The 57,671-nt window shown below is 38.7% G+C and carries 42 protein-coding genes, 1 pseudogene and 1 other annotated feature; of the genes and pseudogenes, 30 read left to right on the top strand and 13 right to left on the bottom strand.

Features of this window, described 5'->3' with window-relative positions:
* Positions 1-219: 219 nt before the first annotated feature.
* Genes RWN13_RS17230 through RWN13_RS17220 form a run of 3 tightly spaced genes read right to left on the bottom strand, consistent with a single transcriptional unit; the run spans position 220 to position 2,689 of the window.
* The gene (locus RWN13_RS17230; protein WP_314066171.1) at positions 220-1,410 is read right to left on the bottom strand and encodes a hypothetical protein; all 1,191 of its coding nucleotides are present in this window, start codon (positions 1,408-1,410) and stop codon (positions 220-222) included.
* Positions 1,411-1,425: 15 nt separating this feature from the next.
* Positions 1,426-2,313 carry an ABC transporter ATP-binding protein gene (locus tag RWN13_RS17225; protein ID WP_314066169.1) on the bottom strand — a complete coding sequence of 296 codons (888 nt, stop codon included), beginning with the start codon at positions 2,311-2,313 and terminating at the stop codon, positions 1,426-1,428.
* A complete protein-coding gene (locus tag RWN13_RS17220; protein WP_314066166.1) occupies positions 2,291-2,689 on the bottom strand; it encodes a GntR family transcriptional regulator in 399 nt (132 codons plus the stop codon). The genes RWN13_RS17225 and RWN13_RS17220 overlap by 23 nt, the downstream gene beginning before the upstream one ends.
* 349 nt (positions 2,690-3,038) lie before the next feature.
* Between RWN13_RS17220 and RWN13_RS17215 the strand changes: the two genes are divergently transcribed.
* Both RWN13_RS17215 and RWN13_RS17210 read left to right on the top strand, forming a co-directional pair.
* Complete coding sequence (locus tag RWN13_RS17215; RefSeq protein ID WP_314066163.1) at positions 3,039-3,479, top strand: hypothetical protein; 441 nt, start codon at positions 3,039-3,041, stop codon at positions 3,477-3,479.
* 230 nt (positions 3,480-3,709) lie between these two features.
* The gene (locus RWN13_RS17210; protein ID WP_314066204.1) at positions 3,710-5,422 is read left to right on the top strand and encodes an ABC transporter ATP-binding protein; all 1,713 of its coding nucleotides are present in this window, start codon (positions 3,710-3,712) and stop codon (positions 5,420-5,422) included.
* 291 nt (positions 5,423-5,713) lie between these two features.
* Here the strand turns inward: RWN13_RS17210 and RWN13_RS17205 are convergent, their stop codons facing one another.
* Complete coding sequence (locus tag RWN13_RS17205; RefSeq protein ID WP_314066161.1) at positions 5,714-6,616, bottom strand: helix-turn-helix domain-containing protein; 903 nt, start codon at positions 6,614-6,616, stop codon at positions 5,714-5,716.
* Between the two features lie 753 nt (positions 6,617-7,369).
* Between RWN13_RS17205 and RWN13_RS17200 the strand changes: the two genes are divergently transcribed.
* The 3 genes from RWN13_RS17200 to trpS all read left to right on the top strand — a co-directional run bounded on the left by RWN13_RS17200 (position 7,370) and on the right by trpS (position 9,756).
* Positions 7,370-7,612: a type II toxin-antitoxin system RelB/DinJ family antitoxin gene (locus tag RWN13_RS17200; protein ID WP_314066159.1), complete on the top strand. Its 243-nt coding sequence runs from the start codon at positions 7,370-7,372 to the stop codon at positions 7,610-7,612.
* Entirely contained in the window at positions 7,605-7,751 is a 147-nt protein-coding gene (locus RWN13_RS17195) for a hypothetical protein (protein ID WP_314066158.1), read from the top strand. The genes RWN13_RS17200 and RWN13_RS17195 overlap by 8 nt, the downstream gene beginning before the upstream one ends.
* 696 nt (positions 7,752-8,447) lie before the next feature.
* Positions 8,448-8,686, top strand: a binding site (T-box leader).
* An 86-nt stretch (positions 8,687-8,772) separates the two neighbouring features.
* Positions 8,773-9,756: a tryptophan--tRNA ligase gene (gene trpS, locus RWN13_RS17190; protein ID WP_314066156.1), complete on the top strand. Its 984-nt coding sequence runs from the start codon at positions 8,773-8,775 to the stop codon at positions 9,754-9,756.
* A gap of 99 nt (positions 9,757-9,855) precedes the next feature.
* Here trpS and RWN13_RS17185 read toward each other — a convergent pair whose 3' ends face one another.
* Positions 9,856-11,196, bottom strand: coding sequence for a 6-phospho-beta-glucosidase (locus RWN13_RS17185; protein WP_314066153.1), 1,341 nt, complete (start codon positions 11,194-11,196; stop codon positions 9,856-9,858).
* Between the two features lie 327 nt (positions 11,197-11,523).
* Here RWN13_RS17185 and RWN13_RS17180 point away from each other — a divergent pair, with 327 nt between their 5' ends.
* The 18 genes and pseudogenes from RWN13_RS17180 (at position 11,524) to RWN13_RS17095 (ending at position 35,615) form a co-directional block, all read left to right on the top strand.
* A complete protein-coding gene (locus tag RWN13_RS17180; protein ID WP_314066151.1) occupies positions 11,524-13,224 on the top strand; it encodes a hypothetical protein in 1,701 nt (566 codons plus the stop codon).
* Positions 13,225-13,266: 42 nt separating this feature from the next.
* Positions 13,267-14,019, top strand: coding sequence for a MurR/RpiR family transcriptional regulator (locus RWN13_RS17175; RefSeq protein ID WP_314066149.1), 753 nt, complete (start codon positions 13,267-13,269; stop codon positions 14,017-14,019).
* Between the two features lie 165 nt (positions 14,020-14,184).
* Positions 14,185-15,444: a PTS transporter subunit EIIC gene (locus RWN13_RS17170; protein WP_314066148.1), complete on the top strand. Its 1,260-nt coding sequence runs from the start codon at positions 14,185-14,187 to the stop codon at positions 15,442-15,444.
* A 2-nt stretch (positions 15,445-15,446) separates the two neighbouring features.
* A complete protein-coding gene (locus tag RWN13_RS17165) occupies positions 15,447-16,280 on the top strand; it encodes a chitosanase (protein WP_314066147.1) in 834 nt (277 codons plus the stop codon).
* A gap of 2,618 nt (positions 16,281-18,898) precedes the next feature.
* A complete protein-coding gene (locus RWN13_RS17160; protein WP_314066144.1) occupies positions 18,899-19,291 on the top strand; it encodes a RidA family protein in 393 nt (130 codons plus the stop codon).
* A 114-nt stretch (positions 19,292-19,405) separates the two neighbouring features.
* Positions 19,406-20,386, top strand: a complete 981-nt coding sequence (locus RWN13_RS17155; protein ID WP_314066141.1) for an aldo/keto reductase — start codon at positions 19,406-19,408, stop codon at positions 20,384-20,386.
* A 700-nt stretch (positions 20,387-21,086) separates the two neighbouring features.
* Positions 21,087-26,144, top strand: coding sequence for a hypothetical protein (locus RWN13_RS17150; protein WP_314066139.1), 5,058 nt, complete (start codon positions 21,087-21,089; stop codon positions 26,142-26,144).
* Positions 26,145-26,151: 7 nt separating this feature from the next.
* Positions 26,152-26,472, top strand: coding sequence for an LPXTG cell wall anchor domain-containing protein (locus tag RWN13_RS17145; RefSeq protein WP_314066136.1), 321 nt, complete (start codon positions 26,152-26,154; stop codon positions 26,470-26,472).
* Positions 26,473-26,521: 49 nt separating this feature from the next.
* Positions 26,522-27,349 (top strand): WxL domain-containing protein, encoded by an 828-nt coding sequence (locus RWN13_RS17140; protein ID WP_314066133.1) that lies wholly within the window; start codon positions 26,522-26,524, stop codon positions 27,347-27,349.
* A 62-nt stretch (positions 27,350-27,411) separates the two neighbouring features.
* On the top strand, positions 27,412-28,281 hold the full coding sequence (locus tag RWN13_RS17135) for a WxL domain-containing protein (RefSeq protein ID WP_314066131.1): 870 nt from the start codon (positions 27,412-27,414) through the stop codon (positions 28,279-28,281).
* Between the two features lie 136 nt (positions 28,282-28,417).
* A complete protein-coding gene (locus RWN13_RS17130; protein ID WP_314066128.1) occupies positions 28,418-29,209 on the top strand; it encodes a WxL domain-containing protein in 792 nt (263 codons plus the stop codon).
* 56 nt (positions 29,210-29,265) lie between these two features.
* The gene (locus RWN13_RS17125) at positions 29,266-30,012 is read left to right on the top strand and encodes a WxL domain-containing protein (protein ID WP_314066126.1); all 747 of its coding nucleotides are present in this window, start codon (positions 29,266-29,268) and stop codon (positions 30,010-30,012) included.
* A 123-nt stretch (positions 30,013-30,135) separates the two neighbouring features.
* Positions 30,136-31,227, top strand: a complete 1,092-nt coding sequence (locus tag RWN13_RS17120) for a DUF916 and DUF3324 domain-containing protein (RefSeq protein ID WP_314066123.1) — start codon at positions 30,136-30,138, stop codon at positions 31,225-31,227.
* A 277-nt stretch (positions 31,228-31,504) separates the two neighbouring features.
* Entirely contained in the window at positions 31,505-32,353 is an 849-nt protein-coding gene (locus RWN13_RS17115) for a PRD domain-containing protein (protein ID WP_314066122.1), read from the top strand.
* A 105-nt stretch (positions 32,354-32,458) separates the two neighbouring features.
* The gene (locus RWN13_RS17110; RefSeq protein ID WP_314066118.1) at positions 32,459-34,333 is read left to right on the top strand and encodes a beta-glucoside-specific PTS transporter subunit IIABC; all 1,875 of its coding nucleotides are present in this window, start codon (positions 32,459-32,461) and stop codon (positions 34,331-34,333) included.
* Between the two features lie 14 nt (positions 34,334-34,347).
* A pseudogene (locus RWN13_RS17105) lies at positions 34,348-34,611 on the top strand (family 1 glycosylhydrolase); the annotation flags it as partial.
* Positions 34,603-34,785 (top strand): family 1 glycosylhydrolase, encoded by a 183-nt coding sequence (locus RWN13_RS17100; protein WP_314066202.1) that lies wholly within the window; start codon positions 34,603-34,605, stop codon positions 34,783-34,785. The pseudogene RWN13_RS17105 and the gene RWN13_RS17100, both read left to right, overlap by 9 nt.
* A complete protein-coding gene (locus RWN13_RS17095; RefSeq protein WP_314066115.1) occupies positions 34,782-35,615 on the top strand; it encodes a phosphatase PAP2 family protein in 834 nt (277 codons plus the stop codon). Before RWN13_RS17100 ends, RWN13_RS17095 begins: the two co-directional genes overlap by 4 nt.
* 262 nt (positions 35,616-35,877) lie before the next feature.
* Here RWN13_RS17095 and RWN13_RS17090 read toward each other — a convergent pair whose 3' ends face one another.
* The 5 genes from RWN13_RS17090 to licT all read right to left on the bottom strand — a co-directional run bounded on the left by RWN13_RS17090 (position 35,878) and on the right by licT (position 42,266).
* Entirely contained in the window at positions 35,878-36,927 is a 1,050-nt protein-coding gene (locus RWN13_RS17090; RefSeq protein WP_314066114.1) for a chitinase, read from the bottom strand.
* A gap of 30 nt (positions 36,928-36,957) precedes the next feature.
* The gene (locus RWN13_RS17085; RefSeq protein WP_314066113.1) at positions 36,958-37,542 is read right to left on the bottom strand and encodes a lytic polysaccharide monooxygenase; all 585 of its coding nucleotides are present in this window, start codon (positions 37,540-37,542) and stop codon (positions 36,958-36,960) included.
* Between the two features lie 404 nt (positions 37,543-37,946).
* Positions 37,947-39,365, bottom strand: coding sequence for a glycoside hydrolase family 1 protein (locus RWN13_RS17080; RefSeq protein ID WP_314066110.1), 1,419 nt, complete (start codon positions 39,363-39,365; stop codon positions 37,947-37,949).
* A gap of 28 nt (positions 39,366-39,393) precedes the next feature.
* Entirely contained in the window at positions 39,394-41,292 is a 1,899-nt protein-coding gene (locus RWN13_RS17075) for a beta-glucoside-specific PTS transporter subunit IIABC (protein ID WP_314066108.1), read from the bottom strand.
* Positions 41,293-41,417: 125 nt separating this feature from the next.
* Positions 41,418-42,266 (bottom strand): BglG family transcription antiterminator LicT, encoded by an 849-nt coding sequence (gene licT, locus RWN13_RS17070; protein ID WP_314066107.1) that lies wholly within the window; start codon positions 42,264-42,266, stop codon positions 41,418-41,420.
* 1,126 nt (positions 42,267-43,392) lie between these two features.
* On the opposite strand from licT, the gene RWN13_RS17065 reads away from it, so the two are divergent.
* From RWN13_RS17065 to RWN13_RS17050, 4 genes are all read left to right on the top strand, one after another.
* The gene (locus RWN13_RS17065) at positions 43,393-44,718 is read left to right on the top strand and encodes a hypothetical protein (RefSeq protein WP_314066105.1); all 1,326 of its coding nucleotides are present in this window, start codon (positions 43,393-43,395) and stop codon (positions 44,716-44,718) included.
* A gap of 2 nt (positions 44,719-44,720) precedes the next feature.
* The gene (locus RWN13_RS17060; protein ID WP_314066103.1) at positions 44,721-46,508 is read left to right on the top strand and encodes an ATP-binding protein; all 1,788 of its coding nucleotides are present in this window, start codon (positions 44,721-44,723) and stop codon (positions 46,506-46,508) included.
* 233 nt (positions 46,509-46,741) lie between these two features.
* Positions 46,742-47,131 carry a hypothetical protein gene (locus RWN13_RS17055; protein WP_314066102.1) on the top strand — a complete coding sequence of 130 codons (390 nt, stop codon included), beginning with the start codon at positions 46,742-46,744 and terminating at the stop codon, positions 47,129-47,131.
* A gap of 115 nt (positions 47,132-47,246) precedes the next feature.
* The gene (locus RWN13_RS17050; protein WP_314066099.1) at positions 47,247-49,241 is read left to right on the top strand and encodes a hypothetical protein; all 1,995 of its coding nucleotides are present in this window, start codon (positions 47,247-47,249) and stop codon (positions 49,239-49,241) included.
* Positions 49,242-49,418: 177 nt separating this feature from the next.
* On the opposite strand, the gene guaA is transcribed toward RWN13_RS17050, so the two are convergent.
* The 3 genes from guaA to RWN13_RS17035 all read right to left on the bottom strand — a co-directional run bounded on the left by guaA (position 49,419) and on the right by RWN13_RS17035 (position 52,657).
* Complete coding sequence (gene guaA, locus RWN13_RS17045; RefSeq protein WP_314066201.1) at positions 49,419-50,957, bottom strand: glutamine-hydrolyzing GMP synthase; 1,539 nt, start codon at positions 50,955-50,957, stop codon at positions 49,419-49,421.
* An 83-nt stretch (positions 50,958-51,040) separates the two neighbouring features.
* Entirely contained in the window at positions 51,041-51,964 is a 924-nt protein-coding gene (coaA, locus tag RWN13_RS17040; protein ID WP_314066096.1) for a type I pantothenate kinase, read from the bottom strand.
* A gap of 168 nt (positions 51,965-52,132) precedes the next feature.
* Positions 52,133-52,657 (bottom strand): acyl-CoA thioesterase, encoded by a 525-nt coding sequence (locus tag RWN13_RS17035; protein WP_314066093.1) that lies wholly within the window; start codon positions 52,655-52,657, stop codon positions 52,133-52,135.
* A 191-nt stretch (positions 52,658-52,848) separates the two neighbouring features.
* Between RWN13_RS17035 and RWN13_RS17030 the strand changes: the two genes are divergently transcribed.
* The 3 genes from RWN13_RS17030 to RWN13_RS17020 form a co-directional block, all read left to right on the top strand.
* Positions 52,849-53,415, top strand: a complete 567-nt coding sequence (locus RWN13_RS17030; RefSeq protein WP_314066091.1) for a GDSL-type esterase/lipase family protein — start codon at positions 52,849-52,851, stop codon at positions 53,413-53,415.
* A 5-nt stretch (positions 53,416-53,420) separates the two neighbouring features.
* A complete protein-coding gene (locus RWN13_RS17025; protein WP_314066089.1) occupies positions 53,421-54,026 on the top strand; it encodes a class I SAM-dependent methyltransferase in 606 nt (201 codons plus the stop codon).
* Positions 54,027-54,931: 905 nt separating this feature from the next.
* Positions 54,932-57,671, top strand: a 2,740-nt coding sequence (locus RWN13_RS17020; RefSeq protein WP_314066086.1) for a Cna B-type domain-containing protein, incomplete at its 3' end; no start/stop codon positions are given.

Here is a 57,671-nt window from a genome sequence, read left to right as displayed (position 1 = left end):
CATTTACTTGGGATAAGTTTTTCAAATTGATCGTTTTTGATGTCTCTAAATTGACGAATATTAACGAAATCAAACTGTAAAGGTTTCAAGGTGGATAACTCCTTTCAATGGATAAACCTATGGCGTAATGATGAAAGAAAAAGATTAAGAAAGAGTGTATGGTCACAAGTGAGTATAAGGATTTCTTAAAAATCAAAGGGGCAATCACTTTTTTTACTATTAATGCAAGTCACCTTGAACGCCAAGTGAGGATTTTTTGCCAATGTTAATCCTACGATAGATGGTCAATCGACCAATGAGGTAAGCAATCATAAGCGTTAAAATAGCTTGCAGCAAAAGTAAGCCAATCTGCCGTTCTTCGGAGATCCATTGAGAGGCATTAGTGGCAATTAGTGTATAAAAAAGGAAAAACACTAATACAGGTTGGCGCAATGAATCAAACAATAAGTACTGACCATTATTTTCCAGTGAGGCCTGTTTGAACCAGTAAAGACCCATGATAAGTGTGCTGATGAACACTGCTGATAAGACAATAAAAACACTGACAGGAGCACTGATATTATTTAGTTCAAAAAGCCATTGGTTGATGGGGTTAACGACAAAATAGTCACTATCATTGACTGTTTTACCTAGAATATGGCGGTTAAAAAGAGTGAAAAGTTCGGTAAATCCATTGGTAAAGGCCATAAAACTTAGCCAAAAACCAAGAATCGTCATCACCCCACTGATCCATTCGCCTAGGAGGAGTCCGATAAAACTGCTTATGGCATAGATTGTTAGGAAGATAAACACAGTTGATAAACTACTATTGATTAGCATCCCTAGCGTTCCATTGAAATAGTGACTGGGAATGCCTCCCAAGAGAATCAGTATGGTGACTATTTTCCCAGCAATAAAACTGAGTCCAAGAGTGCCTCCTACCAGCAGGTGCTTGTGCCAATAGAGCTGTTTTTTAGAAAAAGAACTGCTAAACAAGAGGGTGTTAAAGTTGGTTTTTAAATCAAAAAAGAATAAACTAAAGCCAGTAATGATGCTGATTGCCACAAAGAAAAGAGGGCTTTCGGAATAATAGTCACTTTGGTTTGTTTTTAACCCTCTACTGTCTTGCCAGCGAGGGGTCCTGGTGTTGAAAAATTGCAGTCTTTGGTCACGAAAGGTGGTGTAATCGTCTGTCATCACCGTCGAGTTAGTGGTATCGTCAAAGTAGAGTTCGTATTGTCCATTTTCGTCAGGGCTAAAGTTAAGGGATTGTCGTTCATTCTCAGGTCGATCAGCAAGTTGCTGAACGCTCTGCCATTCCTTAACACTGGTGATAGTGAAAAAAAGGTTGGCAGCGATAATCAGGCCAGCAATAGCAGATAAACCTTTCCAATAGCGAGTCAGCAATAGCTGAATTAATTTTTTATTCATTAGGTTTCCTCCAAGTTATGTGATGAGTTGGTAATCTTGTTCATCTATTAAATTGACGATAAATAGGTCTTCAAGAGATACGGGTAGTTCTTCAAATAAAAGGGGCTTAAGCAGTTTGACTTGTGTCAGTAAGTCTTTTGATAAGTTGCTAAAAATTCCGGTAATCACCCGACCTTGTTGGCTGATAATCGTGCAGTGCTCTTGAATTAGTTCAGGAATGTCTGATCCTTGAAAAACCATTTGAACTTTTACTGCAACTTTGCGGCAATTTTCCAAATGATAATCGTTGATAATATGTTGGTTTTTTAGAATCACAGCTCGCTCAATAAGATTTTCTAATTCTTTTAAATTATGGGAAGAAATCAAGAGGGCTAATTGACGTTGACTAACTTCCTCAAGGATTAAACGAATGACTTGTTTTTTGATAATGATATCTAATCCATCAAATGGTTCGTCTAATAAAAGATAGCTGGCACCAGTTGAAAAGGCAATAATAACGTGAAGTAAACCCTTCATGCCCTTTGAGTAACTGCGGTAGTGATGCTTTTCTGGTAATCGATAAGTGACTAGGTATTGCTGGTAGTTTTCCTGATCGAAGTTTGGGTACAGCAAGTGGTAGTAATGGCCAATCTGCTTAGCTGTTAAGCGGTTCAAGGGATGTTCCTGCTCATCTAAATAGAAGAGTTTTTGGTAAGAGGATAAGTCCTCTGAAAGAGACTGACCCTCAATGGTGATGGCACCAGAATCAACTTGATAGTGATTAGCAATGGTTCGGAAAAGTGTTGTTTTTCCTGCGCCATTACGGCCGATTAAGCCGCAAATCTGACCGGGATAAAGAGTGAAGTTAAGATCAGAAAAAATAGTTTTGCCATTGATTTGTTTACTTAAATTTGTTAGTTTCATGATGTCCTCCAATACTTTGAGCTGCTTCGGTCACCCAAGCTTTAATATCTGCTTCACTGAGATTTAGATAAAGGGCTTCAATGACGAGTTCACTCATATTTTGTTTGAGCTGTTTGAGTTGACGTTGATCTGGTTGGCTGTTTACCTTGTTAACAAAGGTTCCCTTACCACGAACGGTGATGATGACCTCTTGTTCTTCTAAGGCTTTGTAGGCTTTACTGACGGTATTGGGGTTCATCAGTAACAAGCTTGCCATCTCTCTAACTGAAGGGATTTTTTCCCCAGGAAGGTAAATGCCGTGAAGAATATCTTCTTTGATACCTAGGATGATTTGCTCATAATAGGGTCTCATGCTGCTTTTATCGATGATGATCATAGGTCCTCCTGCTTAACGGGTGTATTATGTGTACTAGTATACATAGTACAGCTTAAAAAGTAAAGTTCTTTTTTTGAAAATAAGTGGATGATAATCTTAAGTTTCTTTCTGAAAAAAACATAAAATTTGCAGTGGTCTTTGCATTTTTCGACTGTTGTCAAAGGCTCATCAAAGGTATCTTATAGGTATAGAGTTCTTACTAACTACCAAAAGCGTTGTTCTTATTAAGTTCTAAAAGACAAAGCAGCACTCTCTTCTGATGACGAGGATAATCTAGTGGAACTATCTAGTTGATTAGCTAAGGCGATGGACAAAGAAAGACAATTAAAATGAAAAGGCGGAAAGAAAGATGACTTTAAGTAACAGTAGTGATTTGTTGATGTATGGGGCGGATATCATGACAGAGACAGGGATAGACTCTCAAGTGTTTTGTTTTGAGAGTTACTTAACGAAAGAAGCGTGTATCACTCTTATTTTGGACTACTATCCCAATGGAGCCGTCATTGAGGGATTAACTGAGTTAGGAACTACCACCTTACTGAAGTCTCAAGTTGGTGAAGTTGGCATGTTCATTGAGGAGTTGGATCGTCAATACCAATTGATTGTCAAAGGGAATAGTCCCTCTAAAGTTGAAGAGTTACGTGATTTATTGAACAAGATGGACTTGGCGTTACATGAGACGATGTTGAGCGATAAGGCCATTCGTGACATTTGTTTGGCTCAAGAGCTGTATGCCCAAATTATGGAAGCCAAAAATCAGGCCGTTGAATCTGGTAGCTTAACTGAGTAACAACTAGTTCTTCTGACTCGATCCTCTAATCGAATTGGAAGAGCTTTTTGTGTATCTTGGCTTCGTCTGGATTTCTTGACTAATGACTATTAAGAGCATACAGTTAATTTAAAAGAAACGATCTGCCAATCAATGAGAAAGAAGTGTCTAAGGCCTGGATTGTCGGACAGATGCGTTTAGGATAGGGAGTGGTGTTGGTGGAGAAGGAGAGTCAGAGTTCAGTTTTTAGTATGCTTCGTTTTGTGTTTAAGCGAGTGTTAAATCAGTGGCCGTTGATTGCTTTTAGTTTAGGGTCTCTAGTGGTGATAGCCTTTCTTGAATTTAGCATTCCACAACTGACACAGCGAATTATTGATGACATAATTCCTAGTAAATCAGTGTCTCAGTTGCTAATCACTATTGGCACCTTGTTAGGGTTTGCTTTAGCCTTAAGTGTCCTTAGTTATGTTTCAACCTATGTCATGAGCCGTATTAGCCAGACGGCAATTGTGGAATTACGGGAAGATTTGTATCACCACGTGTTAAAACAGGATTTCAATTTTTTTGAAACGCAAAAAACAGGGGATCTCATGACACGTTTTTCAGGGGATATTAAAACGATTCAAGATTTGATTTCACCGAACACCTTAAAGCTGTTTAGCAATGTCCTCACATTTATATTTGTACTGGGATTTATGTTGACCACCGATTGGCGCTTAACCCTGCTAATTACCCTGACATTTCCCTTTTTATATTTGCTGAATTTCTATTTTAGCCGACATATTAAAACGGCTTTTCGCCAAGTCAGGCAGTCTACAGCCAAGATTAACAATCAGCTGCAAACGAGTTTAACCTCGGTATTATTAATCAAAAATTTTGCCACTGAAGAATTTGAAACAGAGCGTTTTGCTGGGATTAATGACGAAAATAAACAGCATTATTTAAGGGCGATGCGGTATCAGAGTCTGTTTTCTCCATCCATTGATTTTATTAATTATGTGGGAATGGCGATTGTGTTGGGATATGGTACCCTGCAAGTCTTTCGTGGTGAATTAACGGTAGGGAATATCGTGGCTTACTTGGCCTATTTAAAGTTGCTGCAAAACCCCGTCCGTTCATTCACTCAAATGGTGAGTCGTTTCCAACAGTCGCTGGTTTCCTATGAACGAATTATGGACTTGTATCAAGCGGAGCCAGAGATTGTTGATGTGGCAGTTCCCTTGGTATTAACAGGTCTTAAGGATGAGATCCGATTTAATCATGTTGATTTTAGTTATGAAACGGGACAGCCAATACTGGAGGACGTGACCTTCGTTATGCCTCGCGGTCAGGTAACGGCCTTAGTCGGTTCTTCTGGTTCAGGAAAAACGACGACTACCCGTTTATTGACACGTCTTTATGACCCAACTGGGGGTGAGGTGTTAATCGATGGTCATGATATTCGGCAGTATTCCATGGCGTCATTACGGCAGCATGTGGGGATTGTGTCTCAAGATGTGGAGCTGATTGATGGAACTATTCGGGAAAATATCATGTATGGGACGCCAACTGCTTCAGAAGAGGAACTATTGATAGCCGTTATGGCGGCGAAACTAGCTGAGTTTATAGAGGGCTTACCGAAAGGCTTTGAGACTCAGGTAGGTGAGCGTGGAATTAAATTATCGGGTGGCCAAAAGCAACGGATTGCTATTGCCCGGGTGTTCTTGAAGAACGCACCGATTTTAATCTTAGATGAGGCCACTGCTTCTCTTGACAACGAGTCCGAGCGTCATATTCAAGCTTCGTTGGATAACTTATTGGAACAAAAGACGTCGTTGGTCATTGCCCATCGTCTCTCGACGGTTTTAAATGCGGATACCATATTAGTCATGGATAAGGGGCGGATTGTGGAGCAAGGGAATCATGAGGCACTATTAGCCAATCATGGCCGTTATGAGGAACTGTATTTAGCCCAATTTAAATAAGTCACGCTAAAAGATGGGGCTGTGACCGGGTGATTGAGATATCTTAGGAAGTTTGTTGTTTCTTGAATAAGAAAAGGCCCTCAGTTGAAAAGACTGAGGGCTAAAGGAGTTGGGCTACACTTGGAAATGCCTTTCCCAGTGTAGCGAATGAAAAAGTGTTGCTAGGGTTGTTTGTTGGTATAGGTACATAATACTGACTAAATGTGAATTAATTGTGAGAAACAGTGGGCAGAGTGTTGAAGCTTGTGTAAAGAGTCTGAGTCCATGAACTAAAGGGTCTGTATGTTTAATTTAATCTAAGGGACCGGTGTTTTTAGGTGAGTGACGTAACCTTTTTTCGTTTAAGCTTCGGCCGTCATGGGCGATGCTTTTAAGCGTTTCAGCCACTTGAACAAATTTAATGGCATCATCGATTAATTCGTGGTCTTGGAGGACGATGCCTTTTAACAGGAATAATTCGTCCAAGAAATAATAATTTTTTAGGCGACTACTCCAAGAGATCCCCTGGTTAATGATACTCAATGCTTCTTTGTAATTACGCAAGTCGATGTAGATCGTGGCAATGTTGTAAAAGACTTTAGCCAGTTGATTGTCATGACGTTGTTTGGTTTGGTTGTAAAAGGCATTCATACTGCGCTTAAGATAAGACATACCAAGGGTCACATTACCTTGATTCGCCGTGATTTTCCCTATTTCACTTAGGATGATGATTTCCATGTCACTTAAATGCTGTTTTTGATTGCTGTAAGTGAAATTTAGGCTCTTTTTTAAGGTCTGAAGGGAGCTTTGGTCATAAGGATTAAAAAAATATTGGCAACAAGCCTGATAAAAATAATATTCCTGTTGTTGTTTATTAGTTGTCAGTGTCTTAAAGACATTGGTTTCTTCCATAATTCGCGTTAATTGTTGATATTGGGTGCTCTGATGATAAAATTTGAGTAACTCCAGCCATTCATTGCTGTCCTCGGATTGATTGCTAGACAATTCATACTCAGTTCCAAGAATAAAATCCAATGAGACCTCAAGGCGATCGCATAGTTGTTTCATCAAAATGACACTAGGAATGACTTCATTATTTTCAATCCGACTCAACATAGCTTGTGAACAGATGTCAGCGGCTAACTTTTTTTGAGATAATCGTTGTTCGAGTCGTGTTTCTTTTAGAACGGTGCCAAAATGAAATGAATTATACATGTTTAACAACTCCTCAATCTAAGTATCGTGTCACTGATGTCATGTACAGTCTAAGGTAAATATTAGCGCCAAGCAATGATTTTGAACCGAAATTAGTTATTTTTCTGGTAACCCTACGATAAATGGACGAGGTATAACTATTTCCACCATCAATTAAATTAATGAAAGATGAAGCGTTATACACAAAAGATAGATGGGCTAAGTTTTCTAGTCAGTTAACGAAAACTTATAAAGACTTAGAGAGCTAGCTAGCTCAAAATAATGACCGTAAGGCAAACGATAAGCTTATTACTCAAGCTGAGGTGAAGCCTTTCTAAAGGCGCTTAAGGATGTTAGACTTTTAGTTAAGGTTGACTGCAAGCAATACCGAAAGTCAAGTCTAGTGGAACAGATAGTACTGATGGTAAATTGCCATACGCGGGTGAAATCGACTTTATCATGGCTTTGTTGGTAGGTGTAGAGGTGCTACTAGTTTGTGGCTTAGTGTATTTAGTTAAGAAACAGAAAGAAATGATTTAGATAATGTCACAAAATAAAGAATACAACTCTAATTTTTGTTGTTAGCCTCCAGAAGAAGAGCTAACTTTGAGTGGTTTACAGCATGAAATCGTTGGTATGACAACGGTTTCATGCTATAATGTTATCTAGAGATGTCGCGAATTTACAGATTAACTCTCACTCTTACTAGTGCAAAAGGTGATCTCACCTCGCTAGTACGAACGAGTGAAATATATAGAAAAGGGGTTGATAGCTTTGGATATCCGTTTACCAGAAAAGGAATCACAACAAGCCGAAAAACTGTTTGCCGACTATGGGCTAACGGTGGAACAAGCTGTTGAGTTGTTTATTGCTCAAAGTTTAGAGAATGGTACGTTACCTTTTATTCCTAAAATTAAGCCTAAGAATAAGATTGTATTAAAGTCTAATGGAAAAGGTGGAATAGTTGTTCCAGACGACGCTCCAGAAGATTTTAAGGATTGGGTAAGAAATGGCTGATTATTCAATTTACTTTACTTGGTTCGAGTTTGAGGGCAACAAGGAAGAAGGTAAAGAAAGGCCAGTAGTCGTCATTGATAATGATGAAGACACTTATGTATATGAAATTATGGGTGTTTATTCTGAAAAATCAAAATAGGATTATCTACCTTTATCTGAAAAATACTTTAAAATCAAGGATTGGAAAGAGGCAGGCTTAAAAGTTCAATCTTATATTGACGTATCTAGAAGTGTTGAAGTATCTTTTGGGGAGCTTTTTAACTCACCTTATAGTGGCCAATTATCTAAACGCGATGTTATCGGTTTGCTAGCGAAAATCGCTCTTTACAACCTCAATCACTGAATGACAACATTTTTTGTGCCTTTTACACTCTCCTTTTTGCGAGAGTGTTTTTTTGATATTAAAAATAAGACTTGCAAAATGAAAGTTTTATAGATTAAGCCGTGGAGTTAATTGTTTTCTTTTATCTAATGGTCATTCCAATAAATAGTAGTTTGCGGGCCCTTATCTATGTAGCAGAGGTTATTTTTTTAACAGAAGGAAAAAAGGAGGTATCATCCTGTAAGCGGTTTACTCTTATTGTGTATTTTAGGGTTAAGTTCGGTAATTTGCGTTTTTTAGATTGGTTGGTAAGTATGGCTATTAAAGTATTAGGCTAAAATCCTTTAAAAAAAGGATGATTCGCTAAACTCTTGAAAAAAATAGGGAAAGGTGTAAAATAGAAGATAATCTAATTATCGATAACCCGTCAACTAATTGGCACAACAAGTGTCTCTGAGGTATCAACCAAAGTTGAGCCTGTGATGAGGAATCGTTAACAGCAATTAAATAGGCACAATAGTTGAGATAGAGAAGAGTAGCTTAAGTAAGGTCTAAAGAGAGCGAGTGGTGGTGGGAACTGGCGGCTAAGATTAAGTGAATGGGCTCTAGAACTGCAACCCGAAAACAGTAGGCGTTGCCGTGATTCTTCACACGTTATCAAGGAAGACCCTATTGTTTGATAGGGGAGTGAGAGAGTTTGCTTAGTTAAGCGACTAACTGGGGTGGTACCGCGAAGTCAATTCGTCCCTACATAGAAATATGTAGAGAGGATTGGCTTTTTTTGTGTCTTAAGGTTTCATAGGCAAAGAATCGTCGTAAAAAAAGGAGAGTGTGTTGAATGTCTGTTGTATTTTCAGGAATTAAACCAAGTGGTGAATTAACCTTAGGCAATTATTTAGGAGCCATGGCTCAGTTTTTAACGTATCAGGAAGAGGAGGCTTATTTTTGTATCGTCAATCAGCATGCCATTACCGTGCCCCAAGAGGCGGCTGAGTTACGTCAGCAAACCCGTCGTTTAGCAGCGCTGTATTTGGCAAGTGGTTTAGACCCGGAGAAAGTGACTATTTTTATTCAGTCAGAAGTGCCGGCTCATGCTCAGTTGGCTTGGATCATGACGACCTTGTCACAAATGGGTGAGCTGGAGCGGATGACTCAGTACAAAGAAAAAGCTGGGGGCTTAAATGAGTCGATTCCAGCCGGTTTGTTGACCTATCCCCCCTTTATGGCAGCGGATATTCTGTTATATCAAGCGGATGTGGTGCCAGTGGGAGATGATCAGCAGCAACACTTAGAATTAACTCGGACGTTGGCACAACGCTTTAACTATCGTTTTGGGGAAACCTTTAAACTGCCAGTGGCGGCTGTTGCTAAGGAGACCACCCGAGTGATGTCCTTACAGGATCCTTTGAAAAAAATGAGTAAGTCGGCTGAGGATAGTGGGACGATTTTATTACTGGATTCACCAGCCGTCATTACTAAAAAAATCAAGCGAGCTGTGACGGATTCGGAAAATAAATTGTCATATGATCCAGAAAGCAAACCGGGGGTTAGTAATTTGATGGCGATTTACGCTAGTATTAGCGGCCTGAGTTATGCCGAGATTGAGCAGAAATATGCCGATATACCAGGATATGGTCAGTTTAAGTTGGATTTAGCGGAGTTAGTCGTTGGTTTATTGGAACCCATTCAGCGTCGTTATGGCGAGATTATGGCTGGGGATGAGCTAGACGATATGTTAACCATAGGGGCGCAACGGGCGTCACGGGTGGCGAACAAGAACTTACATCAGGCAGAGTACGCCATGGGATTATCTCGGAGATAGCCTGTTGAAACCAAAAAGAACCAGAAGGGACGAGGGTCCCTTCTGGTTCTTTTGGCGATATAGTTCCTATTAAATCGTCCAATGGCACTATCTGTCTGATTATTTAACAGGATGTATAGAGTTATTAAATTGTGGTAAGTGTGGTGCGTGTGCTTCTAGCATTTCTTCCATGACTTCTTTTGCTACGTTTCCGCTAGTAATCAGTGGGTTCATGGTGAAGGCTTGCATTAAGGTGCCCCGATCGCCTGTAACAGCGGCTTTAATGGTTAATTCTTCCATTGATTTCATTAACTGCAACAAGCCGCGGATTTCTGGTTCAAAGCTGCCGAAGGTAAATGGTACGGGACCATTACCCGTGATCAGGCAAGTGACTTCAACTGCGGATTCATCTGGTAAATCAGTAATCGTGCCGTTATTCCGTGTGCTGACCGTCATCACTGTGCGCTTGTCGTTGTAGATCGAGTTGATGATCTCGCAAGCAGCATCGCTGTAACGGGCACCGCCACGTTCGGCTAATTGTTGTGGTTTGTGATCTAATTCTGGGTCTTTGTATAAGTCGAATAGTTCAGCTTCAATTTGTTTGACTTTTTCAGCACGGGTGCCGTTGTTTTTGAAGTCTTCCAATTCATCTGCCAACATTTTGTCAGTCATGTAATAATATTGGTGGTATGGGCAAGGAACCATGTGTAAGTTTTCAACTTGTTCGTAAACATAACTGTTGTCTTGGATATTAGCAACGATGCTCTTACCGCTGGCATCTTTACCATACATGCGATTGATCAGTTCATCTGTTAAGTTAAGGCCCTTATTGTCAGTAACCGTGTGCCAGTGTAAGTGATTGATACCAGCAAATTGGAAAAAGAGTTCTTTTTGATTGCGTTCTAAGATTTCCGCTTCTTCAAAAACTGCATTGACAGGAATGTTACATAGGCCCACGACTTTATCCCAGTTACCGTAACGTAAAACGGCTTCTGTGACCATGCCGGCAGGGTTTGTAAAGTTAATTAACCAAGCGTTCGGGCATAATTCTTTCATGTCTTCCACAATGGCTAAGATGACTGGCACCGTTCTAAGAGCTTTAAAAATACCGCCAGCGCCGTTGGTTTCTTGACCAATCATGCCGTGGCTAAGAGGAATGCGTTCATCTAGGACCCGTGCGTCTAAAAGTCCCACACGCATTTGAGTGGTTACAAAATCTGCGTCTTTCAAGGCTTCGCGGCGGTCTAAGGTTAAATGAACCTCACAATCGATGCCTGCTGCTTTAACCATCCGTTTGGCCATTTCTCCGACGATTTCTAATTTTTCTCGTCCAGCTTCAATATCCACTAACCATAATTCTTTAACGGGTAATTCGGCATGACGTTTAATAAAGCCTTCCACTAGTTCGGGGGTGTAGCTTGAGCCGCCTCCGATAGTAACAATTTTCAATCCTTTTGACATAATATGGGTCTTCCCTTCTGTTGGTTTATAGTGCCAGTATACCGTGATTTAGTGACTGAGGCATCTTTTTCAGGCAAATTGGAACAGTGTGATAAAGAAGGAATTTGTTACATAAAAAAACAAGGTGTTACATTGGCTTCTTATTTTTTTCTTAAAGATCTTTGAAAGTTTACAGAAAGTTCATAATTGGTTGATTTTAACTGGTATACTTAAGAATAAGAAAACTTATCATAAGTTTTTAATCATTAAGGTTTATGATGTAGATGAAGAGAAATGGTTTTTAGTGTTTATGATAAGGAGTTAAGGAATGGAAGGAAGATGGAATTTATGAAAAAAGTATTACACCATCGATTTTTGCCGGCTATTCTGATTGTTTTTGCAGCTTTTGTCTTCATTATTCCTGCTATTATCAGTAAGAGTATGATTGTTGGTTCTGACGGCATGTTTCATTTTAATCGATTTTATGAGACGGCAATGCAAATAAAAACCGGTAATATCAATTATTATTTATCCTTGTTTAGTTTTCAGCAGTCAGGCCGAATTGTCAATGTGTTTTATGGGCCCTTAGTGGCCTATTTTAACGGCTTATTAGTTCTGATCGCAGGCAATTGGTTTCGATACCAGTTGTTGTCTAATTTTTTTATTTATGTGGTGTCGGGATTGTCCATGTATCTCTTACTAAGAACGAACAAGGTTCGCAAGGAATACAGTCTGGCCATTGGGTTAATCTATATGACCACTTACGCGATTCAGTATTGGACCATCAGACAAGGCTTTACCAGTTGGGGCGCTAGCTTTTTGCCCTTGTGTTTAATTCCGTTGCGCCGGATGGTAGTTGACCGGGATATCCATTATCTACAGCTGGCTCTTTGCATGGCATTTATGGTCCAAACCCATGTCTTCTCAAGTTTGTTGTTGGCGGGAATTTACGTGCCTTTCTTTTTATATGCATTAGTTAAAACAGAGGATAAACCTAAGTTGCTTAAAAAACTATTTGGTGCGATCGGTCTCTTTTTTGTGCTTACGGCCAATATTTGGGTTAATTATCTCGATTTATACAGTGTTAACGATATTTTACCGCCTTTTGTTAATCGCACCATGGAGGTTAATACCATAAATCAAAATAGCAGCTATTGGTTGTATAACCCAGCCCTATTAGTTGGTCTGATGCTCTTTCAGCTGATTTATGTGATCAAAGGATGGCGTCGCTTTTCAACAGTGAATCGCTTAGTAACGGCTACGAGTGTGTTCTTTTTAGTCTGTTCCACCAGTTTAATCCCTTGGCAGTTTTTGTTGAAACATGAGGTTCCTTTTGTCAGTTTGATTCAATTTCCTTTTCGTTTTTTTGTTCCCTATACGGTGTTATTGCTGGTTTCTTTTGGATTGACTCTGGAAGAGCAGGGGCTGACTGCCAAAAAGGCCAAACCGTATTTAAGGTTAGGGGTGGTAGCTAGCTTAGTTCAAGCCTTTGTCTTGATTAGTGTTAGTCTCAGTACTTGGCAAGAGGTCAATGTAAAAGATTTAAGCACTAGGCATACCTTGTTTATGGCCGATTCAAATCAGGTTAAAGCCTCTTTTTTTGAGTCAGATATGTCAAAAAGTTTAAGCTATTGGCAAAAATCAACGCCTGACTATTTACCCATCCAAGGAAAGGTTCATGGAAATAAATACGATGCCTACGAGCGGTGGATTATCGAACCGAATACTGAGTTTAAGAAAACCGTTCAGAACGATCAATTACTAGTGGAATGGATTGGAACCGAGGAAAAAGAGGTGGCGGTTCCGATTGTGAAATACCAGCAAACGGCGTTAAGCCAAGATGGGCAAGAGTTGCCAGAGTCGGCGTATTCTCTCAGTGAGATGGGGACTGTTTTATTTAAGCAAAAAATTGGCGAAAACAAACTATTGGTCTCCTACAAAGCCCCTGTATATGTCCGCCTGGCGTTATTGATTGCAACCCTTGCTTGGGTTGTTGTCTTTGGAGGGCTGGGCTATTGGTTGGTTAAACGTCTGAGAATCCATCATTAGTCTGTGTTATAATAACCCTAATAACTGAAGGGTGGGCTATGAATGCTTTTTTTGGACAGAACCCCAGATTTAACGCCAATCGATTTAGATATATACAAATATGTGGTCAACCACTTGGAACAAGTTTCTTATATGCGGATTCGCGATTTAGCAAAGGAAACCCACACGAGTACCACAAGTATTTTGCGGTTTTGCCAGAAATTTGAATGTGAGGGATTTTCCGAATTTAGAATTAAGTTGCAGCTGTTTTTAAAAGATAAAAAAACAGCTGTCACGCCAGTGGATGAAACAGCCTTTATTGATTTTATTAAGCGAACGACGCAAGAGGCTTATCAAGAGCAAATCATGAGAGCCGTGGATGTGCTGAAGGACAAGGAACTGGTTTTATTTATTGGTGAAGGGGCCTCCAATGTGGTGGCTGCTTATGGTGCCTTGTATTTTTCCTCTCTGTTTACCTTGGCTTTGCGAATCGAAGACCCTGAGAATTATCCTGTGGATTTTTTGGCGGAACGTTTATCAGATAAGATTTGCATCATTGCCTTGTCTGTTTCAGGTGAAACCCCTGAGATTATCGAGTATTTGAATCATGTTAATTTTGGTAAAAGTGCCAGTATTTCCATTACCAATAGCGCTAAGTCCACGATTGCCAAGTTATCAGATGTGAATATTCCCTATTACATCGAACAGGAATCCATGAACACCGCCAATATTACATCTCAGGTACCGGCCATTTACACCTTGGAGTATTTGGCTAAGGAAGTGAAGAACTTCTTTAATGAAAACCCTAAGGCTTAACGGTCAAAAACAGCTTGTCACATCTCTGTGACAGGTTTTTTTTTGACGCTCCTATTTCTTAATGGGCTAGACCACTATGAATTTAGGGATATCTCCTCTAAAATCAGGTTAAGAGTTGAAAACGGTTTAATTCAACTGGAAGCCAAATGTAAAGGGGAGTTAGAGATGGATAAATTTATGGTGTTTATAGAAACAAAAGTCATTCCACCGTTGACGAAAGTTGGTAATTTGCGTTATTTAATTGCCATTCGGAACGGGTTGGTTGTGACCTTACCAGCTATTATTGGGGGCAGTATCTTTTTGATTTTTGGGAATATCCCAATCGAGGCCTGGACGACTTTTTTAGCGCCTTATGAAGGGATGATAAATGCGGCGGTCACGGCTTCAATGGGGATTATTTCGCTGTTAGCGGTCATCGGCATTGGCTATGAGCTGGCCAAATCCTATAAACTGGATGCTGTATCTGGGGCGGGCTTATCATTGATGGCGTTTATCATCACTCAAATTAGTAATAAGTATGAAATGTCCACGGCTAATTTCGGTTCAACGGGATTGTTTACCGCGATTATTTCAGCTATTCTAGCAGTGGAAATCTATCGCTTTTTCCTACAGCGGAATATTGTGATTAAGTTACCGGAAGGGGTACCGACGGCTGTTAGTAACTCTTTTGTGTCATTAATTCCAGCAGTCTTCATATTAGTGAGTTTCTGGGTGGTGCGGGTGGTGTTTGGCTTTGATGTGAGTGCCTTTATTGAGAGTGTCTTCTCACCGCTGGTTTTTGCTTTAAACAGTTTGCCCGGAATTTTAGTTTATACCTTTTTAGTGACCTTATTGTGGTCGGCGGGAATTCATGGGGACATGACCTTGGAAGGCGTGGCAGACCCGATCTTTATCAAGTTTGTCGCAGCTAATGCAGCGGCCTATGCGGCTCATGAACAATTGCCTTATATTACGGCTTCAGGTTTTTCCAGTTTGTTTGTCAATGTGGGTGGAACTGGTGCTACCTTGTGTTTGGTGTTACTGATGATGAAATCGAAAAGTAAGGCTTATAAGGAACTGGGGAAAGTCGCTTTTCCAGGGGCATGCTTTGAAATCAATGAACCGGTTATCTTCGGCTTTCCGATTGTCATGAATCCGTTGATGTTAATTCCCTTCACGATTATACCGTTAATCTTAGCAGCAAGTACGTATATATTGATGACCCTTAACTTAATCAATCGGCCTGTGACCATGGTTCCTTGGACAATGCCTCCGATTATTGGCCCGTTGATGGCAACGGGATGGGATTGGCGTGCCGGACTTTGGTCAGCCATTGAAATGGTCATTGCGGCGGCTATTTACTGGCCATTCTTTAAAATTGCTGAAAAACAGATGGTCGAGAAGGAACAGGCTCATGAGGATGGCTTGGAAGGTGAGGTGGCTTGAGAATGAAGGCAGAGGTGAAAAAGAAGCTGATGTGGTCATCGATTATTGTCTTAATCGTCGGCATAGGAGGCTGCGCTCGCTATGTGAAGGAAGAGGGACAGGCTTCAACTAAAGATCAGGTCAGTTTAAATAATCGTGATAAAAAAGAGATTGCCATGGAACTGGTCTCCAGTGCGGAAAATTCGTCTTTAAAGTGGCAGGATCAGTACGCTTATATTGAAGATATTCAGGATGGTCGCGGTTATACCGCTGGGATTATTGGTTTTTGTTCAGGGACAGGGGATATGCTGGAATTGGTGAAAACCTATACGAAACATCAGTCAGATAATGAATTGGCTCAATTTTTACCGGCTTTGGAAAAGGTCAACGGGTCGGCGTCTCACGACGGTTTGGGCGTTGAGTTTGAAGCGGCTTGGAAAGCAGCGGCAAAAGACAAGGGGTTTCAACAGGCTCAAGATGAGATTCGCGATAGGATTTACTTTAATCCTGGGGTTAAACAAGCCCAAGAGGATGGGCTGAGTACGCTGGGGCAGTTTATTTATTACGACGGGATGGTCATGCACGGTCCTGGTGATGGCTCAGTCCCAATGGCTGAAAGCTTTCCTGGTATCCGTGAGGCAGCCTTAAGATTGTCCAAGACGCCTGCTGAAGGCGGGGATGAAAGGGTTTATTTGACTGGCTTTCTGGATGAGCGGGCAAAGATCATGGGCCTTGAAGATGCTCACGAAGATCTAAGTAGGATAGAGGCCCAACGGCAATTCTTAAAAGCTGGCAACATGGAGTTAGAAACACCCCTTAAGTGGAAGATGTATGGGGAACCTTTTGAGATTAAATAGGCAATAAGAAGCTGTTGTAACATTAGATCTTAATGTTGCGACAGCTTTTTCAAGGTCTCTCAGTTCTTACCGGTCTTAAAAGAACATGGTGAGGTTGTTATGAAACAAAACTATCATTGGGAGCCCGTGTCCGTAATCAGTTGACATTTAGTCCTCTGTTATTTAAGTGAAGGACATGTTTTGAGCCTTGTTACACGGGTCTTTTTCATATATCTAAGGGCGCTATTGAGTGAATCGTCCGATGTCAACTGAGTGACGACAGCGGTTTTTGCCACTAGGAAAAACTGTTATTTATGAACGTGCAACAGTCTGCGTGAATTAAGTGAGTCTTAACAGGACTTTCAGCTTTTATCGAGTGGTAATTTAAAAATGATGTTATGTCATAAAGTTGAGAATGGTGCTCATGTCCGTAATCAGTTGACATTTAGTCCTGTGTTATTTAAGTGGAGGACATGTTTAAAACCTTGTTAAACAGGGGTTTTTCCACATATCTGAGATCGATATTGAGTGAATCGTCCGATGTCAACTGAGTGACGACAGTCAATTTTGACACTATGCAAAACTGTTACTTATGAGCTTTCAGCAGTCTACGTGAATTAAGTGAGTCTTAACAGGCTTTTCTGCTTTTATCGAGTGGTAATTTGAAAATGATGTTATGTCATAAAACTGGGAATGGAGCTCATGTCCGACATCAGTTGACATTTAGTCCTATGTTATTTAAGTGAAGGACATGATTTGATCCTTGTTAAACGGGGCTTTTTCCATATATCTGAGATCGATATTGAGTGAATCGTCCGATGTCAACTGAGCGACGACAGTCAATTTTGACACTAGGGAAAACTGTTATTTATGAGCTTTCAGCAGACTACGTGAATTAAGTGAGTCTTAACAGGACTTTTTGCTTTTATCGAGTGGTTATTTAAAAATGATGTTATGTCATAAAACTGAGAATGTGGCTCATGTCCGTAATCAGTTGACATTTTGTCCTGTGTTATTTACGTGAAGGACATGCTTTGATCCTTGTTAAACGGGACTTTTTCCATATATCTGAGATCGATATTGAGTGAATCGTCCGATGTCAACTGAGTGACGACAGTCAATTTTGACACTAGGAAAAACTGTTATTTATGAGCTTTCAGCAGTCTACGTGAATTAAGTGAGTCTTAACAGGACTTTCTGCTTTTATCGAGTGGTAATTTGAAAATGGTGTTATGGTATAAAATTGAGAATGGAGCTCATGTCCGTAATCAGTTGACATTTAGTCCTGTGTTATTTAAGTGAAGGACATGTTTTTAGCCTTGTTATACGGGGATTTTCCATGTATCTAAGGTCGATATTGAGTGAATCGTCCGATGTTAACTGATTGACGACAGCGGATTTTGACACTATGCAAAACTGTTATTTATGAACTTGTAACAGTTTACGTGAATTAAGTGAGTCTTAACAGGATTTTCTGCTTTTATAGAGTGGTAATTTAAAAATGATGTTATGGTATAAAACTGAGAATGGTGCTCATGTCCGTAATCAGTTGACATTTTGACCTGTGTTATTTAAATGATGACTCCTTTAATAATGTTGATATGGCAGCTTTTTTTCATACTTTAACTCGCGTTATGAAGGTGTAAGTCTCATGTCAACTGAGTTGTGACAAGCTGTTTGATGAGTCATAAAACACGTTATTAATAAGAAGTGAGTAGTAGCTGAAGACTTAGGTTACCAGTGCCATGCTAAATCAAATTTAGTGAATGAAACATCCTATTAACTTCCCTCACTTATGGAAATAGTAAAAGGGAGTAAGCACCGTTCATAGGTTTATTTTTACATATTTTTTGTTTTTTGTAAAAAGGCATTATTCATGCCTTTTTCTCGTGATTTTGAGCTCGATTTTAACAAAGAATTAAGTTAAATTCTTTTGTTTGAAGGGTTCGTGCTGAAATGCTTTGTGAAGAAAGGTGGGAGAAGATTCCAAAAAGCATGAATAACGCGGTTTGCTTTTTTTTTAGTAGCCATACTGTCGGTTTAAATCAGATTTGGTTTAGTTTGGTAAATCGAATCTGAAAAAATAAAGAGATATCGCAAAATTAGATTTCTAATTTTATGACAGCAGCGAGTGGCCCTATTATAATGTGTCTTTCTAACCACTAGTGGAAGACGTCGCTTTGCTTGTTGATATAGGTCACAATCACCATTCTCTGCCTCCAGTTATTCCTAAAGCCGCAGGTAAGGTTACCATGAGTATGTTTCCTTGTTTTATTGCTTTGGTTTTCATGTTGTCTCTCCCTTTTTTATTTCATTATACGTGTGTTTACGTGTAATGAAAAGTATTTCTGATGCTTTTGAGGAGTGGCAAGTGAATTTTTTATTGCATGAGAAACACAACCAAAATGTAAGGATCCATTCATGAAGTTCTGCCTCCTTTTTAATTTAGCCGTGAAGTGATTGCTTTACTTTTTCGGTTAGTTTCGTTAAACTAATAATGAAAGTGAGGTGAGTAGCGAATGAAAAAGAAAATTTTAGGTTTTTTATCCATGGGAATCGGCTACTCAACTGCTGTTTTTTTCTAGAATTCTTTAATCACGGGTGGAGTCTGTCCAAAATTAAAGAATAGAGGAAGAAAAATGACACAAATTATAAGAAAAAATCCAAGCACAATGCCAGCACCAGTGGGAGAGTACAGCCATGTGACGGTGGTTCCCAAAAATAGTACCTTGTATACTTTTTCCGGTCAAATTGGGGTCGATTTGTCAGGGAACTTACCTGATAGTTTTCAAGGACAGGTTGAGAATACCTTTCACAATATTAAGCGAGCTCTAGACTCAGAAGGGCTGACATCTGATCATGTCATTAAAGTCAACGTCTGGTCAGTGGAAGAGATTGACTGGGAGCATTTTTATCAGGTCTGGGGAGAGTTGTTTACGACTAATCCTTCCATGACCATTGCTTACATTACCGCTCTGGGATTACCTGAGATCAAAATAGAAATCGAGATACTGGCTGCTAAGCCAGACTAAATAGAGACGCTTAATCCAAAAGGGTTAGGCGTTTTTTTACAAATTAATTTGTCTTGACTTGGAGTTCACTCCAAGGTGTATGATGTTGATAGTCAGTATAGAGGAGGAAGCTTAATGGAGTATGTAAAATTCGGTAATACAGGGATGGAAGTCTCACAAATTTGTTTGGGGGCTATGGGATTTGGTGATCCGAACAGTGGCTTTCATGAATGGGTTCTAGAAGAGGCAGACAGCCGCAAGGTGATTAAGACAGCCTTGGAATTAGGAATTAATTTTTTTGACACGGCCAATGTTTACTCTTATGGTGCCAGTGAACGAATTTTAGGAAAAGCCTTAAGAGATTTTGCTAATCGCGATGAGATTGTGGTCGCAACCAAGGTGTTTTCAGAAATGCGCAAGGGGCCAAATGGCAGAGGCTTATCACGAAAGGCGATCTTATCGGAAATTGATCAAAGTTTGGAACGGTTAGGCATGGATTATGTGGATCTCTATATCATCCATCGTTGGGACTACGACACGCCAATCGAAGAAACCATGGAAGCTCTTCACGAGGTTGTTAAGTCTGGAAAGGCCAGATACATAGGGGCTTCGGCGATGTTTGCCTGGCAGTTTGCCAAGGCTCAGGCCGTAGCGGAGAAAAATGGTTGGACGAAGTTTGTCTCCATGCAGGATCATTTAAATTTATTATATCGGGAAGAAGAGCGGGAGATGCTACCTTTGTGTCAGGATCAAGGGATTGCGGTTACGCCATACAGTCCTTTAGCTTCAGGTCGTTTGACCCGTGACTGGTCAGCCACGACCAAACGGTTTGAAACGGATAAAGTAGCCCAAGCCAAATATGATCAAACCTTGGATCAGGATCGGGTCATTGTGGAACGGGTGGCGGAACTGGCAGAAAAGTATCAAGTCGAACGGGTTCAGATTGCCTTAGCTTGGTTGTTGCAAAAAGAACAGGTGGTGGCACCGATTATTGGGGCGACGAAGGAAAGTCATTTAATCAATGCGGTTAAAGCACTAGAAGTTAGGCTTAGTGCAGAAGATGTGGCCTTTTTGGAAGAACCTTATGTGCCACATGTGATTATGGGACACAGTTAATTTGATAATAATATAGTAGAAAACGTTTCTCTCAAAGTTGGGAGGAGCGTTTTTTTGTCGTTATAAATGTTCAGATAACACAAAAGATAGATCAATCTTTTGTGAACACAACAAAGTATGTGACGTGATTTTGTTAAATTGATAATAAAAAAAGCTGAAAAAGAGGTGCTAAATAAACAAGAAATTTATAATATTTCAAAAATAAGGGTTTACTTAACTTAAAAATGAATTACCTGTCAGGGGTTAGGAAATAGGCCGTAGACCTAGACAAATAAAGGTTTTTATGAGACCTAAGAGAACGTGCTGTTCTTTTTTTTACAGAAAAAATTCATGAAAAGGGGTCAAAAGTAAGTTTTTCATTCACCGATTTAAGAAATGATTATGCTGTTCGAATAGGTTACGATAATAAAGTGATAAAAAGGAAACGCACAAACTTATAAAATGCCGGTTAAATCAAATCGTTGTGACTGAGGTGTCAGATAAAGAAGAAGAGGCTCTTCCAATTATCATTTCCTTCTATCTACAGTATTGATCATCTGGATGAGGGCAACAGTGCCTTATTGGTAATAAGAAAGGGTAATTGAGGAAATAACTTAGGACCAGTTTGATAATGACTAACATCCCATGACAGTTGAAGGGAGTGACATGTTCTGATAAGGAAATAAACGAATACAGATAGTTAAAGGAGCGAAAGAGATCAATGAAACAACAACGTAAAAAGTTGAAAGTATGGCTGATGTTAAGTACTGGTATTGCGGTTTTGGGTTTGGTGGGATGGTTAAAACAATCAGATGATATAGCTGGTGCCGAACCGCAAGCCAAGCAAAATGAGGTTAAAGTCAGCAAGGGGACTGATTCACCGCGTAGCAGTTTACGTGCCATCGAGCCAATTGAAAATGACGGCTTGATTGCGAAAGCAAAAGCTTTTACTTTAGTCAAAAATGGCAAGTTCCCCACAGCAGGAGCCCTTAAAGCTCAAGTGGAGTTAATGCTTGAAAAGCTAACTCTTCCATCAGGTTCTACAGCTATCACATGGAAATATGTTGATGCAAATGGCGAACCTGCAATACCGAGTAGTACTACCACTGGTTTTCAATTTATCTATGTGGAAATTACGGAAACTGCAGGTGGCAGAAGTGTCAGAGTACCAATACCGGTAACGATTACTGATGCGAATACGACAGTACAAACGAATAAAACCGCATTTCAGTATCTCCCTGTGAATGGTTGCATCATCTTATACCCAAATGAGCTCAACGGGAAAACAGATGATGAGGTAAAGGAATTAATTGCAACGAGAGCGAATGTAAAAGTGTGGCTTACGGAGACGGGGGAAGAAGTGCCATATAGCATTACGACAACTGTCAAACCAAATATTCTTGGTGACTATTATGCAACATTTAAGATTGATGAAGGAACGCCAGTATCTATTTCCAAAAGAATTCGTGTGTTTGGCGCACTTAAGCAAAAATTGATAACAGTAGCTCAAAATGCTCAACTATCATTATCAACTAGCCCGACCAACTTATTTTCTTCTTTTCAAACAGTAACTGACACGACCGCAACTACTGCAACCTATTCCTGGGTAAATGAAAATGGTGAAGCATTGACTAAGTTTGACTCAAGTGAAGTAGGCTTCAAATGGGCTTATGTAAAAATGGTGGATAAATATGATCCTACTGTATCAACTATTATAAAAATTGGAATAAATGTGTTTGATACAGAAACCTCAACTACTTTATCAAATGCGGTTATGTATAAATCGAGCGATTCTTTTCTTTATGCAGTTGAAACAAAAAATAAAACTAAAAAAGAACTTTTAGCTTTATTGGAATCGAAAATAAATCCAAGTGCGTGGGATACACAAACAGGTGAACCAGTAGAAATCTCTGTTAGTGATACAACCATGCCCAATCATAAGATAGGGAATTATAAGGTAACACTTAAAATTGAGCAAGGTAACCAAACAGTTAATGTGGAAAAAAATACAAGAGTTTTTGGCGTAGATTTAAAAATACCATTTATTTCTATAGGACAAGATATGACTTTAGATATGGGAGATAATGGAACCAAATTATTTTCCAATTATCTTACTATGTCTGGCAGCCAAGCATATCAATCAACATATGAGTGGGTTGCGAATAAAGATGGGGATCCCACAGTCCCTAAAAATCAATTTGATACCAAGAAAGCTGGTTCTCATCTGGGTTATATAAAAATAACAGATAGAACTTATCCTAATATTTCTCAGGTTTTTCCTATTCCAATTGTTGTTACGAATAATCAAGTAGAACTATTGGATAATGAAATAGCATTTTTGGCATCAAATGGTACTTCACTTATCCAAAAATCTGAAATCAAGGGGAAGACTGCTTCTGAAATAACTAGCTATCTTCAAGAAAAATTCAGACCAATGGCAAGGGTCATAGCCACAGGTGATAGCTTACCACTTTCGTTGATAAATATTGGCACAATGCAGAGCGAGTCTCCTATGGGTTCCTATGAGTTAACTTATCAAATCACTTTAAAAGATAATACTTTAAAGATGGTTACCTCATCCCTCATATTGTTGCCTGATGATATGTTTAATGGGGAGTTAGATGATTGGGAATCAATACCATTAGGTGCTAAAAGTGGGGTTGTAGAAAATCCTATCAATAAATCGAAAATAGGTTATGACCAACGGGGGATGAGCACCCATAATACAGGAGCGGGAGAAACTGGCTTTATCGTTAAAGATGCTGCTGGTCAATCATACACCTATGGAGATAGGAAAGTTAGTTTTATACCTTTTGTTGACGGTAAAAAGATCTATGATGAGCTGACTACGAACGAATTTCATAGTTATAAAGGAATAGGTAGTAATCATATCGATTCTTTCCTCACAGATACTTATTATTTAAAAAAAGGAAATCATTTAAAACAAATTTTAGTAGATTCAGAAAATCATTTATTGTATGTATATGATTTATCTTTAAATCGTAACTTGAATTTTTCAGTCTATTTATCTACCTATAATTTGGATTTAAAGATGAGAAAAGTCGGATTGATGGAATATACTGACACAGATTATTACGATGATTTGGTTCCAATATATAGTTTGGGAGGAAAAAAAGGATTTTATATTAAGCCATCGGCAAATCGTAGATTTTCAATTAAGTTGGCGGATGAAAAAAATGAATGGTTATCAGCTTATACAATGTTTGCTCCTGGATCTCAATTAGGAGGAGGTACTGGTAGTGGTGGATCTTTATATAAATATAACTGGTTTGGAAATGATTTTAGTAGACCAGGGGTAGAAAATTGGAATGTGGCGTCAGGCTATAAATATATTGGTGGTACCGACACTGCTTACCAAATAGGGGCACCAAATACTGATATTCAACCAGAAAAAGCTTTGCGAACTGGTTATGAATTATTTGCTGGCGATGAGCTACCGTACATGAAATTTAAAGCCAATCCGGAAGTAATTAATGTTTATTCTGACCATGAGGGTGAATCGTTTAATACGGATTATACCTTAAGTAAAATCCCTGTTGCAGGCAATACGGGAACAATTTATATTAATTATCCTAATAATGAAGAAGTAACCGTACCATTTGTTGCAGATACCAACAAAGAATTTAAAGGCTTATTATCTATACCAAGACGGACATTGCCAACTGTTTTAAATGACGGGACAAAGCCAATTAAGTCTTACGAGACGAGTTTATTCGCTATCAATGAATCAGATGGTGCCATGAAAAACTTGCCATCAGAAGACTATGCAGTTTCAATTAATGCCTATCATTTTGGCGCCACACCAGTTGCTCAAAGCGTTAAACAAGGAACAGTCTGGAATAAAACCGCAGCTTCTTTGCTGAAAGATTCGGTGATTTTACCTGGTCATACAGCAACTTACGAGTATGTAGATGAGAAACCAGTTGATACCAGTAAACTTGGTTTACAGTATGCCAAGGTTCGTTATTCTGATCAACAAGATTCGACTAAATCAATTGTCTATGATGTCCCAGTCAATGTTGTTGCTGGCACAGTTCCGACAACGGGCTTAACCGTTGCGGGAAATGATTTTTCCATTAGTAAAAGTGCAGTAGAGGGCCTTGGTAAAGAAGCCATCGACGGATTGATTTTAGACAAATCAAAAGCCATCGCCTGGGATAATGCAACTGGCTTACAAACAGATATTAACCTAGCGGTGACAACCACCACGTTAACGGCGGAAGCTGAAGTATCGAAATCATATACGGCTACGATTCGTGGTACCAAAGAAGCTACAACAAAAGATGCTACTATTACAATCAATGTGGATGCTGATCTTGGGGCAGAAGCAGTCCCTCAATCCGTCACCTTAGGGTCTGGGGCAAGTTATTGGACCAGTGCCAAACTTCATGACACGGTTAAAAATGTCATGAAAGGAAACGAATCGATTAGTGATTACACGGTGACTTTAGTCAAAGGGCCGATTACTGATCGATTAACTGAGACGAAAATGACCGTTAAACTAGCGGAAACAGCCTCACCGACAGTGACCATTGACATTGAGGTGCCGGTAACGGTCACTTGGGGAGATTCCCTGGCGATTGGTGGCAGTGGAACGAATCTTGGTTCTCCAAGCAAACAATCCACCATGGCCATCACTCTTCATCAGGAGGATGAACAACCCTTCGTAACCACGACCTATGGGAATTTGCCAGTGGGAAGTGAAACCAAACCATTGTCTGGCAGTATCGGTAGTCAACCTTATTATCAATTGACTCATGTTGACTTATCTAAGGAAGTAGCTGGAAAAGACAATGCCAAAGAATTAACGGCTGGACCGAACTCACTGGGAGAGGTATCTCTTCAAGCCTTAGGCACGTCTACACCTGCTCAAATGGTGGGTCAATTAGGGACAGGCGGGAAATTGAACGTTAGTTATGGCGATGTCTTACGCCTGTACACCGTGGAGGGCTTTGCCTTATATACCAAGGGTGAAGGGCCAACTCAACTAACAGGCTTACCGAATCAAACAAGTTTTGTTGTAGTGACTAAAAATGGTCTTGTTCCTTTGTACTTAAATCAGCTTAAGTCGAAAGAGATTACCATTGATTCCGAGTCAACAGCCACTAAAGAGCGGTATGAGGCTCACTACAATAACTTGGAGCATTATCTGAGTTTACCTGAGGGAGCTAATCCGATTCATTATGTGGGGATTCTACCTAATGGCTTTAAGACTTATCCTAAGTTTGATTTGGCCGTTGGGGAAAAAGCCCAAGGAAGTGTGTATGTGGCGGAACCAACGGGAACCAGCAATGTCTATCTTAAGTTTGCTTACACGATGACCTTTGTGGGAAGTGGACCGGAATTACAAATCGTGGGTCCTTTGGCTAATCTGAATTTTGGTACGCCGACGATCAAATCCCATACACAGGAAATTAAACGGACCAATCCAAACTGGAGTTTCACGGTTCTTGATAGTCGAATGAAAAAAGATGCCTGGGTGATTCAAGCTAAGGTGGCCAATCCGTTCAAAACGGCTGGCGGTAAAGAATTACGTGGTGCTGGTCTATTGATCAAAGAATCGACAAACGATCGATTGTTAAACGATAGTTTCCAGACGATTTACACGAAAGACACTCCGACCCCAAGTAATCAGGTGACCTGGAGTGAAGCAGAAGGGTTCTTCTTACAAGTGCCATCAGGCTTCATTGAAAAAGGGGCGGATTATCAGACTGAGTTGGATATTCTCTTAACAAACGCACCAACAGGAAAGGATTAAGTGGACCATGATGAAAAAATTAATAAGTGGTTTGGGTTTCCTGATCGTCGTGAGCGTGATGTTAGGTCTGCCGTCCCTGGTTTTAGGGGAAGAGGCCGAGATGGACAGTCAGGTAGGGATTCATTTTGACAATGATTATACCCCCAGTAGTGAACCAGAGGAACTGCCGGATCCACCGGCTAAAGAATTACCTGGAACAGGTGGCACAAAAAAACCGATGAGGGTTAGTTTACCCCAAACCGGTGAGCAGTCTCATCTGGGAACCAGTGTCATCGGTCTTATTATGATCGGTAGTATCAGCCTGTTTTACCGTAAAAGAAGTATATAAATAAGCGATTCGCTTGTAAAATATAAAAAAAATATTGGAGATGACAAGAATGAAATCAATCAAATTAGCAAGTTTAGGGTTAGTCAGTTTATGTGTTGTAGCATTAGGAACAGCAACGGTGCAAGCCGCTAATCCAGAGGCAAAAACCAACAGAATCGTTAAATTCGTGGAAGATACAACGAGTATTGACCCTGAGAAACCAGAAGTCGTGGATCCTAAAAATCCAGAAGGTCCTGCAGAAGTCGTGGATCCAACAGATGAAGGATCAGGCGGAAACGGATCAAAGGCCTTTAACATTAACTGGGTCTCTGATTTTAAATTTGGCGAAATCAAAATCGCTGGTAGCACGATGAAAGGTTTTGCTCAACCTTCAACCTTGAATTTTGAATCAGGAAAAAAATCAGTTGGGTTAGCTAACTTCCTACAAGTGACAGATAATACAGGAACAAATGCTGGTTGGAACGTGAAAGTTCAGGGATCTGAATTTTTCGAATTAAATGACGCTGGTGTTGAAACAGCCACAACTTTACAAGGAGCGAAATTAACCTTAAGTGGCGGACACGTGATTGGTTCTGCTGATAACACATCTTTAGCACCAGCCAGCTCATTAGCTGTTGATAAAAGCATTATTTCTGCTCAAGCTGTCAATGTGTTCTCAGCCGCTACAGGTAAAGGTCAAGGAACCTGGTCATTGGCTTGGGGAGCAAAATCAGCAACGGATCCAGTTTTAAAAGGCATCACAGTTGCTGGGGAAACAGCAACTGGTAAAGCGGAAGCTGGGGTTGAATTATCTGTCCCTGTGACGGCACAACCTAAAGCCGGTAAAAACTACCGTTCAACATTAAACTGGGTGTTAGCAACAACCCCTGAAGTTTAAGCACAAAGAAGGAAACGTTAAGGTATATCAAAAAAAGCTCATGGAGCTAGAGGAGAATTTAAATGAAAAAATTAACATTAGTCACTTTAGGCGTAGCCACATTCGGTACATTGGTATTAGGGGCGCAACAAGCTTTTGCTGACGCGGTTCAACCAGTAGCAAACGGAGAAGCAACGGTTTTATTCGCAGCAGATAATGATATTGAGTTACCACCGGTTGTTATTCCACCGGTTGGCGAAGGTGATGGCGGCGCAATCAATCCAGATGGTAGTGATGGTACGCCAGGTGATGGCGATAAGAGCTTTAATATTGCTTGGGTTTCTCACTTCCGTTTCAACGAACGTAATACAGAAGGCGCCTTTAAGCCGATTAAACTAAATGCCAATGGGATGACTTTATGGGCAAAAGGAACTAAATTAACGCTTGATGAAGTGGATAAAGAGGGCAAATTAGTGGAGCCCGTCAAATCAACTGTTTATAACAATATTCCTAACTTTGTCCAAGTAGCAGATAACCGTGGAGCTTTAACCGGTTGGAATCTAAGTGTTCAAGCGAGTCCTTTTGTCGGGAAAGATGGAGCGGAAAATCTTGAGTTGGGCGGCACTAAATTGAGCTTAAACCAACCGAGTATCAAAGGACCAGCTGGTATTGACTTATCAAGTCCTTTAGCACCAACAACGGCGGTTTCAACTGGTTTTGAAATCAATGGCAGCCCGAAAAATGTCATGACGGCTAATGCTAATGCAGGTGTTGGGTCATGGTCATTGAAGTTTGGTGAAGAGACCAAACTTCAAGGGGCAGCTTATGAAACCTTAGTAGAAGACACAGGGGTTAAATTAGACATTCCTGCAAGTGCCAAAGCAAAAGCTGGTGTTGAATATAAATCAACGGTTAAATGGATTTTAAGTGACGCGCCTTATACAGCAGAATAATCATAGAGACACCTTGTAACATAATCCAACAAGATGGTTCCACCGAACTAACGAGATAAATCAGTGACATAGTCACTAAAGAAAGAGCAGGGGCGTGTCTCCTGCTCGCTAAATTAGAGTAATGGAGAGATTATCAATGAAAAAAGTAACATTATTAGCATTAGGTTTAATCAGCACCAGCCTGTTAGGTGCTCAATTAGTACAAGCAGAAGAAGGGTCAGTTACGGCTAACGCTAACTCAACTGTTGTATTGACGGCAGACGATGGGGATGACGAAGGGGAGTTAACAGGACCTGGAGGCGGTAAAGATGATGAAGGTGTCGGTACGATCACACCTCCTGACGGTGGTGAAGGTGGCGAGGGCGGTGTTGTTAACCCTGGTCAAAAGAATCCATTGCGGATCAGTTTAGTGTCAGCTTTTGATTTTGGCACAATTAAAATGTCAGGTAACACTGAAACCTATAAGGCAGCTTTGCCAACGCCAAACTTTGTTGAAGGCGGCAAACAAGCTCGCCCGAACTTTGTCCAAGTAACGGACAACCGTGGTTCTCTTGAAGGCTGGAACTTGACGGCTAAGATCGCCAAGCAATTTACCAACGGAGTGTCAACATTAGATGCCAGCACAATCACCCTTTCTAATGCTTGGGCTGAGCCAGCTGCTACCGATAATGCTGAATTTGCCCCAACCGTACCAACGAGTTCAGTTGTCTTGGAACATGGCGATGCTAAAACGATTGCCACTGCAGCCACTGACAAAGGAATGGGAACATGGAATATTTTATACGGAACACTTAATCAAGCTGATAAGAGCCAAAAGGGCGATGCAGCTAACAGTGTTGAGTTAACAATTCCTGGTAAAGTCAAAAAGACTGTTGGCGCTTATCAAGCAGAAGTCTTGTGGACGTTGACAAACACACCAACTAAATAAGGATGGAAGGAGAAAGTTAAGGTCAAGCCTTAACTTTCTTTAAAGGGAGTGAGAGTGTGAAAAAGCAATTGTGTTACAGCGCTTGTTTATTATCGTTGCTAGCTCTGCCTGTTTCCGCAATAGCGGCAGATGGAGGAAGCATTAAGTCAAACGCAACAGTGACGATTGAGAAAAATACTGGCGAAGAAGGTGAACCGCCAGTTAATCCAGTGGATCCAACTGAGACAGTTAAACCAGCACCAGGTGAGGATGGGGAAGAAAATCCTCATGAACCGAGCACGAAAGGTCCTTTGAGTCTTAATTATGTGTCTAATTTTCAATTTGGGCGTCAGAAAGCCAATGGAAATGATATGACCTATCAAGTTAAACCGGATCGTGTGGTAAATGCTCAAGGGGAACTGATTGAGGTGCCGAATTTCATTCAAATTACCGATCACCGTGGTTCAAATGCGGGTTGGAGTTTGATGGTCAAACAAAACAGCCCCTTTAAAAATGGGGCACACACATTGGATGGCACGGAAATGGTGTTTAGTCATCCCGTGTTGAGCAGCAAATCAGGAAGTTCCGCTTCCACACCTAAAGCGACAACTCAGTTTACCTTAACGGGAACAGGTGAATCAGCTTTAGTGGTGGCGGCAAAAGCAGAACAAGGAATGGGAACGTGGGCCAACCGTTTTGGTGAGGACAACCAACAAGCCAAAAGCAGTGTCCAATTAAACATCCCAGGAGAGTCAAAAAAAGTAGCTGGGTTTTATCAAACAAGTCTAACGTGGACCTTAGCAGATACCCCCGTATCTGATTAAAGGAAGGCGAGAAAAATGAGAGAGTTCTTGATCATTACGATGGGAACATAGCTAGACCATGTTGTCTCTTTTTTCATGCCCTTGTTTGTAGGTAGCTAAACTAAATATAAAGGTGAGATAATGATGAGACGATTAATAGGAATAGTAGTAATGATGATGAGTATGACAGGGATTTATTTAGCTGGGAGCCAGCTTGCTTTAGCGGAAGAGATGAGCTTTTCTGTGGAAGCCAAGTTACCAGATAATCAGCGAGATAAATCGAAAACATATTTTGATGTCCGTGTCCAACCAGGTAAGGATCAAGAACTAGCTGTTGAACTTAAAAACAATACAGACGAAGAAGTGACCGTGTTAATTCAAACCAATACGGCCATTACGAATATGAATGGGATTATTGATTATGGTGTAACAGAGCCAAAGCTTAATGCCACACTGGCCTCAGCCTTTTCTGACATCGCTAAAGTTGAGCCGGAAGTGACGTTGGCAGCTAAAGAAGTCAAAAAAATTAACGTGAACGTCAGTGTTCCGCCAACGGCTTTTAGTGGGATTATCTTAGGTGGCTTGCACTTTAGTGAAAAAGAAAAAGAAGGCGACAAAAAAGCCGAAGCTGGGGTACAAATTGAAAATAAGTTTGCTTATGTGATTGGTGTTCGCTTATCAGAAAACGATGAACCTGTTGAATCTGATTTGGAATTATTAGCAGCAAAAGCAGGGCAACGTAATTTCCGTAATACAATTTTAGCCTCTTTGCAAAACCCGACACCACGGATTATTGGGGATATGAAGGTAACAGCAGATGTCTATGCCGCTAATAATCTAGAAGCGCCTATTTTTCACAGCACACAGCAAGACCTTAATATGGCGCCTAATTCAGATTTTGATTACGGCATCGAAATGAGTAATAAAGCGTATAAGGCTGGCAAATATGTGTTAAAGATGCTTGTGGAAGCAGATGGTAAAAGTTGGAATTTCGAAAAGAAATTTGAAATCAAAGCAGATGAAGCAAAAAAGTTTAATGATAAGGCCGTTGAGTTAGCGGAAGAGTCCAACGATAATCTATTGTATATCATCATTGGCGGAGTTGTTTTAGGTGTGGTGATTCTGATTTTGGTCATTTGGATTATCAAGCAGAAAAAAGACCAAGCTAAGGCAAGCGCCCGTCGAGCAGGTAAAAAGTCGAAGAGTCACTCAACATCGAGAAAAAAGCGCTCATAATCGCGTTTTAACGAGTGTCGTTGAGCTAATGGTCAAGACAAAACCGAGGTAAATACACACATTTTCCAGGAGAAAGCATGAGATGATATCATGCTTTTTTTTGTTAAATCGAAAGTTGCCTTATTTTTAAAAAAAACATTGACAGCGGTTTCATCCGGTGTTATAGTGTAATTAATTAAATCTGGACTGTTACTGATTCGATCAGGCATTACCTACGTTAAAAACTTACTGTAAATGGTAGGTCTCTTAACGTCTTTTTTTTGTGGGAGGTGAGAAAGTGAGGTTTCAAAAAAAAATAAATAATAATGTGGCTTGGTTAAGGGCGGAAGACGGAGAAAAGATTATTGCCATTGGAAATGGCATTTCTTATGGTAAAACGGTGGGACAAAAAGTTCGGTTGGAGGATATTGAAAGGATCTTTAAATCCGAAACGATGAATGAGACCCAACAGAATAGTATTAATCGATTAATTGAGAATCTGTCATCAGATATCTTGATATTAGCTGAAGAAATTAGTCAACAGGCGGCCGATTCATTGGGAATTCCTAAATTAGATGATAGTCATTTTTTAGCATTAGCGGATCACTTAAATTATGCGGTTAAACGAAGTGGTGAGACCTATGATTATCCTGAAACCCTAAGATGGGAAGTTCAGAAAATGTACCCTAAAGAATTTGAGGCAGCTATTGATTCTCTGTATTTAATTGAGAAAAAAACAGGTATTCGATTGCCCAGAAGTGAGCAAACGTTTTTGACGTATCACTTTGTTAATGCACAATATGATACGGGGAAAAATGTCCAAACGGCACTGTTAACGGAGTTAATTAATCGGTCAATTGAACTTATTCAATACCATTATCAAGTGATGTTGGATCAAAATTCTGTTAATTACATCAGGTTTGTCACTCACTTAAGGTATTTTATTTTGAGGCAGATGCACCAAAATGAAAAAGGGACAACAGTAGATGCACAATTAATCGAAATTGTTCAAAAGAATTATCGGAAAGCCAACCAAGTGGCTGAAAAAGTCGGGAGGATGCTTGAAAATAACGTCAACCGTCCGGTAAAGGATGAGGAATTATTTTATTTAACCTTACACATTGAAAGAGTGACCACGAGAGACTAACTAAATATGGACTGTTACTGACTGAGTCAGGCATAACCAAACATGATGAAGACGTGGTTGTTTTCTCTGTGTTTGGTTTTTTATTTTAATTGAAAAGAGGAGAGTATGATGGCGAACTATTCAGAATTAGCAAAGCAGATTATTGACTTAACAGGTGGTAAAAAAAATATTACGGAATCGTGGCATTGTGTGACACGCTTACGCTTTAACGTAGTGGATACAAAGAAGGTTAAGATTGACGACATCAAACAGCTGAAAGGCGTGATGGGAGCGCAATTCTCTGGTGACCAGTTTCAAGTCATTATTGGTAATGATGTAAATGACGCCTTTGTGGAAGTGAGCAAGGAATTAGGTCTTTTGGAGGGGCAAGTCTCTGAGAAAAAAGGGAAACAAGGTGTTATCAATGGATTGATGGATATTATTTCAGGTGTGTTTAGTCCGATGTTGTCTGCCATAGCTGGAACGGGATTAATTAAAGGGTTCTTGGCACTGTTTACCACCCTTGGATGGCTGTCAACGGAAGGTGGACTCTATGTTGTATTAAATATGATCAGTGATTCTACCTTTTATTTCTTGCCGTTTTTCTTAGCCGTAACCAGTGCCCGTAAGTTTAAAACCAATGAGTTTTTAGCAATGGCTGTTGCGGGTGTTTTGTTATACCCAACGATGACCAATGGGGTGAATGAGTTAATGGCTGGTGGAACAGTGACAGGCATTACGTTATTAGGGGGATTGCCCGCCCCTTTTATTGCTTATAGTTCATCGGTTATTCCGATTATATTGGCAACTTATTTATTAAAACACGTGCACAACTTCGTGAAAAAATGGATGCCGAAAGCGGTTTCAATCATGTTTACTCCGATGTTTACGTTGATGATTGTGGTGCCCATTACCTTGGTTGTCCTAGGACCATTAGGAACATATGCGGGTGGTTTTTTATCAGTAGGAGTGACGTGGTTGTTTGAACACTTAGGTATAGTGGGCGGAGCCTTAGTCGGGGCTTTTTATCCTGTACTGGTGATGACGGGAATGCATTATGCGCTGAGCCCCATTATGATTAATAACTTTGCTGAACTTGGTTTTGATAATTCGATGATGCCGGCCACTTTAATGGCGACCTTTGCTATGGCCGGAGCCACCTTTGCCGTCTTCGCTAAAGCCAAAAACAGTGAGATGAAACAGGTCTCTCTCTCAGCCGGTATTTCTGCTGTTATTGGGATTACTGAGCCAGCGATGTATGGTGTCACTTTAAAATTGAAAAAGCCATTTTATGGGGCGATGATTGGCGGTGGGATTGCTGGAGCTGTTGTAGCTGTTTTTAAAATTAAGGCTTTTGCCATGGCGATGCCAGGGATTGTTGGTTTAGCGGGTTATATAGATCCAACGAACAATCAAAATTTTTTAGTTGCAATTGGTGGCAGTGTGGCATCCTTTTTAGTGGCGTTCATTGCGACTTGGTTAATGGGAGTTGATGAGGAAGGACCTGATAAAAAGGAGGCAGATAAAACAGATGACTCTCAAAAAACAATCACAATCCACGGGGCGGCTGAAGGGAAACTTATTCCAGTGGAGACAGTCAGTGATGTGACATTTTCAGAAAAAATCATGGGGTATACAGTGGCCATCGCCCCTAAATCAGGTGAGATTGTGTCGCCTATCGAGGGGGAAGTGGTGTTGATTGCTGAAACGAAACATGCTATTGGGTTGAAGAGTACAGAAGGGGTGGAGGTATTAGTCCATGTAGGGATTGATACGGTTGAACTTAAAGGGGAAGGGTTTACGACTAAGGTGAGTGTGGGGGACACGGTTAGTGTCAGCGAGGTTTTACTAGAGGTCGATTTAGAGGAGTTAGTTGCTAAAGGATATGATCCGACCGTGTTAACGATTGTCACAAACAGCCAGGATTATTTGGATATTATACCCCAACACGACACCGATTTGATTGACAGTGGTCAACCAGTAGCATCCGTTATTAAATAAGAAAGGTGATATAGATGATTAAAAAGAAGCCGTTTCCTGATCATTTTTTATGGGGTGGAGCAACAGCCGCCAATCAATGTGAAGGTGGTTATGCCTCAGGCGGTCGGGGACTAGCAAATGTAGATCTTATTCCGGCGGGAGAAGACCGACTGCCGATTATGACTGGGGAGATGACTTATCTCCAATTTGATGATACGCATTTTTATCCAGCTAAGGAAGGCATTAACATGTATCGTCATTACAAAGAAGACATTGGGTTATTTGCTGAAATGGGCTATACGCCTTGGGGCTGTATTGATTTGGTCAGCGCCAGTACTGGTGAAATGAGTGAACGGTATGGGTTTATCTATATAGATTTGGATAACGAAGGCAAGGGAACATATAGGCGTTATCGCAAAAAATCATTTTTCTGGTATAAAAATGTTATTTTAACGAATGGAGGAGAAATATGAGAAAACTATTTATGGGTGTTGGCGCAGGACTTTTAGTCTTGTTGGGAATTGGCACGATTTGGGATTTTGAGATTGCAACAGCTGTTTTCAGAAAAGGGAATGCTTTTTCTTATTTTTTTGAACACTTTGCTCCAGTAGTTCTGGGAACGATAGTTGTTCTAGCCGCCTCGTTATTGTTATTTAGCTATGACTTTAAAAAATCGAAGAAGTTTTTTCTGGTGTTGTCAGGATTCTTTTATGTGTTGTTCATCATGTTTGGTGGTGTGTTAGTCATTAATTATATCGATAATATAGGGTTTATCTATTTATTTATAATTGCACCTGTTTCAGGATTTTTTGTTTCGAGAATTCCAAAAGAATACGGGAACCAGTGTAGAAGAGTTGGGGCAGCGATTGTTCTGGCCATTTTAGCTTCCATGGTATTAGTTGAGTCAATTAAACCGATGGTTGGCAGAGTACGATTTAGATCGATGCAAGATAATTTTGATCTATTTACTAGGTGGTACCAAGCTAATGGAAAGACGTATTTATCTTTTGTGCCATCGAAAGAAGAGATTAAGTCCTTCCCTTCAGGTCATTCTCAGTGGGCAGGGTCCACCTTGCTCCTAAGTTTATTAGCAACCATTCAACCTTCTTGGCGTAAATATGAAAAAAAACTATTTCTTGGGGCTCTGGTGTATGCAGGGATTATCATGTTTAGTCGCATGATGCAAGGGGCTCATTTCTTGTCAGATGTCACAGTAGGATTTTCTTCGGCTTTTGTTTTCTTGCTGATTTTAAGAAGGCTACTTGTAGTGAAAAAAGAAGGGGGAGAAGGGCATTTATCGTAGAGTGTCTATCACTGAGAAAGGGTGTTTAGTAAGCGAGAGTTCTGGCTATTTCGGTGAAGAAATAAGTCAGTGATCGTGCGTCCTTTAACAAATGGCAACCCTCATTGAGAAAAATAGTGACCGGGATTACTTTCCTCGTTTTTTTACTAAATTTAGAGCAGCAAGTTGTTCAAAATAGCTAGACCGAATAGTTTCAAAAAAATGACCCTCAAAAGCTAGATGTATGGTCTAACTTTTGGGGGTCTAAGCTTACGTTGATAGACTATTGTAAAATTTGAGCGTATCGCGTCGCAAATTCATTGTTATAGGAAACACCGTTTACATTTTTACCAGTATCCCAGTTGGCAGACCAGGTCATCAAGCCTTTAATGGGATTTCCATCTTTTGTTAGTCGATCAAGTGCTTTGTAAACAGCGGTTGGGTCGATGACATACCCACTACCAGCACCATCAACATTTGCTGGAAGTCCTAAAACCAATTTGTCGTTTGGAATTTTCAAGAAGGTTCGTGTTCCGTGAATCATGGAATCTGACATGTAATAAAGGAACTCGTATTTCAAGGCGTCATTGCTTTGAGGAATCCATGTCATGATTTCATCGACCCAAACTCCATCACCACCTTGATTATATAGCTGTGGGGCTATATAGTCGTAATAACCATCTAATGACGTGATGTATTTTTCATAGGCCCCGCCTGGTTTTAAGTAAGGAAATTCTGGTGCCATTGTGATGATAAAATTCTTACCTTGGGTTCTATAATGTTCTTTGACCTTTTTCAAGGCAGTTGGAATGACTGTTTGATTGTCACCAGCTGTAATGGCCGATTGTTCTAAATCAATGTCTAGGCCGTCAAAGCCATAGGTTTCCACTTGGCGAATGATTTCGTCGGCGAAAGCTTGTTCATCACCTGTTTTTAATTGGATATGGGCGTCTGCGCCACCTAGGGCTAATAAGACAGCCCGACCTTGGCTGTTAAGTAATGACACATCTTGACGAAAAGCTGCATCTGTTTGGTTATAGGGCGCAAAAGTTGGAATGCGGCTAAGGCCATCACTTTTCATAAAGGAGACGGGAACGACGTTATAAGCTTTATTGACGTCAGCTAATGAAATATTGGCAGATGTTCCTTGTTTGTAACCATCTCTGCCTTTGGACGCCCAGTTATGCCAATATCCCACAAGGACCTTTTTATTGGTGACACTGACCATCTCGCTAGCTGTGTCAGCGGCTTGTGCGGAGACGGTAGTCAGTAAACTACCTAAGGCAATACCTGAAACGAGTAAAAAGGCGGGAATAAACGATTTGATTTTCATGTACGTGGCTCCTTTAGGTTAGGTTATTGGTTATTTAATAGTGACATCAATTGCTTGATAGAAGGCGTTGGTTGTGTCGTAAACATTCCAGACGGCATAGATGACGTGGTAACCTTTACGATCACTTGGAACGGTAATGTTATGTTTGACGGAAGCTTCCGGAATGGCCGCTTTATCATCAATTTGACCGATTAACTCAAAATTTTTAATATCTAACGGTTGATTTTGATCCCAACCTTGTTTTGTGATGTAATAATCCCACGTAGAGGTTCTATGACGTGCGGTTAAGGTCCAAGTGAGGGCAAGTGGGCCAGTTGGGATCTCTGATTTGTGCCAACGGTCGGGTGTCTGAATATCCAAGGGATCAAAGCCACTAACGCCTGCACTAGCTAATTTTCCTGGAATAAAGGTATTTTTAGGTGCTTCGATACTTTGAGGTTCCCATTCAGCCCGTCCAACGTTTTTATTTAGCTTTCCACCTTGGCTACTACCGAAATAGGCACGACTACCGGGGGATGACACATAACCGTGAGCGTGAGTGACAGTGGCTGAAACAGATAAACCTCCTACTAATAGACCTAGTGTAACGACTGCTTTGAGCATGGTTCTTTTCATGTTGATTCCTCCTAATATTTTTTTGTACCGCTTACATGGATTAATGTAACATGTTATATTATTTAATACAAATGATATGCTATTATAATGATATAACGATAAGAAAAGGTGTGAAATGAGCGTTAAGATGAGGATGTGTCGTTTATAGGGAAAGCAACTAGCACCAAAGGGAATGGTTGATTAGTGACTCACGATAGACCTTGGTGAGGGAGCGAGGTATCTTTTTTATCAAGATTTGCTTAAAATCGATCATGACGCTCAAGGATTAAACGGATAGTTTTTGTCATTTAGAGTCTAGTCTGTTTAGTTCATGGGACCTATTCAGACAAGCAAAAAAGTAGTGAGAGACAGACATCTCTCACTACTTTTTGTTTCTTATACGTGAAGACAGAAGTTTTACTGATCTATAAGTCTTCCCCATTACTTTCGATTACTTTTTTATACCAATAAAATGATTTTTTCGGGTAACGTTTGAGTGAGCCATTTCCTTCGTCGTCTCGGTCTACATAAATAAATCCGTAGCGTTTGCTCATTTCCCCAGTGCCTGCACTGATTAAATCAATACAGCCCCAAGGTGTGTAGCCAATTAAATCAACACCGTCATCGATGGCTTTGCCCATTTCGACAATATGCTGTTTGAAGTAATCGATGCGGTAATCATCTTCGATGGTACCTTCTGGTGTGAGTTCATCGAAAGCCCCTAAGCCATTTTCAACCACCATTAATGGTAATTCATAACGAGAATAAATCTGATTTAAAGTGAAACGTAAGCCGACTGGATCAATTTGCCAACCCCAATCACTTGTTTCTAAATACTCATTGGACACACCACCAAATAGATTGCCACCTGATTTATCCTCACGTTGATCTAAGTCAGCTGCGATACAAGTTGTCATGTAGTAACTAAATGTATAGTAATCCACTGTTCCTTTTTGCAGTAAGGATTCATCTTCTGGTGTGATCTCAACCTGAATATCATTTTGTGCAAAGTAACGTGTCATATAGTACGGATATTTCCCTTTTGCTTGAACGTCACCACAGAAAAAGTTCAGTTTGTCATTCATTTGCTGGGTTTTTAACACATCATCAGGTTTACATGTTTTTGGGTACATGGTGATGTACGCCAACATACACCCAATTTTGAAGTCTGGATTAATGTTGTGTCCAGCAATAACGGCACGAGCAGAAGCTAAAAAGACATTGTGCAGTGCCTGATATTGCTCTGACTCCGTGTAGTCGCGATTAAATAGGCCATTAATTCGCAAACCATGGGGCAGTGTCCCAAAGTTAATTTCGTTAAAGGTCAACCAATAGGTGACCTTATCTTTGTATCGTTCGAATAAGGTTACGGCATAATTTTCATAGAAACCAATCACTCGTTTGTCTAAGAAACCGTCATACTCTTTGCCTAAATGGAAGGGCAGTTCAAAATGAGAAATAGTGACAAGGGGTTCAATCCCGTATTTGGCACATTCATCAAAGACGTTGTCATAAAATTGTAAGCCTGCTTCGTTAGGAGTTGTTTCATCCCCTTTTGGAAAAATCCGGGTCCAGTTAATCGACATCCGATAGGTTTTATAGCCCATTTCAGCAAACATGGCAATATCTTCTTTGTAGTGGTGATAAAAGTCAATGGCTGTGTGACTTGGGTAATAATAGTTATCAGAAATGTCTAAATCAAATGTGCGACGAGTGCCTGAGGTGCGGCTACCAGCCCGATTGTGGTCACTGATAGAATCCCCTTTGCCATCGACATCCCAAGCTCCTTCACATTGATTAGCTGCTGTTGCGCCGCCCCATAAAAAATTTGTTGGAAAACTCATGCCTATCTGCTCCTTTTCTTCTATCTGCTTAGTCTGCAATGACCGTTGTAATTAATAAATCATTAGGTTTAACCGTGGCTTCGGAGGTTGGAATAACATCTGCAAAGTCAGGTGTATTGGTAATAATAATCGGAACTTGTGTACTGTAACCGGCACTGGTGATGGTATCAATATCAAAATGTACTAACTTTTGACCTTTTTTCACGGTGTCACCTTGTTTAACGAAAGCTTCAAAGCCTTTTCCATCAAGTTGAACTGTATCAATCCCAATGTGAATTAAGACTTCCGTGCCATTTTCTGAAATTAAGCCAATGGCATGGTAGGTTGGAAAGAGGGTCATGACCGTTCCGTCAAAGGGAGCGACAACGTCACCGTTGGCAGGTTCGATGACCACGCCTTTACCTAAGATACCGTCAGCAAATGCCCCATCTTTAGCCGCGCTTAAGGGTGATACCTGACCTGCGATTGGTGAAAAAATGTCTTCTTTTGATAACTTTTTACTTTGACCAGTTGTCGCTAATTTAGCTTCTTCTTTAGACATGGTAATCGTTGGCTCATCGTCTTTAAATCCAAGGGCATAAGCAACTGCAAACCCTGCAATTAGAGCACAGACGTCTAAAATGATGGCATAAATCGCAAATTTAACATCACCATCTGGCGAGATAGAGCTAGGATAACGGAAGATACCTAACCCACCCATTTGATAACCTTGCATCCCTAATCCCATGGCGATGGCACCAGTCACACCACCCACAATACAAGAGGCCCAGAAAGGTTTTTTTCTAGGTAGTGTAATACCGTAAATAGCCGGTTCAGTCACACCGAAGATACCTGAAATAAATGCAGGGATCGATAGTTCTTTTAATTTAGCATTTTTAGTTTTCAACATGACGGCTAATACTGCACCAGTTTGGGCAAAACTGACACTGCCCGATGGTGTTAATAATGAAGTTGGATCACCTTGAGATAAGGCGATAATAGCGAATGGGATAAGGGCCCAATGTAGACCGAACATCACAAGGATTTGCCAAGAGAACCCAAGAATAGCACCAAATAAAATCGGGCTGAAACTTTGAATAGAAAGCAAGCCATTTCCTAAGGCATCAGAAACAGTATTCATGATTGGTCCAATAACTAAGAAGGTTAATGGAATCGTGACAAGTGCTGTTAAAAATGGCACAATGAATAATTTAATCACGTCAGGAATTACTTTTCGTAACTGCTTTTCTAAAAAGGCCGCAAAAGCAGCGGCTGCAATAATCGGCATCACAGTCGAACCGTAGCCTGCTGGCGGAATAGAGAACGGAATACCAAAGAAGTTAAGACCTCCCGCTTCAGCAAACTGAGCAGTCGCAGCTCCTTCTAAAAAGCCTGGATAGACTAAACTTGAGGCGATTAACATGCCAAGGAAGGGGGAACCACCAAATTTTTTCATGGCGGTGTAACCAATAAAGATCGGTAAGAATTTGAATAAGCCGTCACCCATAGCATTAAAGATAGCGGATGTTGATGAATCGGCAAATCCAGCACCTAAGGCGAAAATTAAAATGGCATTAACCCCTTTTAACATACCGGCAGCAGATAGGGGCGCTAGAATCGGTTGGAAAATAGCTGAAATCATGTCAACAAATTGATCGAATAAATTGCCTTTTGGTCCAGACTCAGTCGGAGCTTCTAGTACACCTAAAACAGCGTCCACGTCTTTTTTGACGTCAGGAACGTGATTACCAATCACGACTTGGTATTGTCCCCCAGCTTGCATGACGGTTACCACGCCATCCATATTTTTTAGCACATCTGTATTTGCTTTGCTTTCGTCTTTCAGTTTGAAGCGCAGGCGAGTGATACAGTTAGTCAATGAGTTGACGTTTTCTTTTCCCCCGACTTCTTTTACAATATTTTTTGCTAGTTCTTCATATTTACCCATGTTAATACCTCCAAATAGTTTTTTGTATTTAAAGGTTTCGCCAACTTAATGTCACGATCCGGTCCTTTCCACAGGAAGGTCGACAGACTCCTTTCTATCAAAATGTCTATATTAAGAGAAATCTCTTAATTCTTTGTTTTATCAATAATCCTTGCTAGATGAATGGTAATATAGACTTGTTCATCTTTTGAAATAAGGTAGTTTCTACGAGCTTTTAAAAACTCAGAGACTTTTTTAGTGACTTCAAAGGCTTCAGGATATTGGTTTGTCACCAGTTTAAACAAGTCATTTTCAACTTGGTTCTCTTCAGGATGAGTTTGACTGGTTAAAACCCGTTGAGAGAAAAATTTTAAGTGTGTAATAAATCGTTGGAAATAGATATCATTTTCTGAAAAATTAATTCGTAAAGTGTACTTGATGACGGTTAGAATTTCTTCGATTAGCTGAGTTAAGCTCACTGCGTCATCGTATCGGCTGTCTAGACTGGCATTGGTAATATGTAAGGCAATAAAACCAGCTTCATCTTCTGGTAGGGTCGTATTGAATTTTTCATTTACAATATCAATCGCTTTTTGTCCAATCAGCAATTCCTCAGGGAAAAATCGTTTAATATCCCACAGTAAAAAATTTTTGACTTGGAGATTTTTTCTGTCACGCTGGATAGCGGAATGGAGATGATCAGCTATGGCAATAAAAGCGGAGTCTGTTAACTCTTTGCTCAGCTTTTTTTTAGCATAACTAATGACTTCATAAGAAACACGAATAATATCTTCTGGTATTTCTGAAAATAGTTTTTCGATTTGCTCTTGTTCAATGTTGTTTTCTAATTTGAATACTTTTTCAACTTTTTCAGTGCAAACGGGAGAGTCAATTTTCATTTGAAACCCTAATCCATTGCCCATTAAGATAATCTCTTCAGCCTCTTCATTAAGAGCAATGATTGCGTTATTATTTAGTACTTTAATAATTTTCAAAATAACCGCCCCTTTTATTAGACAAAAATAGACCTAAACAACCCTTGACGAGTTTGTTTAGGTCTAGCTTAACTTAATAATAACTATCCTTCTAACAAGGTAATAATATACTAAAAATAAATAAATGTCAACGCTTTCTGTCCATGGAATTTAATCAACATTATGTCAGTTAGAAAATTTTATGAAAAACGTTAACTACACGTAGTAAAGACTTTTGTGTTAGATAGTTATTGCTGAAGAGTGACATGGATATTTGAGAGTAGGGCATATAGAAAAATGTTGGCGTTTTGTGAGACTGATGGCGAATAGGTTGATTTAGTAGTAAAACGGAATGTGAAAGAGTTTAATGTAACTACCTGCTCTAAAAGCTCGAATAAATCGAGAACTTCTTCTTGAGAAAACGGTGGTGCAACTACACATAGTTAATGTTATACAATTTTCGAAATATGATTTATAATTTCTCTTAATAAACATCAAGTTACTTATAATTTTTCTATATGTAGGATATCCATTTAAATCAATTCTATATCTGTCATGTGTAGCTTCTGCACCGTCTAGACTGACATTAATTAGGATATTATTAGTTACACAGCATTCTAAAATTTCCACTGTTAACGTAATTGCATTTGTAGTCATAGAGAACTTGATATTTTCTGTATTTGACAAGCTATTAACATAATCAATACATTTTTTTATTAATTTAAAGTTAACTAAAAGTTCTCCACCAAAAAAACTTATCTATCTGTCAGGTACCATTTTAGAATTTTGTAAATAGTTATCAATTGCAATGTGGGCTATTTCAAACGTCATGTGGGGATTACAATTCCAATCTTCTTGTGAATACGGGGAATTTGTAGGAGAATATTATGTTGGATTAGAGTAGATGTGATATTTGTAGTTCAGATTATTTATTATGATAGTTGAATGAAAATGGTTGTCTAAAATGAAATTTATAACTATTAAGTTATAAGCGCTATAACTTAATAGTTGTTTTTGTGATTTTAATACAAAATAGACCTATGTTGTTTAACATATTCTTGATATAATATATATATTAATATTTGTAAGTCTTAAAAACTGTTAATAGTATAAAAAGTGGACATAAAATTATTAAGGAGGGTATTCAATGACTAGAGTTGCAGATTCAAGCATAAAAGGGTTTTTATATCAATTTAACTTGACCTTAAAATATATATTAGAATCTGAAAGTGAAGAAATTCAAGTTGAGGGTATTACGGAAGATATTGATATTCAATCGGAGAAACTACTTACAGCAGTACAGTGTAAATATCACGAGTCAAAAAGCAACTATACCTTAGCTGATATTTATAAACCTGTGCTACAAATGCTTAAGCATTACACAGAGAATAAAATATCGGGAAATACTAAAGTAGTGAAGTATGTTCTTTATGCTCATTTCCCACAACTGGCTGTGGGTGAAAAAAAATTATCTGAAAATGATCTAGAAGAAATTCTGATGACAACTAATTTTGATTATGTTTCTAAGTATACATCTCATTTGCGTAAATGTAATGAAAATAATCTTAATGAAATTATTTCGAAAAGCAATAAATCTAAGTCTGAAAAGGAAGAATTAGTATCTTATTTCTCTACTCAAAAACTGAATCTTAAAGATGAAGTGGATTTAAATGATTTTTTAAATAATTTTTTTCGCTTTGAAATTGGATTACCGATAAAAAAGATGGAAGAGCATGTATGTCAACTCTTAATTGATAAAACTGGAGAACTATCTCAAGAAGATGTTAATGAAATATTTTATCCAAATGCTATTCAAAAAATTGCTGATATGAGTACTTTAAGTGATGATGAACGGAAAATTACTAAACAAGAGTTTGTCCTGTATCTTCAAGGCTTGAAAACAACTGCAATTACAAGGTGGACAAGAGAACTAACGTCCTATCGCAACTTATTAAAAGCTAGACGAAAACAGTTAGGGGCTAATCTTAATATTAATCTCAGAAAAAGATATTTTATTTTTAATTCTAATGAAATAAATAATTTTGATAGTGGTATTGTTATGTTTATAAAGGATTATACAAATATATACTGTAACAAAGCTAAGCTACACAATCCTGCTACTATTTGCATTCTTGATTATACCCACGAACAAATAGCCGATTTAGTTTCTAGGTTATATAGAAAAGAAGTAGTATCCAATGACGGTCGCAAAGGAAATGCTTTTTTCAAAGAATTATTTATGAATGAGCCAGAGAAAAAAATTAAAGATGACTGGTTTGAATATAAGATTAAGCTTTGCAATGGAAATGATGAGATATATGAAATATTCAATCAGAATAAACCTGATGATTTTTTTGTAATTTGTAAAAAAACTTCAAGTATTGACTATAAAGATGTTAATGTGGAAAATATTGAAGTAAACGAATTGAGTGATTTGAAATATCTTTTAAAAATTGAAAATGAGGTGAGATGAATATGGCTATTGGAAAAGTATACGAGAGTTCTGCTTTAGGTATTGTCATCAAAATGAATTTTGAAGATTTTGAGAACAACAAAGTAAGCTTAAAAATTGGGAAACACTTAAAAATATCTATAGGAAATCATGATAAATTGATAGCTACTATTAAAAATATTAAGGCGATAAATGACATTGAGAACGATAATGATAAATATCTTCTTACAACTGAGCCTGTAGGTGCAGTTATTAATGATAAATTTATTTCTGGAAGTTCAATATTACCTTCACCAACAGAAACCGTGGATATTGCTGATGAAGATACTTTAAAATTAATTTTTTTGGAAAATGAAAAGTATTCATTTGAATTAGGGAAAGTTTCTCAAAATGAAAATTTATCTTTGTTTTTAGATGGCGATCTTTTTTTTAGTAAACATATTGGAATAGTCGGTTCTACTGGGTCTGGAAAATCATGTACTGTTGCAAAGATATTGCAAGAAGCAGTTGGAATAGATGAAGCAACAAATAAAAATTCTGCAAAACAAAAGAATTCACATGTAATAATTTTTGATATACATTCAGAATATAGTTCTGCCTTCAAATTAGAAAAAGACCAAAATTTTTTATTAAATCTTCTAGATGTAGATAAATTGAAATTGCCGTACTGGCTAATGAATAGTGAAGAACTTGAATCATTATTTATAGAGAGTAATGAAGCAAATTCCCATAACCAAGTTTCTCAATTTAAGAAAGCTGTAATATTAAATAAAGAAAAATATAATCCCACATTAGAAAATATCACTTATGATACTCCTGTATATTTCAGCATTAATGAGGTGTGTAATTATATTAAAAACTTAAATAATGAAGTGCTTAGTAAAATTACTGATGAAGTTGGGATACCTAAAATTGTTAAAGAAGATGGTACAATGGAATTAGTTTCAGATACAAACATGTATTTTCAAGAGGAACTTGTTTTTGTACCGACCTCTACAGCTAAAGTTGACAAGGCGTCTAATGGTCCTTTTAATGGAGAATTCAATCGATTTATTTCTAGACTTGATAATAAAGTAAATGATAGACGTTTAAATTTTATTATGAATCCTTTGAAAGAAGACAATACGGATTTCGTAACTGATGATTTCAATACGATTTTGAAACAGTTTTTAGGTTACTTGCAGTGTTCAAATGTTAGTATTATTGATTTAAGTGGTATCCCATTTGAAGTTCTGTCAATTACTATAAGCCTTATTTCTCGAGTTATTTTTGATTTTGCTTTTCATTATTCAAAACTACGTCACGAACAGGGAGCTACAAATGATGTACCCTTCCTTATAGTTTGTGAAGAAGCACATAACTATATACCCAAAAGTAACAGTGCTGAATATAAAGCTTCAAAAAAATCATTGGAGAGAATTGCAAAAGAGGGGCGAAAGTATGGATTAAGCTTAATGGTTGTAAGCCAAAGACCTAGCGAGGTCTCTGATACTATTTTTGCGCAATGTAATAATTTTATCTCGCTTAGACTAACTAATACTACAGATCAGTCTTATGTAAAAAATTTACTTCCGAATAATACAAATTCTGTTGCTGATGTGTTGCCAACTCTTTCACCAGGCGAATGTCTTGTAGTTGGAGATTCTGTGCCAGTTCCAACAATAGCAAAAATGAAATTACCAAATCCTAGACCTCAATCAGAAAATGTAAAAGTCCATACAGTTTGGAATGAAGAGTGGAAAAAAATAGATCAAGTAGGTACTAATTCCCATATATCTATAGATGAAGTTCTTAGTAGATGGCGAAGATAATAATGAATATTAGCTAGAATAAAACAACGTACCTTAGTGCTCTCATAAATATTAAGGTTTTAGCAATGTTTAAAATTTTTTTAATATTCTATAATCGCTAGTAATAAAAAAATGAATCATATTGAAGTAATAGAATCAAATTTTTAGTATGCTTTATAGCCATAGATGCTTTCTATTTATTTTGAAGGTATCTTTTTGTATTTAAGGAAATGTATAAAAAAGGAGTTGGTTGAATGTTGGATTACAATATCTACTTGCAAAATAACGACTCAATGTCTTTCGAAGAAGCATTAGAAATTTACAACTCTATTTTTAATGTATTGGAGTGCAAAGATGAATATTTGCATGAGTTATGGAAAGAAGTCATAGATTCAGCTTTAGTCTATTCGAATATGAGAACTAACTGGAATTACTTTTCTCGCGAAGAAAAACATGAAAAAGATAATTTAAGGACTAGCTATCACAATACATTTATGATTAATTTAAAGGCATTTTATAAGTTCGGTGAACAACTAGAATTAGACACTAATTGGATAGGAAAACTCGGTTCATCAGAAGATAGAAAATGTTGGGGCGATTTTGCTGGATATCTCTTGTGTCTTGAAAATATTAGAGCGAGATAAAAATAGCAGTTTAAAAATTCCTACAAATGCTAGTTTGCCATGATATCATTTTTTGTTTAGTAATTTTATTCAAGGTGCTAATAAAATGAACAATTAGAGAGAGCGAGGGATTCAATTGAAATTTGTTGACAAGATAAAAAAATACAATATAAGGGAAATACAAAATATGGCCCACTCTGATATAGAAACATTCTATAAGTATTTAAAAAAAGTTTATGTAGAAGATGGCGTAGATGCCTTGTTTTTCGCTGCTAAAAATTCTGGTTTTTATGTTGATCCATTTTGTAAAAAACTTTTTTCAAAGCAACAAGAAAGAATAAGAAATCTACTGGAAATAACAGTAGAACCGGAAGAGTTGGCGAGGTTTGATCAGGAAGTTGTAAATATAAATTTACTAAATGAATTATCAGATAATTATAATGTTATAATTTCGAAGTTGTTAGGAAGCGACTCTGATCCTCAAAACAGTATTGCAAAAATAATATATACTGTTAATAAATTTCTTGAAGATATGAACAGATTTATGTTGAGTAATATTAAATCTAAAATGCTTGATTCGCCACTTGATGACGGATTAGATATAACTTATATAGGAAATTTTTTTGGTCACGAATTAAACGTAGAGAATGCTGACGAGGCATTTATGGGAATAGCACTTGCTGTTTCAGAGATACTAAAGTTTCTCATGTTTTATAAACGGAACACTTTAAGCAAAAAATCATATAAAAGAATTTTCTCTAAAGAAAGTTTTGGAATGGCTAGCAGTGCTATAGGTTTAACCGCGGATCAAGGATTAATTAATTTCTTTCTTAGCTATTGGAAATACTCAAGTATAGGTTCAGAATTTAATGATGACGAATTGCGTTTTTTCATATCCAACGATGAATTAAATACTTACTATAATATTAAAAATAATCGAACTCATCTGTTTACAAATATAATGCAAACAGAAATTTTTAAGAACAAGTTGCATGAAGAAACAGAAATTAGTAATGGACATTTTTTTGAAGCTGATAAAAAAAATTTAGCAATAAAATATCATATTGATAATTTTGAAAAAAAGATAAAAGGGATATCTTTACGAGGCTGGCTTACAGCGTTCAATATATTACAGAGAGAATGCAATGTATTCATGAGTAGAAATAGAAAAAAACGAAAAATGAATGTGTGCTCGTATTGTTTAATAAAGACAGAAAAAGAGTGGGAACGATTGTTTGTCAAAAATGGTTATGCAGAGGAGCAAAGTAAAGAAATTATCAAATTTTTTACTTTTGAAAAAGATAGCGATGATTTAATTGATTGTCCATTTATCAGAATAGATACTACTGATGAACTACTTATAATTCCTCAAATGGTGTTACAATCATACGCATCGAATGCGGTTATTAGCAATTTTTCAAAAAAATTTTCAGATGAAGTTTCTTTTAGAGGATTTGGATTTGAGAAAACTGTTAATGAATTATTAAATAAAAGCGGATTCAAATCGTCGGGAATTAAGCAAAATTATCAAGGTACTACTTATGAATGCGATGCATGTTTTTTAATTGAAGACACAATGTATTTTGTAGAATGTAAGTCGCATTCAGAACCCGATGATTTTGATAAAATAGTAAATAATATTTCTGATTTAGTAAAAGAAACAAAACAAATAAATAGAATTTCTCATCATTTTGAAAAGCACACAAATTATGTTCTACAAAAATTAGGTTTATCAGAGGATACAAAAATAAATAATGTAAAAAAGATACTTTTATCTGCTACTGATTTAGGTAAAGCTTTGTACGTAAATGATGTGTATATTACAGACTATTCGACCTTCTCTAATTTCTTTTTACGAAATAGAATAGTAATTAAAAAGTCTAACGGTGAAGTTCTTTTTCGACACTATAAGAACGAATACGAAGGGGATATAAATGTCAGAAAGTTTGAAAATGTATTAAATGAAGTTTTATTAGAAAAAGAAATGGCGAAAAATAAAGTTGATAGAAAAGTAGGTTTGAATATAAATAGCAAAATAGAATTTGTATTAAGTGAAATTGATTTCGCTAACATGATGTTTGAGGAAAACGATTCTACGATAGAAATATTGAAAAATAAATTGACACTTTAGCCCATCAATTATGATTGAAAATGATACAAAAAAAATCCCAAAAACCTAATCGCGTTGATCAGGTTTTTGGGTAGGGAAAATGGTAGGGAACCATATCATTTTTAATGAAAATCAAGCATTTCATAAGTTGAAAAACGTTGATTTATCGGCATTCCCCATCCTTATTATGTTGGCTCTTTATTCCCACTCAACAGTTGCTGGTGGTTTACTCGTAATATCGTACACGATGCGGTTAACGTGAGCCACTTCATTCACGATACGAACAGAGATTTTTTGCAATAGATCCCAGTCGATACGAGCAAAATCGGCTGTCATGCCATCGATTGAGGTAATCGCACGGATTCCAACGGTGTAATCGTAAGTACGGCCGTCTCCCATCACACCCACACTGCGGATGCCTGGTAAGACAGTGAAATATTGCCAAATGCTGCGGTCAAGGCCGGCAGCGGCGATTTCTTCACGTAAAATAGCGTCACTTTCACGGACGATTTCTAGTTTTTCTTCGGTGATTTCACCAAGGACACGAATTCCTAAACCAGGACCTGGGAAGGGTTGGCGCCATACGATGTGATCAGGCATACCAAGCTCAGTTCCAACGGCGCGAACTTCATCTTTGAATAAGGTATTTAGTGGTTCAATTAGTTTAAATTGCATGTCTTCTGGTAAACCGCCAACGTTGTGATGCGATTTGATCACTTCGGCTGTTTCCGTTCCGCTTTCGATCACGTCAGTGTATAACGTGCCTTGGGCTAGGAATTCAATGCCTTGTAGTTTGGTTGCTTCATCGTCAAAGACGTAAATGAATTCATTGCCGATGATTTTGCGTTTTTGTTCTGGATCAGAAACGCCAGCTAATTTATCTAAGAAACGTTTTTGAGCATCGATTTTAATGATGTTCAAACCGAATTTACCGCCTAACATTTCCATGACTTGAGTGCCTTCGTCTTTACGAAGTAAGCCGTGGTCGACAAAGATACAGGTCAATTGGTCACCGATGGCTTTTTGTAAAAGGACTCCGACAACACTTGAATCAACGCCGCCTGATAAAGCAAGTAATACTTTTTTATCGCCAACGGTTTCGCGAATTTTCGCGATTTCGATGTCGATAAAGCTGCCCATTGACCAGTCGCCAGTACAGCCACAAATATCAAAAGCAAAGTGACGTAAAATGTCATTGCCGTATTCAGAATGTTGAACTTCTGGATGGAATTGGACAGCATGGAAGTTTAACTTCGTGTTTTCCATGGCAGCAATTGGACAGTCAGTGCTTGTTGCCGTTACTTTAAAGCCTTCAGGAACTTTAGTGACTAAGTCACCGTGGCTCATCCAGACTTGTTGACGTTCTGGTAAACCGTTAAAAAGACCTGATTTAGGATTTTGGACATCGATAAAGGCTTGACCGTATTCTTTTTTAGCGGCACCTTCAACCACGCCACCAAATTCTTGGGTCATTAATTGCATGCCGTAACAGATGCCTAAAATTGGAATGCCAAGTTTAAAAATTTCTGGATCGACTTTAAATGCTTTGTCTCCGTAAACGCTGTTTGGTCCACCGGAAAAGATAATCCCTTTAGGTGCAATGGCTTTGATTTCTTCAGCCGTAATACGATGGCTCATCAATTCAGAGAAAACACCAAATTCGCGAATGCGGCGTGTAATTAATTGATTGTATTGACTCCCAAAGTCCAATACAATTACTTTTTCTAATGTTGTCATGTCGGCAACTGTCACGTAACTTCACCCTTATCTTAAATTAGTTTTTATATAAAACGAGCATGGCTCGCTTGTTCATACATTGGTTAGTATTTAGTGAGAGAGACATTGTCAATCTCGTGGCCCTGTGTTTTATGTAAAATCACATCGGCATTGTTGCGGGTCGGTAAGATGTATTCTTCTAGATTTTTTAGGTTGACGTCTTTCCAGACTTGCCTGGCCATGTTTAGCGCCTTATCTCGAGGGCCGATGGCGTAAGGGTAATAGAAATTCCCTGGGACTTGGAAAGCCGTATCCAGAAGGGCTTCAAAGCGGGTTAAATACCACTTTTCGATTAATTCTGGTTCAGCGTCTACAAAGAGTGAAAAATCAAAGAAATCGCTGATGTAAATTTGTTGATTCATGGGTAATTGTAAGACGTTAATTCCTTCGACGATCAGGATGTCCGGTTCGTTGACGATTTCGGTTTTTCCTGGAATAATATCGTAAATATCGTGAGAATAAACGGGTGTTTCAATGTTCTCTTTGCCGCTTTTTACCTTGTCAAGGAAGGCGATTAATAATTCCATATCGTAACTTTCAGGGAAGCCTTTGCGGTCCATAATACCACGTTCTTCTAATATGGTGTTAGGATAAAGGAACCCGTCAGTGGTAATCAGTTTGACGTTGCGGCGTTTAAAGGTTCGGGAAAGCATCATTTGCAATAAACGAGCTGTCGTACTTTTACCAACGGCAACACTTCCAGCGATGCCGATAATAAACGGGGTGTGTCCTTGATAGGACTGCATAAACAAGCCTTTACTGAGTTGCAGTGATTCGTATTCTTTCATATAAATATGAATCAAATGAGTTAAGGGCATGTAAATATCTTGCACGTCCTGAAGGGAGATGCGGTCGTTAAAACTTTTGATTTCTTGTAATTCTTCTTCAGTAAGTGGGGGGATACCGTTGCGGTAAAACTTCTTCCACTCTTCTCTTGAAAACTGGTAATGTTTTTTTGAGCTGTTCATTGTGTTAGAGCCTCCATTGATCGTTGCCATTTGGAAAATCCTAATGGGCTTATTTTATCATAATTTGAGCTAAATATCTTACTTTTTCGTGTATAAAGTAACTTTTGTTAAGAGTTTCTCATTTTTTTCTTTGAAAAGGGCTTCATTCGTTCAGGTTTTTAGTGTTGCTTATTTCCAGGGAACGTCTAATGAGACGGTTTTGGAAAATTGTTCATGAAAAGCCAGTTCTTTTAACCCATGTGTGCGGCGTTCCTGATAGCCGCTGCAAATCATCTGTTCTTCAGCTGTTTCTGGTTCGACGGTGGGAACGGTAAAGTCCTTTTCTGGTTTTTCTTTTGAAGGAACGGCTACAAAGGTCATAAAACAGGTGGCGGCAAGGTAACGGTCGCCTGTTATCAGATTTTCGCCGATAATTTTAGCAAAGACTTCCATTGATTTTTTGCCGGTACCGGAGATAAAGGTTTCCACACAAACGGAATGGTTCTCACCGATTGGATGAAGAAAATCTAGACGGTCGGTTGAAGCGGTGACGGCGTTGCGGCGACAATGGCGTGTGATGGAGATGGATGCTGTGTCGTCGATCAAAGCCATGAGCTTCCCTCCGAACAAGGTGCCGTGTGAATTAAGATCAGTTGGAAAAACGCGATGAGTTTGGATAACTCGTGATTCACGGCAAAATTTAGTGTTAAACATATTCAAAACTCCTCTAGCGTGCTATTATATGGATTATAATTAAACTTGATTGTCTTTATAGGCCAATTTGGCAGTAGGTAGCTGGATTATAGGGTATCTTTTTAGAGATGGCAATCAAAGGTGTATCTGATTAGTTTATGAGTGGTGTACAGCTGAATTATAACATATATCTCGAAACAAGGAGGATTCAGGTGCAAAAAATATTTCTTTTTGGCGATAGCATTACAGCTGGGTATTATCAGCAGGAGATCACGGATTTGTTGACGGCACCTATTCAAAAATCATTGCCTAATCTTGAGGTGGTGAATGCAGGTATTCCAGGTGATACAACCGTCGACGGCTTGGCTCGAATTGAGCGGTTTATCTTACGCTATGATCCGGCCTATGTGACAGTCTTTTTCGGCGCCAACGATGCGGATTTGGCTTGCCCCTTGTCTGTTGCCGACTATCAGGCCAATTTAAAGGCGATTATTTCTCGCATTGGCTGGCAAAAGGTGTTGTTGCTATCGGCACCTTACACGAATCAGCGTGATTCCCAAGCTCGATTGGAGCGGATTAAGTCCTTTGTTGATGGGGCTGAAGCTGTGGCACTGGAAACAGGTGTCCACTTTATTAACGTATTAGATGAGATGATGCAGCTGGTAGATCCGCAATCGTTGTTGCAAGAGGATGGCTTACATTTTTCCTTGGAAGGCTATGATTTTTTAGCGGAACTGATCCTGTCTGGATTAAAGCAAATAAGAAGAGAGAAAGAGTGACGCGTGTGACGAATAATCATTATTATACAAATGAACCAAGTACACCTCATGATATTGCTGAGTGGGAGTTTGAGTTAAAGGGGAAACGATTCCGTTTTACAACAGATAGTGGGGTTTTTTCGAAGAAGACAGTTGATTTTGGTTCCCGAGTTTTAATTGACACCTTTACGGAAGAGCACTTGCCAGAAGGGGCTATTTTGGATGTTGGTTGTGGCTATGGGCCGATTGGTTTAGCTCTCGCCTTTGATTCTGAACGCACGGTTGAAATGGTGGATATTAATCAGCGTGCTGTCGATTTAGCTCGCCAAAATGCCGAAAAAAATTTCATTAAGAATGTGGCTATTTATGAGTCAAATATTTATGAAAGTGTTAAAGGGACGGCCTATGCCGCGATTTTAAGTAATCCACCAATTCGGGCGGGTAAACAAGTGGTCCATGAGATTTTAACAGGGGCTTTTTCTCGTTTAGCTACGAGCGGCACATTGACTGTGGTGATTCAAAAGAAACAGGGAGCACCCAGCGCTGCTAAGAAGATGGAAGATGTTTTTGGCAATGTGGAGATATTGACGAAGGAAAAGGGTTATTTTATTTTGCAAAGCATTAAGGAGTGAGAAAATCTTAATGACTTAGACTGGTAGTCAAAATGAGAATGAAAAGAAAATTTATCGACTTATATTATTCTGCCGTTTACATTGTATACGACAGAATAGTGTAGGTCGATATTTTTAGTGACGGGAAATTAGTGCGACAGATCAAATAATAAAAATTGTGGTTAATCTAATTACTGATGATGCTTTTTTGCGAAAGGGCTTCTTAAAAAAAGCAATGTTACTCTAGATGAATTCTTAAAGTCGCTTACGAGCTATTTGGCTCGCTGACAATACTGAGAGGCACGATGATGAATAAAGATTCTTTTTTGTAGTAGCTAGAGTTGCTATCGAGGGTACTAAAGGAATTATCATATAGTGGAAAATTAGTCGGATTATAAAGCAATAAAGTATAATTAAAGCTATTATTGAGGTGATTTCCAATTTGAAGAGAGTTTTTTTTAAAAGATCTCTAAATTCTTAGGTCATGAGAGTCATATGGTTAATAATGTCATGCAAAAAAGAGTAGTGTTGATTGCTAAAGCAGTTAAACGAAATATCAAGAAAATAGGCCCCCTTATACACAGACAGCTGTTTGTCTTAAGAGACAAGCAAAAGCTTTATGGAACAAATTGTTTTAGAAGAGTGTTCATAAAAAATGATTTTTGACAATATTAAAAGAAAATTAAGTGGATTAGAGAAGCTGTATACTTGAATGAATTCAGCAGACGACTACTATTCAATCCGTGTTACTCCTTTGGCAAATGCGGAAGATTTATTTGTAAGTGCTAACAATGAGACCTTATACTTTTTTGTTAAGGAGTGAATTCATCGGCGGGGTACTAGTTCTAAAGATTTTTTATTGGAGACGTGTAATAAAAAAAGGTAGCGAGTGGTTAATTAAATAAAAAATGATGGGGGAGATTATAATGAGACATTGTAAATTATTCGGGATAGTAATGCTTGGTTTAATCGGTTTTTTTTGCTTTTGGGGGAAAGAAACAGATGCGGCGATAGCCGCATTGCCATCAGAAAAATTGGCGCAAATTGGCGATATTAGAGATTATAATGGGTTTATAGATGGAGAGCATTCAGCAGATAGTGCGGATACAGAAGGACCTATTATTATTAGTGGTGACTCGCTTTTTCCTAGGGACACACTAACTTTCACATTTGGTGCTTCTTTTCGTGATGTGAATACAACGGTAGGAACGCCACTTCAAACGACTCAAGTGGTCAATGTATTGATAAATGGTGGTATAAAAAATTATTCTGATTCCACCTTATCATTTGAAGAATCTGGGGATGGAAGAGGTTGGGTCATTGGGAATGAAGAGATGGACTCATGGTTGACGCCAAATCTGCTACAGGAAATGGCCTATCCTTATTATTTGAGTCAATTGGATATGTCATATTCGTTAAATCTATTCAGAAGTGAGCGAGAGAAGTTAGCAAGTTATATAGATAAGGCAGTGAGTCAGACAACTGAAACGGAATTCGAAACGCTATCTTTTTGGGGGCCTTCAGGTGAGTTACCGATTATTCCCATAAGACAATCACAAATTGATTCGAAAATTTTAGTTATTGATCTGGATCAAGTCAGCAGCTTTTGGCGCGGTGATACAGGGTTAACAATCAATGGTATAGGTCTTGCCGACAGTTTAATTGCTGATAATAGTTACGATAGTATTATTTTAAAATCGACCCGTGAAAAAATTGTTTTTTCTGGTGGTACGTTTTCAGACGATGGTGAATTGTCATTGACGGATCCATTGACAGCTGATTACGCGCAGAAAGTCAGTTATTATTTCCCAAATGCTAAACAAATTACCAATTATTCAGATCAACCTCAAGATGGAACACCACCCGTTTTACCAGTTTCGGTTGACGGTATAAATCGTGGAGTGGATAGTTTAGGTCAGGATTTGTATGGAAAAATTAATTTGTTAACTTACGGGACGGCTACAATTGGGAGTGTCTTAGCGCCTAATGCAACGGTTGTATATTCCGGCGGCAATCTGAATGGATTAATCCTTGTGAAAGATTTTCACCAGCGAGATGGAGCAGAGCTTCACAATTTCCGAGCAAATTGGGTTGAGAGAGAATTCGAAGAGGGGTTAAAAGGAAGTTTAAAATTAATAAAGACATCGCTAGGGCAGAATAATCTTAGTGAACCCTTAGATGGAGCTGTGTTTAATCTATATCGTCTAACTGGTGATTTACCAGAGTATCTTAGTTTCAATCGGACAGTGGGCCATTTTTGGAGTAGTAGCCGAGAAGATGCTTATCCGTTTGAAACCAATCAGGATGGCGAAATTCTGGTTTCTGGATTGGACGCGGGGACTTATTATATGGATGAAATAAAAGCACCTCCAGGTCATGAGTTATTGATTGAAGCTGTTGAGTTTATTTTAACAGAAGAGGATGTTATGGAGGAAAAAACCATCATTCAGGAAATCGCCAATGAAAGAAGTGCAATGATTGATTTACGTGGAAAAAAAACGTGGCGAGATGATGGTAACTCTCAAGGAATGCGACCAGATAAGGTAGTGATTGAGCTATATCAAAATGAAGAGAAAATTAAAGAAACAACTATTTCAGAACAGACACGTTGGATGTATGAATTTTTGGATTTGGCTCAATACGATGCTCAAGATGAGTTGTATTATTATCATGTTAAAGAAGTGAGTGTTCCGGGATATCAAACAATTATTGGCGAAAAGGGGCATGCAATTGTTAACCGGCTAAGTGAGACGATAAGTGTCGAAGGAAAAAAAATCTGGGATGATCATAATAATTCAGAGGGATTACGGCCTGAAAATATCACGGTGGAACTATTTCAAAACAATGTTCGCTTCCCTGTCGCAGTTCAAGAAGTTGACAAGGAAGATAATTGGCAGTATGAATTTACCGATCTTGAAAAGTACGATTTAAATGGAAAAGAAATTCGCTATCGAGTAGTTGAAACGGCCGTTCCAGGATATGAAACAAGTTATGTAGATGATGGGACGACAATTGTTAATCACCTTAATATCTTAATTTCACTTGAAGGAGAAAAGATTTGGTTGGATGGGAATAATCAGGAGAATATGAGACCAGAATCGATAACAGTGGAGCTATTGAGAAATGGTAAGTTGTTTGGAGTGACTCAAGCAACAGTGGAAAATGATTGGAAATATCTATTCACCGATTTAGAAAAGTTTGATGACGATGGCATACTATTTGACTATCAGGTCAATGAACAATATATTCCCAATTACGAAGTAGAAATTGCCGAAGATAATCAGACAATTACGAACATGTTAAGTGCTCTAATTGAGATAGAAGGTGAGAAATACTGGCAAGATGAAAATAATCAGGAAGGGCTGCGACCTGCTACAATTACAGTTGAGTTATTGCGAAATAGTCAGCTATATGACTTCAAAGTTGTGACAAACGAGAACAATTGGTTATATCGATTTACTGATTTACCTAAATATGATAAACAAGGATTTCTTTACAATTACCGCATCCGAGAAATCACAGTACCTGGTTATGAAACAATCTATGATGAGACTACCCATGATATTACAAATAAACTGACGACGACGCCAAGTACAACGGAGCCAAGTACAACAACGGAGCCAAGTACGACAACGGAGCCAAGTACGACAACGGAGCCAAGTACGA

Origin of the sequence: uncultured Vagococcus sp. (assembly GCF_963518325.1) — a bacterium.
Taxonomy (GTDB): Bacteria; Bacillota; Bacilli; order Lactobacillales; family Vagococcaceae; genus Vagococcus_D.
Note: the sequence above shows the minus strand (reverse complement) of the source record. Positions and strands in the feature narration are given on the sequence as shown.

Excerpts from the sequence above, each read along its gene's own strand:
- RWN13_RS17230 (WP_314066171.1), bottom strand. The coding sequence starts at position 1,410 with ATGAATAAAAAATTAATTCAGCTATTGCTGACTCGCTATTGGAAAGGT.
- RWN13_RS17225 (WP_314066169.1), bottom strand. The coding sequence starts at position 2,313 with ATGAAACTAACAAATTTAAGTAAACAAATCAATGGCAAAACTATTTTT.
- RWN13_RS17220 (WP_314066166.1), bottom strand. The coding sequence starts at position 2,689 with ATGATCATCATCGATAAAAGCAGCATGAGACCCTATTATGAGCAAATC.
- RWN13_RS17215 (WP_314066163.1), top strand. The coding sequence starts at position 3,039 with ATGACTTTAAGTAACAGTAGTGATTTGTTGATGTATGGGGCGGATATC.
- RWN13_RS17210 (WP_314066204.1), top strand. The coding sequence starts at position 3,710 with ATGCTTCGTTTTGTGTTTAAGCGAGTGTTAAATCAGTGGCCGTTGATT.
- RWN13_RS17205 (WP_314066161.1), bottom strand. The coding sequence starts at position 6,616 with ATGTATAATTCATTTCATTTTGGCACCGTTCTAAAAGAAACACGACTC.
- RWN13_RS17195 (WP_314066158.1), top strand. The coding sequence starts at position 7,605 with ATGGCTGATTATTCAATTTACTTTACTTGGTTCGAGTTTGAGGGCAAC.
- trpS (WP_314066156.1), top strand. The coding sequence starts at position 8,773 with ATGTCTGTTGTATTTTCAGGAATTAAACCAAGTGGTGAATTAACCTTA.
- RWN13_RS17185 (WP_314066153.1), bottom strand. The coding sequence starts at position 11,196 with ATGTCAAAAGGATTGAAAATTGTTACTATCGGAGGCGGCTCAAGCTAC.
- RWN13_RS17180 (WP_314066151.1), top strand. The coding sequence starts at position 11,524 with ATGAAAAAAGTATTACACCATCGATTTTTGCCGGCTATTCTGATTGTT.
- RWN13_RS17175 (WP_314066149.1), top strand. The coding sequence starts at position 13,267 with ATGCTTTTTTTGGACAGAACCCCAGATTTAACGCCAATCGATTTAGAT.
- RWN13_RS17170 (WP_314066148.1), top strand. The coding sequence starts at position 14,185 with ATGGATAAATTTATGGTGTTTATAGAAACAAAAGTCATTCCACCGTTG.
- RWN13_RS17165 (WP_314066147.1), top strand. The coding sequence starts at position 15,447 with ATGAAGGCAGAGGTGAAAAAGAAGCTGATGTGGTCATCGATTATTGTC.
- RWN13_RS17160 (WP_314066144.1), top strand. The coding sequence starts at position 18,899 with ATGACACAAATTATAAGAAAAAATCCAAGCACAATGCCAGCACCAGTG.
- RWN13_RS17155 (WP_314066141.1), top strand. The coding sequence starts at position 19,406 with ATGGAGTATGTAAAATTCGGTAATACAGGGATGGAAGTCTCACAAATT.
- RWN13_RS17150 (WP_314066139.1), top strand. The coding sequence starts at position 21,087 with ATGAAACAACAACGTAAAAAGTTGAAAGTATGGCTGATGTTAAGTACT.
- RWN13_RS17145 (WP_314066136.1), top strand. The coding sequence starts at position 26,152 with ATGATGAAAAAATTAATAAGTGGTTTGGGTTTCCTGATCGTCGTGAGC.
- RWN13_RS17140 (WP_314066133.1), top strand. The coding sequence starts at position 26,522 with ATGAAATCAATCAAATTAGCAAGTTTAGGGTTAGTCAGTTTATGTGTT.
- RWN13_RS17135 (WP_314066131.1), top strand. The coding sequence starts at position 27,412 with ATGAAAAAATTAACATTAGTCACTTTAGGCGTAGCCACATTCGGTACA.
- RWN13_RS17130 (WP_314066128.1), top strand. The coding sequence starts at position 28,418 with ATGAAAAAAGTAACATTATTAGCATTAGGTTTAATCAGCACCAGCCTG.
- RWN13_RS17120 (WP_314066123.1), top strand. The coding sequence starts at position 30,136 with ATGAGACGATTAATAGGAATAGTAGTAATGATGATGAGTATGACAGGG.
- RWN13_RS17110 (WP_314066118.1), top strand. The coding sequence starts at position 32,459 with ATGATGGCGAACTATTCAGAATTAGCAAAGCAGATTATTGACTTAACA.
- RWN13_RS17100 (WP_314066202.1), top strand. The coding sequence starts at position 34,603 with ATGGGCTATACGCCTTGGGGCTGTATTGATTTGGTCAGCGCCAGTACT.
- RWN13_RS17095 (WP_314066115.1), top strand. The coding sequence starts at position 34,782 with ATGAGAAAACTATTTATGGGTGTTGGCGCAGGACTTTTAGTCTTGTTG.
- RWN13_RS17090 (WP_314066114.1), bottom strand. The coding sequence starts at position 36,927 with ATGAAAATCAAATCGTTTATTCCCGCCTTTTTACTCGTTTCAGGTATT.
- RWN13_RS17085 (WP_314066113.1), bottom strand. The coding sequence starts at position 37,542 with ATGAAAAGAACCATGCTCAAAGCAGTCGTTACACTAGGTCTATTAGTA.
- RWN13_RS17080 (WP_314066110.1), bottom strand. The coding sequence starts at position 39,365 with ATGAGTTTTCCAACAAATTTTTTATGGGGCGGCGCAACAGCAGCTAAT.
- RWN13_RS17075 (WP_314066108.1), bottom strand. The coding sequence starts at position 41,292 with ATGGGTAAATATGAAGAACTAGCAAAAAATATTGTAAAAGAAGTCGGG.
- RWN13_RS17065 (WP_314066105.1), top strand. The coding sequence starts at position 43,393 with ATGACTAGAGTTGCAGATTCAAGCATAAAAGGGTTTTTATATCAATTT.
- RWN13_RS17060 (WP_314066103.1), top strand. The coding sequence starts at position 44,721 with ATGGCTATTGGAAAAGTATACGAGAGTTCTGCTTTAGGTATTGTCATC.
- RWN13_RS17055 (WP_314066102.1), top strand. The coding sequence starts at position 46,742 with ATGTTGGATTACAATATCTACTTGCAAAATAACGACTCAATGTCTTTC.
- guaA (WP_314066201.1), bottom strand. The coding sequence starts at position 50,957 with ATGACAACATTAGAAAAAGTAATTGTATTGGACTTTGGGAGTCAATAC.
- coaA (WP_314066096.1), bottom strand. The coding sequence starts at position 51,964 with ATGAACAGCTCAAAAAAACATTACCAGTTTTCAAGAGAAGAGTGGAAG.
- RWN13_RS17035 (WP_314066093.1), bottom strand. The coding sequence starts at position 52,657 with ATGTTTAACACTAAATTTTGCCGTGAATCACGAGTTATCCAAACTCAT.